57 protein-coding genes, 1 tRNA gene and 3 pseudogenes (2 of these 61 cut by a window edge) are annotated in these 54,997 nt (G+C 66.1%); 47 read left to right on the forward strand and 14 right to left on the reverse strand.

Annotated elements, in window-relative coordinates; translation table 11 throughout:
* From C665_RS00290 to C665_RS00360, 15 genes are all read left to right on the forward strand, one after another.
* Positions 1-480, forward strand: the 3' portion of a protein-coding gene (locus C665_RS00290) for an STY4534 family ICE replication protein (protein ID WP_003454879.1). It extends 84 nt beyond the left edge of the window; only the last 480 of its 564 coding nucleotides appear in the window; its start codon lies off the left edge, out of view; its stop codon occupies positions 478-480.
* A gap of 120 nt (positions 481-600) precedes the next feature.
* The gene (locus C665_RS00295; RefSeq protein WP_003454876.1) at positions 601-1,230 is read left to right on the forward strand and encodes a DUF3275 family protein; all 630 of its coding nucleotides are present in this window, start codon (positions 601-603) and stop codon (positions 1,228-1,230) included.
* 101 nt (positions 1,231-1,331) lie between these two features.
* The gene (locus C665_RS00300; protein WP_003454873.1) at positions 1,332-1,724 is read left to right on the forward strand and encodes a hypothetical protein; all 393 of its coding nucleotides are present in this window, start codon (positions 1,332-1,334) and stop codon (positions 1,722-1,724) included.
* Positions 1,725-1,731: 7 nt separating this feature from the next.
* Positions 1,732-2,001, forward strand: coding sequence for a hypothetical protein (locus tag C665_RS00305; RefSeq protein ID WP_003454871.1), 270 nt, complete (start codon positions 1,732-1,734; stop codon positions 1,999-2,001).
* A gap of 137 nt (positions 2,002-2,138) precedes the next feature.
* Positions 2,139-2,966: a DUF932 domain-containing protein gene (locus C665_RS00310; RefSeq protein WP_004265548.1), complete on the forward strand. Its 828-nt coding sequence runs from the start codon at positions 2,139-2,141 to the stop codon at positions 2,964-2,966.
* A 500-nt stretch (positions 2,967-3,466) separates the two neighbouring features.
* A complete protein-coding gene (locus C665_RS00315) occupies positions 3,467-4,123 on the forward strand; it encodes a hypothetical protein (RefSeq protein ID WP_004265557.1) in 657 nt (218 codons plus the stop codon).
* A 67-nt stretch (positions 4,124-4,190) separates the two neighbouring features.
* Positions 4,191-5,306 (forward strand): DUF6094 domain-containing protein, encoded by a 1,116-nt coding sequence (locus C665_RS00320; protein WP_004265560.1) that lies wholly within the window; start codon positions 4,191-4,193, stop codon positions 5,304-5,306.
* Between the two features lie 132 nt (positions 5,307-5,438).
* Complete coding sequence (locus C665_RS00325) at positions 5,439-7,721, forward strand: helicase-related protein (protein WP_016451645.1); 2,283 nt, start codon at positions 5,439-5,441, stop codon at positions 7,719-7,721.
* A gap of 159 nt (positions 7,722-7,880) precedes the next feature.
* Positions 7,881-8,492, forward strand: a complete 612-nt coding sequence (pilL2, locus tag C665_RS00330; RefSeq protein WP_016451646.1) for a PFGI-1 class ICE element type IV pilus protein PilL2 — start codon at positions 7,881-7,883, stop codon at positions 8,490-8,492.
* Positions 8,489-9,133 (forward strand): hypothetical protein, encoded by a 645-nt coding sequence (locus C665_RS00335; RefSeq protein ID WP_004265569.1) that lies wholly within the window; start codon positions 8,489-8,491, stop codon positions 9,131-9,133. Before pilL2 ends, C665_RS00335 begins: the two co-directional genes overlap by 4 nt.
* A 9-nt stretch (positions 9,134-9,142) precedes the next feature.
* Positions 9,143-9,874 (forward strand): TIGR03759 family integrating conjugative element protein, encoded by a 732-nt coding sequence (locus C665_RS00340; RefSeq protein ID WP_004265574.1) that lies wholly within the window; start codon positions 9,143-9,145, stop codon positions 9,872-9,874.
* Positions 9,859-10,443 carry a lysozyme family protein gene (locus tag C665_RS00345; protein WP_016451647.1) on the forward strand — a complete coding sequence of 195 codons (585 nt, stop codon included), beginning with the start codon at positions 9,859-9,861 and terminating at the stop codon, positions 10,441-10,443. Before C665_RS00340 ends, C665_RS00345 begins: the two co-directional genes overlap by 16 nt.
* On the forward strand, positions 10,440-10,994 hold the full coding sequence (locus tag C665_RS00350) for an integrating conjugative element protein (RefSeq protein WP_004265578.1): 555 nt from the start codon (positions 10,440-10,442) through the stop codon (positions 10,992-10,994). Before C665_RS00345 ends, C665_RS00350 begins: the two co-directional genes overlap by 4 nt.
* Before the next feature lie 20 nt (positions 10,995-11,014).
* Positions 11,015-13,174, forward strand: a complete 2,160-nt coding sequence (gene traD, locus C665_RS00355; protein WP_004265579.1) for a type IV conjugative transfer system coupling protein TraD — start codon at positions 11,015-11,017, stop codon at positions 13,172-13,174.
* On the forward strand, positions 13,171-13,920 hold the full coding sequence (locus C665_RS00360) for a TIGR03747 family integrating conjugative element membrane protein (RefSeq protein ID WP_004265580.1): 750 nt from the start codon (positions 13,171-13,173) through the stop codon (positions 13,918-13,920). Before traD ends, C665_RS00360 begins: the two co-directional genes overlap by 4 nt.
* A 135-nt stretch (positions 13,921-14,055) precedes the next feature.
* On the opposite strand, the gene C665_RS00365 is transcribed toward C665_RS00360, so the two are convergent.
* Both C665_RS00365 and C665_RS00370 read right to left on the reverse strand, forming a co-directional pair.
* On the reverse strand, positions 14,056-14,925 hold the full coding sequence (locus C665_RS00365; protein WP_003454806.1) for an ImmA/IrrE family metallo-endopeptidase: 870 nt from the start codon (positions 14,923-14,925) through the stop codon (positions 14,056-14,058).
* A gap of 2 nt (positions 14,926-14,927) precedes the next feature.
* Positions 14,928-15,314, reverse strand: a complete 387-nt coding sequence (locus C665_RS00370; protein WP_003454804.1) for a helix-turn-helix domain-containing protein — start codon at positions 15,312-15,314, stop codon at positions 14,928-14,930.
* A gap of 276 nt (positions 15,315-15,590) precedes the next feature.
* On the opposite strand from C665_RS00370, the gene C665_RS00375 reads away from it, so the two are divergent.
* The 24 genes and pseudogenes from C665_RS00375 to C665_RS00485 all read left to right on the forward strand — a co-directional run bounded on the left by C665_RS00375 (position 15,591) and on the right by C665_RS00485 (position 37,325).
* The gene (locus tag C665_RS00375) at positions 15,591-15,815 is read left to right on the forward strand and encodes a DUF2188 domain-containing protein (RefSeq protein WP_003454802.1); all 225 of its coding nucleotides are present in this window, start codon (positions 15,591-15,593) and stop codon (positions 15,813-15,815) included.
* An 8-nt stretch (positions 15,816-15,823) separates the two neighbouring features.
* Positions 15,824-16,822, forward strand: coding sequence for a CBASS cGAMP-activated phospholipase (locus C665_RS00380; protein ID WP_245537114.1), 999 nt, complete (start codon positions 15,824-15,826; stop codon positions 16,820-16,822).
* Positions 16,816-17,958 carry a CBASS cGAMP synthase gene (locus C665_RS00385; protein ID WP_003454798.1) on the forward strand — a complete coding sequence of 381 codons (1,143 nt, stop codon included), beginning with the start codon at positions 16,816-16,818 and terminating at the stop codon, positions 17,956-17,958. Before C665_RS00380 ends, C665_RS00385 begins: the two co-directional genes overlap by 7 nt.
* Entirely contained in the window at positions 17,955-19,361 is a 1,407-nt protein-coding gene (locus C665_RS00390) for a ThiF family adenylyltransferase (protein WP_004265596.1), read from the forward strand. Before C665_RS00385 ends, C665_RS00390 begins: the two co-directional genes overlap by 4 nt.
* A gap of 185 nt (positions 19,362-19,546) precedes the next feature.
* On the forward strand, positions 19,547-20,869 hold the full coding sequence (locus C665_RS00395; RefSeq protein ID WP_040828183.1) for an IS110 family RNA-guided transposase: 1,323 nt from the start codon (positions 19,547-19,549) through the stop codon (positions 20,867-20,869).
* A gap of 323 nt (positions 20,870-21,192) precedes the next feature.
* Positions 21,193-21,669 (forward strand): Mov34/MPN/PAD-1 family protein, encoded by a 477-nt coding sequence (locus C665_RS19905; RefSeq protein WP_003454794.1) that lies wholly within the window; start codon positions 21,193-21,195, stop codon positions 21,667-21,669.
* 205 nt (positions 21,670-21,874) lie between these two features.
* A complete protein-coding gene (locus C665_RS00400; protein ID WP_004265602.1) occupies positions 21,875-22,282 on the forward strand; it encodes an integrative conjugative element protein, RAQPRD family in 408 nt (135 codons plus the stop codon).
* Positions 22,279-22,518 (forward strand): TIGR03758 family integrating conjugative element protein, encoded by a 240-nt coding sequence (locus C665_RS00405; protein ID WP_003454790.1) that lies wholly within the window; start codon positions 22,279-22,281, stop codon positions 22,516-22,518. Before C665_RS00400 ends, C665_RS00405 begins: the two co-directional genes overlap by 4 nt.
* Positions 22,519-22,539: 21 nt before the next feature.
* Positions 22,540-22,917, forward strand: a complete 378-nt coding sequence (locus C665_RS00410) for a TIGR03745 family integrating conjugative element membrane protein (RefSeq protein ID WP_003454787.1) — start codon at positions 22,540-22,542, stop codon at positions 22,915-22,917.
* Between the two features lie 12 nt (positions 22,918-22,929).
* On the forward strand, positions 22,930-23,358 hold the full coding sequence (locus tag C665_RS00415; RefSeq protein ID WP_003454784.1) for a TIGR03750 family conjugal transfer protein: 429 nt from the start codon (positions 22,930-22,932) through the stop codon (positions 23,356-23,358).
* Positions 23,355-24,047, forward strand: coding sequence for a PFL_4703 family integrating conjugative element protein (locus C665_RS00420; protein WP_003454780.1), 693 nt, complete (start codon positions 23,355-23,357; stop codon positions 24,045-24,047). Before C665_RS00415 ends, C665_RS00420 begins: the two co-directional genes overlap by 4 nt.
* The gene (locus tag C665_RS00425; protein ID WP_003454777.1) at positions 24,044-24,964 is read left to right on the forward strand and encodes a TIGR03749 family integrating conjugative element protein; all 921 of its coding nucleotides are present in this window, start codon (positions 24,044-24,046) and stop codon (positions 24,962-24,964) included. The genes C665_RS00420 and C665_RS00425 overlap by 4 nt, the downstream gene beginning before the upstream one ends.
* Positions 24,954-26,423, forward strand: coding sequence for a TIGR03752 family integrating conjugative element protein (locus tag C665_RS00430; protein ID WP_004265603.1), 1,470 nt, complete (start codon positions 24,954-24,956; stop codon positions 26,421-26,423). The genes C665_RS00425 and C665_RS00430 overlap by 11 nt, the downstream gene beginning before the upstream one ends.
* Positions 26,404-26,838, forward strand: coding sequence for a TIGR03751 family conjugal transfer lipoprotein (locus C665_RS00435; protein ID WP_004265606.1), 435 nt, complete (start codon positions 26,404-26,406; stop codon positions 26,836-26,838). The genes C665_RS00430 and C665_RS00435 overlap by 20 nt, the downstream gene beginning before the upstream one ends.
* Positions 26,838-29,720 carry a conjugative transfer ATPase gene (locus tag C665_RS00440; protein ID WP_004265608.1) on the forward strand — a complete coding sequence of 961 codons (2,883 nt, stop codon included), beginning with the start codon at positions 26,838-26,840 and terminating at the stop codon, positions 29,718-29,720. Before C665_RS00435 ends, C665_RS00440 begins: the two co-directional genes overlap by 1 nt.
* A 13-nt stretch (positions 29,721-29,733) precedes the next feature.
* Positions 29,734-30,480, forward strand: a complete 747-nt coding sequence (locus tag C665_RS00445) for a DsbA family protein (protein ID WP_003454752.1) — start codon at positions 29,734-29,736, stop codon at positions 30,478-30,480.
* Between the two features lie 193 nt (positions 30,481-30,673).
* Positions 30,674-31,168, forward strand: coding sequence for a JAB domain-containing protein (locus tag C665_RS00450; RefSeq protein ID WP_004265610.1), 495 nt, complete (start codon positions 30,674-30,676; stop codon positions 31,166-31,168).
* 156 nt (positions 31,169-31,324) lie between these two features.
* On the forward strand, positions 31,325-31,771 hold the full coding sequence (locus C665_RS00455) for a TIGR03757 family integrating conjugative element protein (protein WP_003454745.1): 447 nt from the start codon (positions 31,325-31,327) through the stop codon (positions 31,769-31,771).
* A pseudogene (locus tag C665_RS00460) lies at positions 31,768-32,310 on the forward strand (TIGR03756 family integrating conjugative element protein); the annotation flags it as partial. The gene C665_RS00455 and the pseudogene C665_RS00460, both read left to right, overlap by 4 nt.
* A gap of 155 nt (positions 32,311-32,465) precedes the next feature.
* Complete coding sequence (locus tag C665_RS00465; RefSeq protein ID WP_004265615.1) at positions 32,466-33,584, forward strand: ISAs1-like element ISTha1 family transposase; 1,119 nt, start codon at positions 32,466-32,468, stop codon at positions 33,582-33,584.
* Between the two features lie 22 nt (positions 33,585-33,606).
* A pseudogene (locus tag C665_RS00470) lies at positions 33,607-34,029 on the forward strand (TIGR03756 family integrating conjugative element protein); the annotation flags it as partial.
* A 9-nt stretch (positions 34,030-34,038) separates the two neighbouring features.
* A complete protein-coding gene (locus C665_RS00475; protein ID WP_003454739.1) occupies positions 34,039-35,442 on the forward strand; it encodes an integrating conjugative element protein in 1,404 nt (467 codons plus the stop codon).
* Entirely contained in the window at positions 35,439-35,792 is a 354-nt protein-coding gene (locus tag C665_RS00480; RefSeq protein WP_004265620.1) for a hypothetical protein, read from the forward strand. The genes C665_RS00475 and C665_RS00480 overlap by 4 nt, the downstream gene beginning before the upstream one ends.
* Positions 35,793-35,807: 15 nt before the next feature.
* A complete protein-coding gene (locus C665_RS00485; protein ID WP_003454733.1) occupies positions 35,808-37,325 on the forward strand; it encodes a conjugal transfer protein TraG N-terminal domain-containing protein in 1,518 nt (505 codons plus the stop codon).
* Positions 37,326-37,330: 5 nt separating this feature from the next.
* Here the strand turns inward: C665_RS00485 and C665_RS00490 are convergent, their stop codons facing one another.
* The 3 genes from C665_RS00490 to C665_RS00500 form a co-directional block, all read right to left on the reverse strand.
* Complete coding sequence (locus C665_RS00490) at positions 37,331-37,702, reverse strand: DUF3742 family protein (RefSeq protein WP_003454730.1); 372 nt, start codon at positions 37,700-37,702, stop codon at positions 37,331-37,333.
* Positions 37,703-37,788: 86 nt separating this feature from the next.
* The gene (locus C665_RS00495) at positions 37,789-38,253 is read right to left on the reverse strand and encodes a type II toxin-antitoxin system YhaV family toxin (RefSeq protein ID WP_003454727.1); all 465 of its coding nucleotides are present in this window, start codon (positions 38,251-38,253) and stop codon (positions 37,789-37,791) included.
* Entirely contained in the window at positions 38,253-38,570 is a 318-nt protein-coding gene (locus tag C665_RS00500) for a type II toxin-antitoxin system PrlF family antitoxin (RefSeq protein ID WP_003454724.1), read from the reverse strand. The genes C665_RS00495 and C665_RS00500 overlap by 1 nt, the downstream gene beginning before the upstream one ends.
* A 313-nt stretch (positions 38,571-38,883) precedes the next feature.
* On the opposite strand from C665_RS00500, the gene mobH reads away from it, so the two are divergent.
* Positions 38,884-40,731, forward strand: coding sequence for a MobH family relaxase (mobH, locus tag C665_RS00505; RefSeq protein WP_031329115.1), 1,848 nt, complete (start codon positions 38,884-38,886; stop codon positions 40,729-40,731).
* Between the two features lie 26 nt (positions 40,732-40,757).
* On the opposite strand, the gene C665_RS19910 is transcribed toward mobH, so the two are convergent.
* Positions 40,758-41,063, reverse strand: coding sequence for a helix-turn-helix domain-containing protein (locus C665_RS19910; RefSeq protein ID WP_003454714.1), 306 nt, complete (start codon positions 41,061-41,063; stop codon positions 40,758-40,760).
* Positions 41,064-41,167: 104 nt separating this feature from the next.
* Between C665_RS19910 and C665_RS00510 the strand changes: the two genes are divergently transcribed.
* Positions 41,168-41,794 carry a LysR substrate-binding domain-containing protein gene (locus C665_RS00510; RefSeq protein ID WP_003454711.1) on the forward strand — a complete coding sequence of 209 codons (627 nt, stop codon included), beginning with the start codon at positions 41,168-41,170 and terminating at the stop codon, positions 41,792-41,794.
* 32 nt (positions 41,795-41,826) lie between these two features.
* On the opposite strand, the gene C665_RS00515 is transcribed toward C665_RS00510, so the two are convergent.
* From C665_RS00515 to C665_RS00545, 7 genes are all read right to left on the reverse strand, one after another.
* Positions 41,827-43,683: a tyrosine-type recombinase/integrase gene (locus C665_RS00515; protein WP_004265627.1), complete on the reverse strand. Its 1,857-nt coding sequence runs from the start codon at positions 43,681-43,683 to the stop codon at positions 41,827-41,829.
* 238 nt (positions 43,684-43,921) lie between these two features.
* Positions 43,922-43,996: transfer RNA gene (locus C665_RS00520), tRNA-Gly, on the reverse strand.
* A gap of 82 nt (positions 43,997-44,078) precedes the next feature.
* Positions 44,079-45,809, reverse strand: coding sequence for a phosphoenolpyruvate--protein phosphotransferase (gene ptsP / locus C665_RS00525; protein WP_004265629.1), 1,731 nt, complete (start codon positions 45,807-45,809; stop codon positions 44,079-44,081).
* 1 nt (position 45,810) lies between these two features.
* Positions 45,811-46,080 (reverse strand): HPr family phosphocarrier protein, encoded by a 270-nt coding sequence (locus tag C665_RS00530; protein ID WP_004265630.1) that lies wholly within the window; start codon positions 46,078-46,080, stop codon positions 45,811-45,813.
* Between the two features lie 53 nt (positions 46,081-46,133).
* On the reverse strand, positions 46,134-46,523 hold the full coding sequence (locus tag C665_RS00535; RefSeq protein WP_004265631.1) for a PTS sugar transporter subunit IIA: 390 nt from the start codon (positions 46,521-46,523) through the stop codon (positions 46,134-46,136).
* A gap of 493 nt (positions 46,524-47,016) precedes the next feature.
* Positions 47,017-48,198 carry a Fic family protein gene (locus C665_RS00540; RefSeq protein WP_004265633.1) on the reverse strand — a complete coding sequence of 394 codons (1,182 nt, stop codon included), beginning with the start codon at positions 48,196-48,198 and terminating at the stop codon, positions 47,017-47,019.
* A gap of 209 nt (positions 48,199-48,407) precedes the next feature.
* A complete protein-coding gene (locus tag C665_RS00545; protein WP_004265635.1) occupies positions 48,408-50,033 on the reverse strand; it encodes an ABC-F family ATPase in 1,626 nt (541 codons plus the stop codon).
* Positions 50,034-50,253: 220 nt separating this feature from the next.
* Here C665_RS00545 and C665_RS19920 point away from each other — a divergent pair, with 220 nt between their 5' ends.
* From C665_RS19920 to istB, 4 genes and pseudogenes are all read left to right on the forward strand, one after another.
* Entirely contained in the window at positions 50,254-50,418 is a 165-nt protein-coding gene (locus tag C665_RS19920) for a DUF1328 domain-containing protein (RefSeq protein WP_004265637.1), read from the forward strand.
* A gap of 89 nt (positions 50,419-50,507) precedes the next feature.
* Positions 50,508-51,143, forward strand: coding sequence for a response regulator (locus tag C665_RS00555; RefSeq protein ID WP_004265641.1), 636 nt, complete (start codon positions 50,508-50,510; stop codon positions 51,141-51,143).
* 142 nt (positions 51,144-51,285) lie between these two features.
* A pseudogene (gene istA / locus C665_RS00560) lies at positions 51,286-52,778 on the forward strand (IS21 family transposase).
* Positions 52,771-53,568, forward strand: coding sequence for an IS21-like element helper ATPase IstB (gene istB, locus C665_RS00565; RefSeq protein WP_004265643.1), 798 nt, complete (start codon positions 52,771-52,773; stop codon positions 53,566-53,568). The pseudogene istA and the gene istB overlap by 8 nt, the downstream one beginning before the upstream one ends.
* Before the next feature lie 116 nt (positions 53,569-53,684).
* Here the strand turns inward: istB and C665_RS19925 are convergent, their stop codons facing one another.
* A complete protein-coding gene (locus C665_RS19925) occupies positions 53,685-53,957 on the reverse strand; it encodes a hypothetical protein (protein WP_245537115.1) in 273 nt (90 codons plus the stop codon).
* Between the two features lie 75 nt (positions 53,958-54,032).
* On the opposite strand from C665_RS19925, the gene C665_RS00570 reads away from it, so the two are divergent.
* Positions 54,033-54,677 (forward strand): hypothetical protein, encoded by a 645-nt coding sequence (locus C665_RS00570; RefSeq protein ID WP_083854659.1) that lies wholly within the window; start codon positions 54,033-54,035, stop codon positions 54,675-54,677.
* An 18-nt stretch (positions 54,678-54,695) separates the two neighbouring features.
* Positions 54,696-54,997, forward strand: the 5' portion of a protein-coding gene (locus C665_RS00575) for a hypothetical protein (protein WP_157276995.1). Its footprint extends 130 nt past the window's final position; 302 of the gene's 432 nt are visible here — the first part of the coding sequence; it begins with the start codon at positions 54,696-54,698; its stop codon lies beyond the right edge, outside the window.

A 54,997-nucleotide genomic window follows, 5' to 3' on the forward strand; every position in this document is an offset into this window, starting at 1 on the left:
AAGAAAGGCGATGCGTTCCTGGCCTGCGACATCGCGGCGCTCAACGGCCCCAGCGATGACGTGGCCTACGTGCGTTTCGACACGCGCGTCTCGGGCTCCGAAGCGCAGCACCTCGTGCGCCGCTGCATCCAAGCGGTCGATGCCGAGAAGAAAGTGATGATCGGCTTCCGTCTGGGCGACCTGTGGGCCGACACCTTCACCTACTCCAAGGGCAAGCGTGCCGGCGAGCAGGGGGTGAGCTTCAAGGCCCGCCTGCTGTTCGTCAGTTGGATCAAGGTCGACGGCAAGCTCGTCTACAAGGCCGAGCCCAAGCCGACCGATGCCGACCAGCGCGACGAACGCGACGTGCGTAACACGGATGTCCCCGCGACGTTCGCTGAGCCGCAAGCCGCTGCGTTCGAGCCCGCCAGGCCCGCCGCCGAAGCTGCCGACGAAGCCACTGCCGATGCGCCTGCATTGGAAGTTGCCGAGTCGTTCTGATCCGCAAGGCCCCGACTCTGAATTGAGTCCGGGGCCTTGTCTTCTCCCACTCGCGTGCGCATGCGACCGTCGCCATGACGGCCGTGTGCGTGATCGCAGCTTCGTCCGCAGGAGTTCTTCATGATCACCATTCCCGGCCAATTGGCCATCAAGACCATCCACGGCCGTAACGGCGACTTCAACGTCGGGCGCCTTGCGACCTCCATCGGCGAGTTCGTCGTGAAGAACGCCGAACTCGACCAGTACGCCGAAGGCAAGTACGAGGGCGATTTCGCCATCGCGGAGATTCGCCCGTCCACGTACACCGCCAACGGCCGCATGGTCATTGAGATCCGCGCCCTCCTGGGTGGGATGACTTTGTCCAACATCGACGCCCTGAGCCGTGACGACGCCCGCCGGCTGAGTCCGCAGGAAGTCGATCCGATCGACGAGGAAGCGCAGACCGCCACGCCGACGCCGACGACCGCCCCCAAGGCGGCCGGCCGGAAGAAGGCGCGCAGCTCGCGCGACCCGCTGGTCGATACCACGCCGTTCGGCAGCGAGCCGGCTGCTGCGTCTGCCGAGGCTACGGCCCATGCGGACGACGACGGCGACGCGGCGCTGTTCGGCACACTCTGGCCGCTGGGCGATGTCGTCAAGCTCGATGCCACCGTGGATCGGCGCGTGCTGCGTCAGCAGCGCGACCGCCTCGGCGACCTGGGCTACGAGTTCGCTCCGCTGTCCCAGGACTGGCACCTCACCAGGGTCTGATCCCATCGCCATTTCACGCCGCATGCCTGCGGCTTTCCACCACCCGCCGGGGCTCCTTCCCCGGCGGGAGGACTCCGGCCCTTTCTCACAGGAGTCATTCCATGGGCTGGACATTCGTTCGATTGACGCGCGATCAGTTGATCCGCGAGCTGACCGCAACCGAGGAAACCGAGCGGTCGCGCAGTGAGGTCATCGACCACACGCTGGTCGGCAACGTGCTGTGGACGGTGGCGCGCGTCACCGCCAAGCAGGCCGGCGTCCTGGGTCTCGCACCCGGCGAGTCGGCCACCTTGATCGGCTGCCATCTGCTGGAAAGCGAGGGCCGCGAATGGGGCTACAAGTTCCTGGTCGAGGCCGAGCACCCGTACTACTACTCGTGCCCGCTGCGCTATCTCGACATGGCGCCGCAGCGCTGCGCCACCTGGCGCGCAAGGGTGCATGCCTTCCACCAGCAGCCGACGCGCAAAGCGGCCGGCGATGCAGCCACCGACTGAGGCGAACATGGACACCCTCATGTCGTCCTTGCCGCCCGAGCTGCTTCGCTTCGTCGAAGACCAGTTGGCCAACAACGAGGTTTCCGACGACGACGAACTGCGCGAGCACTTCATCGCCAACGGCCTGAGCGAAGAACAGGCGTGGCAGGCACTGACCTACCGCGCGCTGTACCTGCGACACGTCTTTCTCGACGGCTTCACGCCGATCCTCAAAGGCCAGGAAGCGCTTTGCTTCAACCCGCACAGCCGCGGCTGGGAGCCGGTTCCGAACCCATAGGCCGGCCTTCACGCGGCGCACTTCTTCATCCCTTTCATCAGGCCCTGTTCAGCAGGGCTTTTCTTCGTCCTACGCAATCGCACGCATCCGGCCTCGGCCGCTGGATGCCGATTGCTCCATTCCGCAAGGAGATCATCATGCAACTCGCATCTCGCTTCGCCCCTCGTTCCCCGGTGCTGCGCGCCGACCATCCGTTGTCGGACGATCAGATTCGCACCGTGGCCCCATCCATCTTCGCGGACACCCCGCACGAAAGCCGCTCCGAACGGTACAGTTACATCCCCACGGCGGCTGTGCTGACCGAACTGCGCAGAGAAGGTTTCCAGCCGTTCATGGTGTGCCAGACCCGCGTGCGACACGAGGATCGCCGCGACTACACCAAGCACATGCTGCGCCTTCGCCACGCCAGCCAGATCAACGGCGCCGAGGCGAACGAGATCATCCTGCTCAACTCGCACGACGGCACCAGCAGCTACCAGATGCTCGCGGGCATGTTCAGATTCGTCTGCCACAACGGCCTGGTGTGCGGCGACACCTTCGCCGACGTGCGCGTGCCCCACAAGGGCAACGTCACCGATCACGTGATCGAAGGCGCCTACGAGGTGCTGCACGGCTTCGAGCGCGTGCAGGACTCGCGCGACGCCATGCGCGTCATCACCCTCGACGACGGCGAGGCCGAAGTCTTCGCCAGGTCGGCGCTGACCTTGAAGTACGACGAGTCGGGCAAGGCCTTGCCCATCACGGAGACGCAGATCCTGCGGCCTCGTCGTTTCGACGACAACCGTGCCGATCTTTGGTCGGTCTTCAACCGGGTTCAGGAGAACCTGGTCAAGGGCGGCCTGACTGGCCGTGCCGCCAACGGGCGCCAGCAGCGCACGCGACCCGTTCAGGGCATCGACCAGAACGTCCGGCTCAACCGGGCGCTTTGGCTGCTCGCGGATGGCCTGCGTCAGCTCAAAGCCTGACCCACAAGCGGATCGTGCCTCGCGGCATGGTCCGCTTTTTCTTTGGCGGCGCTGTGCTGCCAGCGCACCACGTTCAGTTTGGTTCGGTGTAACCCTAATGCGGCAATTCGCTGCCGCCGCGAAAATTGCGGTTCGACTGCATACCTCCCTGGCTTTTCCTCCCTGAGCCAAGCAGTCATCTTTGCCGCCTCGGTGTTCCCGGGGCGGTTTTCTTTTATGGCCGTCCTTCCAGGCCGCGGGCGATGCGCCAGCGCAAACAGGGTTGGACGCTGGGTCGGTTTTCCGCTCCCGCTGTAGGCGCACCTTGGCGCAGGCTATGTCCCATGTCCGTCGGCGTTGCCGACAACATGCCCAGGTAGTCCAGACCTTCAAGGCTACGGTGCGTTGCGACGCACGGTCTGATTCTTCACCACGACGCTCACCGCGTCTTCTTCCATCCCCCTGGGGCAGTGACTGCCCTCGCGGTTGGTGCTGTCTCCGCTCACTTCGAGGACATCACCATGCCTGCACCTTCTTCCCCCAAGACGCTCTATCGCATCGACGAATGCCCCGACCTGATGGCCGATGGCGTCGTCGGTGACGAGAACGGCAACCTGGTCTTCATCTCCCTCTGGGCGCGCGACACCGCCGTCCAGGAATTCCTGGCCCGCCTCACCCTGGGCCGGGACGAACAGGGACTGGATCAGTTCCACGTCATCACCGAGCAGGGCGCCAGCATCCCGGTCTTCGTCGGCAACGTCGAGAACCTGGAGAAACGCAGCGCACGCGCCTACCGGCGCACGCTGTTCGGCTCGCTGACCAACATCTGGCTGTTCGATCGGCGCTGCGTCAAACCCGACAAGGCCAACGCCAGCGCACTGGCGCTCCTGCCTCGCGATTCCACGCACCGGCTCGACCGGCTGTGGACGCTGGTGCGGGACACGTGCCCGCTGCCGCTTCTCGATCCCTGGCGCGACAGCGTACTGGAACTGCTGCAGGCGAAGTCGATGCTGACGCGCCTGCCGTTCGCCCTCGGGCCTCTGGAAGGCCATCGGCTCGCCATCGACGTGCCGACGCTGACCGAGGTGCTGGGCGGCCTGATCCGCAGCGGCGCGCTCGTCGGCGGCGCACCCGCCAGCCGCACCCCCTCGGCGCAACCGCTCGAAGCGGTGGCTTGAGGTTCCTTCACCGGACATGCACGCGCGCATGTCCGCATCCCTTCATCTTCAATGCCAGGAGATTCCCATGGCCCTCATGTTCCCGCGGCTCGCCCGCAACTTCGTCAAGAACGGGTACTTCCCCACGGATGAACCCACGCTCGAAAGAGCACTCACCGCACTGGCGCCCGCCGAGGCCTCGGCCGGGCCGCTGTGCATCCTCGATCCCTGCGCCGGCGAAGGCGTGGCGATCGCCGAAGCCGCGCACGCCCTCGGGCGCGAGCAGGTCCAGGCCTTCGCCGTCGAGTACGAGGCCGAGCGCGCACGCCATGCCCGGCAACTGGTCGATCGCTGCATCCACGGCGACCTGATGGACACACTGATCAGCCGGCAGAGCTTCGGCCTGCTGTGGCTCAACCCGCCGTATGGCGACCTGTCCAAGGACACCAACGGCAACGTCGGCTACCAGGGCCAGGGCCGCGCTCGGCTGGAAAAGCTGTTCTATCAGAAGGCGCTGCCGCTGTTGCAGTACGGCGGCGTGCTGATCTACATCGTCCCGCACTACGTGCTCGACGCCGAGCTGGTCGGATGGCTGACCCGGCACTTCGCCGAGTTGCGCATCTACCGCGCGGTGGACACGCAGTTCAAGCAGGTCGTGATCTTCGGTCGCAAGGTTCGCCAGCGCGACCAGGCATCGGAGTCTGTCAAGGCCACGCGCGCGCTGCTGCTGCAGATAGGTCTTGGCGACGCCGAAGCGGAAGAGCTGCCAGTCGAATGGCCGTTCCTGCCCTACACGGTGCCTGCCACGGCCGAGCCGGAGCACTTCTACCGCGTGACGATGGAGCCCGAGCAGTTCGCCGAGGAAGTCGGCCGACTGCAAGGGCTCTGGCCGACGCTCGACACGCACCTGGGCGCCGCGCAGCAGTCGCTGCGGTCCCCGGCGCGAGGTTTATCGCATTGGCATCTCGCCTTGGCACTCGCCGCAGGTGCGATCTCCGGAGTGGTGAAGTCCAAGACGGGCCGCGTGCTCGTCGTCAAAGGCGACACCCACAAGGAGAAGACCTTGCACACGGAGTACACCGAGCGCGACGACGGTTCCGTGGCCGAGACGCGCATCCTGACCGACAAGTTCGTGCCGGTCATCCGTGCCTGGGACATGACACCAGGCTCGCCGACCTGCGGCGAGGTGTTGACCATCCGCTGATCGCTGTTCCCTGACGGTCGCCGTCGATCTGTTCTTCCACTGCGGCTTCGCGCCGTTCTTCTCTTCCCACCCCGGGGCATGCCATCGCCCCGCAGGGGGAGGTGCATGCCCCATCTTCTTTGGAGCATCACCATGTCCCTCGATACCGAAGTCGTTCCCGCCGCTGATGGCACGCCCGTCCAGAGCGACGTGCTCGAAGCGACTGCTTCTCCCCTGGCGATGAGCCTTCAGGATTTCGTTGCCGAATTCGGCGACGAGCTGCTGGACTCGCTCAACCGCGCCAACCCTCCCGTCTACACCGGCCAGGCCCGGCCGCATCGCCAGCTCGTGCTGGCCAGTCTCAAGCGCAAGCTGTTCGGCGCGCAGGCCGAGGTGGTGCATGCCGTTACCGAGCTGCTGGCCGACCGCGGCGAACGCGCCGCGATCGTCAATGGCGAGATGGGCTGCGGCAAGACCACGGTCGGCATCGCCACGGCGGCCGTGCTGCACGCCGAAGGCTATCGCCGCACGCTGATCCTCTCGCCGCCTCACCTGGTCTACAAATGGCGCCGGGAAATCCAGGAGACGGTGGCCGGCGCCAAGGTCTGGGTGCTCAATGGCCCGGACACGCTGGTCAAGCTCATCAAACTGCGCGAGCAATTGGGCGTGCCGGTACGCGGCCAGGAGTTCTACGTTCTCGGTCGCGTGCGGATGCGCATGGGTTTCCACTGGAAGCCCGTCTTCAACGTGCGGCGCACGCGGCACGGCGAAGTGGGCGCATGCCCGGACTGCGGCCAGGTCATCACCAATCTCGACGGCGAGCCGATCAACCCGGTCGAACTCGAAGCCGAGGACTACCGCCGCCGGTGCAGCCATTGCGCCGCACCGCTGTGGACGCTGATGCGACCGCGGAGCCTGTCCGCCAGCGACCAGTCCACGGCCGTCTTCAAAGCCTTGCAGCGCATCCCGACCATCGGAGAGGTCACGGCGCATAAGCTGATGAAGAAGTTCGGCGACGGCTTCCTGGCCTCAATGCTGGGCGACAACATCCACGAGTTCATCAACCTCATGGATGCCAACGGTGAGCTGGTGTTCTCGGATCGTCAGGCGCACCGCATGGAGCGGGCGATGGCGAACATGGAGTTCGGCTTCGGCGAGGGCGGGTATCAGCCCAGCGAATTCATCAAAAGGTACTTGCCGCAAGGCACGTTCGACCTGCTCATCGCCGACGAGGCGCATGAGTACAAGAACGGCGGTAGCGCCCAAGGCCAGGCCATGGGCGTGCTCGCAGCGAAGGCGCGCAAGGCCTTGCTGCTCACTGGCACGCTGATGGGCGGCTACGGCGACGACCTGTTCCACCTGCTGTTCCGAGCCCTGCCTGGGCGAATGATCGAAGACGGCTACCGCCCGACCAAGAGCGGCAGCATGACCTCGGCCGCGATGGCGTTCATGAGGGATCACGGCATCCTCAAGGACATCTATTCCGAGAGCACGGGCACGGCGCACAAGACGGCCAAGGGCAGCAAGGTCTCGGTGCGCACGGTCAAGGCGCCGGGCTTCGGCCCGAAGGGCGTGCTGCGTTGCGTCCTGCCGTTCACGGTATTCCTCAAGTTGAAGGACATCGGCGGCAACGTGCTGCCGTCCTACGACGAGGAGTTCCGCGAGGTGGCGATGGACACGGCGCAAGCCGCGGCTTATCGCGATCTGTCGTTTCGTCTGACCTCGGCGCTGAAACAGGCGCTGGCCAAGCGCGACACGACGCTGCTCGGTGTGGTCCTCAACGTGCTGCTGGCCTGGCCGGATTGCTGCTTCCGGTCGGAGACGGTGGTGCACCCGCGCACACGCCAGACCTTGGCCTTCGTTCCGGCTCAGTTCAACGAGCTGGAGGTGATGCCCAAGGAGCGCGAGCTGATCGAGATCTGCAAGCAGGAGAAGGCTGCGGGTCGCAAGACGCTGGTCTATTCGGTCTACACCGGCACGCGCGACACCACGTCGCGCTTGAAGGTGCTGCTGGAGCAGGAAGGCTTCAAGGTGGCGGTGCTGCGCGCAAGCGTGGATGCCTCCCGCCGCGAGGACTGGATCGCCGAGCAGTTGGACCGCGGCATCGACGTGCTGATCACGAACCCCGAGCTGGTGAAAACCGGCCTGGACCTGTTGGAGTTTCCGACGATCGTGTTCATGCAGTCGGGCTACAACGTCTACAGCCTGCAGCAGGCGGCCCGGCGCTCATGGCGCATCGGCCAGAAGCTGCCGGTTCGCGTGATCTACCTCGGCTACGCGGCTTCCTCGCAGATGACCTGCCTGGGGCTGATGGCGCGAAAGATCATGGTCTCGCAGAGCACGTCGGGAGACGTGCCCGAGTCGGGATTGGACGTGCTGAACCAGGACGGTGATTCCGTCGAGGTGGCACTGGCCCGGCAACTCGTCGCGGCCTGATCCACCCACCCACGCCGGCTGCCCTTCGGGGCGCCGGCTTCTTTTTTCCGTGCATCGATGGCGCGCGATGAAGTCGGGCGCCTGCCAGTTCCCTTTGTTTGCTGCCCGAACGCTTCGCGGCGGCGATGGTGAGGGCTCCGTGTTCCAGGGAATTGCCCCATGCAACCACTCACCTGCGTCGCTCACCGCTTGGCTGTGCCTGCCTTGCTGGCCGGCTGCGTGCTCATCACCGGCTGCGCCGCCACGGGCACGACGAGCCCTCCCACTGTCCATGACTCGCTCCCCGAGCCTGCGGTGTTGGTCAGAACCATCGCCCCGGAGCCCGAGCCGGGCCTGATCCCGGTGGCCCGCTACGGGCGCTACACGCTGGTCGAGATGGTGCCGGAACCGGCACAGCGCGACCTGCTGCGACAGGTGATCGAGATTTCGATTCCGCCGATCTTGGACGCGAGCGTCGGCGATGCCCTTCGGCACGTGCTGCTGCGCACCGGCTACCGGCTCTGCGACGCGACGGAGGCGACCGCGCTGTACGCGTTGCCGCTGCCGGCGGCGCACCTGCGGCTCGGGCCGCTGCCGCTGCGCGATGCCTTGCTGGCACTCGCCGGCCCGGCCTGGGAGTTGTCCGTCGATGACGCTTCGCGCGCGGTGTGCTTCACGCGCGTGACGACTGCGCGTGCGCCGAGCGCAAGCCCGATTCCCGCGGCTCCGGCACCGAGCGCGCCGGCCGCCGAACCCGCCGATTCCCACGTGCCCCAGGAGGCCCAGCCATGACCATCCCGCAGCTTCCCGACGAGAACGCCGGCCGCGCGCGCTGGTTGAAGATCACAGCGGCCGCATGGCTGCTGCTCGTGAGCATCCTGGCCGTGGTCAACAGCGTGGGCCTGTCGCGCCTGAGCGAGCAAAGCCAGGCCAGCGCCCAGGATGCCCACGTGCAGGCGCTCAACACGCGCGTCGCCGAACTCGAACAGCAGGCGGCGGCCTCGAAGAACCAGCCCAAGCCCGTCACCCAACCCGACTTCGAGGCCGCCCGCAAGTTGCTGGACGAACGCCTGGCACAGGTGGAGCACACCCAGGGCGCAGACGCCCATGCCGGCGACTTGCAGGCGCTGCAGGCGCGCATGGGCGACCTCGAAGCTCGCATGAAGCGAACCGCCGCGCCTGCCGCGGCACCCCGGCGCACCGCCGAGCCGGCCAAGCCCAAGGTGCCCGAACCGCCGTTCAACGTCGTGGGCGTGGAGCTGCGCGGCGGCGAGCGCTTCCTGTCGGTGGCGGCACCCAAGGCGTCGTCGGTGCTGGACGTGTGGCTGCTGCGCGAAGGCGATGCCGTGGGCGCGTGGCATCTGCTGGCGATCGAGGCGCGCGCCGCCGTGTTCCGCGTGGATGGACAGACCCAGCGCCTCGCGCTGCCGTAGGAGCCGGCCATGAAGCACGCCGCGATCTGCTTCGCCGCCATCCTCGCCGCTGTCGCAGGAACGGCAGGCACGGCCTCGGCACAGTCGGCGCCGGTCGCGTCCTCGCGCACGGTGCCCGCCCAGATTCAGAACAGCAGCGACGCCGCGCTGGACGAACGGCTGGCGCGCGATTGGGGCCTGCGCTCCGATGAGTGGGCGCGCTACCGCCAACTGATGCAGGGGCCGCTGGGCATCTATTCCCCGAACCTCGATCCGCTCACGGCGCTGGGCATCGAGGCGCGCAGCGACGAGGAACGCAACCGCTATGCGGAGCTGCAGGTGCAGGCGGAATCGAAGCGCGTGGGCAAGACGCTGGCCTACCAGCGGGCCTACGACGCGGCGTGGAAGCGGCTCTATCCGGGACAGCAGCGCGTGAACATGCCGGGTGCGAAGGCGCCGGGCGCCGGCAACCGGGGCTCGGGCCGGCTGGCGGTTTTCGTGAAGGCCGAGTGCCCGTCGTGCGAGCAGCGCGTGCGCCAGCTGCAGGTGGCCGGCACCGCCTTCGACCTCTACATGGTCGGCAGCCGCCAGGAGGACGCCCGCATCCGCCAGTGGGCGACGCAGGCCGGCATCGACGCCGGCCGCGTGCGCTCCCGCACCATCACGCTCAACCATGACGCCGGGCGCTGGCTGTCGCTCGGCCTGCCCGGCGATCTGCCCGCCGTGGTGCGCGAGGTCAACGGCCAATGGCAGCGGCAGTAACCCGCCGTGCAGGCTGCGCGGCCTTGGTCCTCGGCCTCAGCGCCCATGCCGCCATCGTCTTCGGCCAGGAGGTGCCACCACCCGCCTACCAGCTCGCCGCCCAGCAGGCGGGCGTGCCGTCGCCGGTGCTGTATGCGGTGGCGCTGCAGGAGAGCGGCGCCCGGCTGCGCGGCCGGCTGATCCCGTGGCCGTGGACGCTCAACGTCGCCGGCCGCGCCGAACGCTATGCCACGCGGGCCGAGGCCTGCGCCGGCATCCGCCGGGCGCTCGCCCGCACGCCGGTCAACCGCATCGACGCCGGCCTCGGCCAGGTCAACCTCGGCTACCACGCGCACCGCTACGCGCATCCCTGCGAGCTGCTCGACCCATACCGCAACCTCGCCATCGCCGCGGAAATCCTGCAGGAGCAGCACACGCCGGGCGAGGACTGGCTGGTCGCCATCGGCCGCTACCACCGCCCCGCGGGCGGGGCGCCCGCCGCCCGTTACCGCCGCAGCGTCCACCAGCACCTGACCCGCGTGCTCGGGCCGGGAGCCTCACTTCCCTCTGCCCGGAGTCCCATGCCATGAACCGCATCCTCGTCGCCGCGACTGCGGCGCTGCTGGCCACCACCGCAGACGCGCAGGACCGCGGCCCCGTTACCAAGAACAGTTCCCCGCCGCTGATCGTGGTCGAGGACAAAGGCGGCACCTCGGCGCTGCCGTACTACCGGGCCTTGAATCCGCAGGATGCGCAGCCCGGTCAGCCAGCCACGCCGCAAACCAAGCCGCGCATTGGCGGCCCGGCCGAAGCCGAGGCGGCCATGCTGCCGGTGCGCTCGATGCGGCTGACACCCGGCGACGAGCCGCGCCGCGTGATCCGCGCGCCGGGCCTGACGCCGCTGTTCCTGATCGGCGACGACGACCGCTCACGAGCCTGGCTCCAACGACGGGGCAAGGACTTGCAGGCGCTACGCGCCGTGGGCTTGGTGGTCAACGTGGCGACGCCCGAAGCCCTGGCCGCGCTGCGTCGCCTCGCACCGGGCTTGATGCTGTCGCCGGCCTCGGGCGACGAGCTGGCGCAGCGCTTGGGGCTCAAGCACTACCCGGTGCTGATCACCGCCACCGGCATCGAGCCCTGACGTGACGTGAAGCACCCGCCATGCCCCAGTCCCAAGCCGTCGAAGTCTTGCTGCGGCCAGCGGTGGAGCTATACACCGTCGCGGTCTGTGCGGGCGCCGCGTTTCTGTGCCTGGTGGCCCCGTGGTCGCTCGCGCTGAGTCCCTTGCTGGGCCTGGGCAGCGCGCTCGCTTTCCTCACCTTCGGCGCGCTGCGCTTTCGCGACGCCTGGGCCATCCTGCGCTACCGGCGCAACATCCGGCGCCTGCCGCGCTACGTGATGACCAGCCGCGACGTGCCGGTCAGCCAGCAGCGGCTGTTCGTCGGCCGGGGCTTCCACTGGGACCAGCGTCACACGCACCGACTGATGCAGACGTATCGGTCGGAGTTCCGTCGCTACGTGGAGCCGACGGCAATCTATCGGATGGCACGGCGCATGGAAGAGCGCCTGGAGTTCGCGCCGTACCCGTTGTCCAAGATGGCGAAGGCCCTGGCCTGGGACAGCCCGCTGAACCCGGCGCGGCCGCTGCCGCCGGTGGGCGGCCTGCCGCGGCTGCACGGCATCGAGCCGCACGAGGTCGACGTCACCCTGCCGTTGGCCGAGCGCGTCGGCCACAGCTTGGTGTTAGGCACCACGCGCGTCGGCAAGACCCGCCTGGCCGAGCTGTTCATCACGCAGGACATCCGGCGCAAGGTCAATGGACAGCACGAGGTCGTGATCGTCTTCGATCCCAAGGGCGATGCGGATCTGTTGAAGCGCATGTACGTGGAGGCCAAGCGCGCCGGACGCGAAGGCGAGTTCTACGTTTTCCACCTGGGCTGGCCGGACATCAGCGCCCGCTACAACGCGGTGGGCCGCTTCGGACGCATCTCGGAAGTTGCCACGCGCATCGCCGGCCAGCTTTCCGGTGAAGGCAACAGCGCGGCGTTCCGCGAGTTCGCCTGGCGCTTCGTCAACATCATCGCGCGGGCGTTGGTCGAGCTGGGGCAGCGGCCCGACTACCTGCTGATCCAGCGCCATGTCATCAACATCGATGCGCTGTTCATCGAGTACGCCCAGCACTACTTCGCCCGGAACGAGCCCAAGGCCTGGGAGGTCATCGTCCAGCTCGAAGCCAAGCTGAACGACAAGAACATCCCGCGCAACATGATCGGCCGCGAGAAGCGCGTCGTCGCGCTGGAGCAGTACCTGTCGCAGGTGCGCATCTACGACCCTGTGCTCGACGGCCTGCGCAGCGCGGTGCGCTACGACAGGACGTACTTCGACAAGATCGTCGCATCGCTCCTACCGCTGCTGGAGAAGCTGACCACCGGCAAGATCGCGCAGTTGCTGGCGCCGAACTATTCGGACCTCGCCGACCCACGCCCGATCTTCGACTGGATGCAGATCATCAGGAAGCGGGCCGTGGTCTATGTCGGCCTCGATGCACTGTCGGACGCGGAAGTCGCGGCGGCGGTCGGCAATTCGATGTTCTCCGACCTCGTATCCGTCGCGGGTCACATCTACAAGTTCGGCATCGACGACGGCCTGCCGGGTGCCGCGACGGGCATCAAGGTGCCCATCAACGTCCATGCCGACGAGTTCAACGAACTCATGGGCGACGAGTTCATACCCATGGTCAACAAGGGCGGCGGCGCGGGCGTCCAGGTCACGGCCTACACGCAGACCCTCTCGGACATCGAGGCACGCATCGGCAACCGCGCGAAGGCGGGCCAGGTGGTGGGCAACTTCAACAACCTGTTCATGCTGCGCGTGCGCGAGACCGCCACGGCCGAACTGCTGACGCGGCAACTGCCCAAGGTCGAGGTCTACACGACGACGGTGATGAGCGGCGCCACCGACAGCTCGGACCCGACCGGCAACACCGCCTTCACCTCCAACACGCAGGACCGCATCAGCAGCAACAGCGTGCCGCTGATTGAACCGGCGCACGTGGTCGGGCTGCCCAAGGGCCAGTGCTTTGCACTGATCGAGGGCGGGCACCTCTGGAAGGTGCGCATGCCCTTGCCGGCGCCCGACCCCGACGAGGCCATGCCCAAGGATTTGCAGGAGCTGGCCGGCTACATGCGCCAGCACTACGTCGAGGCCGGCGATTGGTGGGACAACAATGGGCTTCCCGGACTGCAGGACCAAGCACTGCCCGACGACTTGCTCGCCGACTTCAAGCAGATGGCCAGCGCGGATGAAGGGGCCACGGCATGAGCGACCCCGCCGTCGCCGTCCAGCGCCAGCAGGTTCGCCAGCAGGGCCTGATCGCAGGCCTCATCACGCTGCCGTTCCGGCTGTTCGGGGTGTTGGCCGGTTCGCTGGTGCTGTGCATCGCGATCGAGTGCATCGGCATGCACTTCTTCTGGCCCGAGCAGGGCTGGCGCCATGCGCAGGGCATGCTGAACTACGAGCTGTCGCAGGTCTCGGAGCATTTCACGCAAAGCGTGCTGGTGCAGGAGCCGGGGCGCAGCGCCCTCCAGCTCGTCGAGTGGGCCTACCAAGGACTGTTCGTGAAAACGGGCCTGCTGGACTGGATACGCGACGCGGCGGCGCAATCGCGTGCCGGCGCGCGCAGCCAGGCGCAGGACTTCCGCTACTACATCGGTCAGCTCTACGTGCATGTCGAGAGCTACCTGATCGCCTCGGCGTACACAGTGCTGGTGTTCCTCGTGCGGCTGCTGGTGCTGGTCCTGACCTTGCCGCTGTTCCTGATGGCGGCCTTCACCGGCCTGGTGGACGGGCTCGTGCGCCGCGACGTGCGCGGCTTCGGCGCCGGCCGCGAATCGGGCTTCGTCTACCACCGGGCGAGAGCCAGCCTGATGCCGCTGGCGGTGCTGCCCTGGGTCACTTACCTCGCGCTGCCGGTCAGCGTGCATCCGCTGCTGATCCTGCTGCCCAGCGCGGCGCTGCTCGGCGTCGCGGTGTGCATCGCGTCGGCGACGTTCAAGAAGTATCTGTGAAAGCGGTTCAAGATAATCTCCGTCTCACTCTTCATGGCGACTCATCGACACCAAACATCCTTTGACCTTTGACACTGCATCCACCCTACATCTTCGAGGCCATGTGGCCACTCAGACACACGAACGCAAATGGCCTCAGCGGCGCCTGCTGCGTCCCGGCCACGGTAGCTGCCCAGTGAGTTCAGCCAAGCCACCGTCGTCCTCGACGCGTACACCGAAGCGGTTCACTTCGACCTCAGGTAAATCGTCGCTGTCGAACCAGAGCAGCGAGGTCGTGGTGTCAGTACGTGCGTAGTGCCTGGAGAGTTCCCAGAGATCGAGGCCCTTTTCCCAGTTGTCGAACCAGATGTCTTGTGCAACCTCATCTGTGTCGGCAGCACTGCTGCCTGAAGAACGGAGACGGTGAGCCACAGAGCCGACAGGAATGGCAGACCTGGGAGATATCCAAGCCCCAGCCTGTCGCAAACTGGTGGAGCGTGCCGCGTAGCGCACTGCACCGCGCTCCATGGTGACGAAGGCGCAAGGGATGTCGCTGAGGGAGGCGAACCGCGACGCAGCGGCGGGAAATGATGTGCTGAAAAGCGCCGCCATGCCCTGGATCAGCTCCAGCGAAGGTTCTTCCTTGGGCACAAGCGATAGCCATTGCTGATACGGCATCAGCAACTCGGCGGCGAAAGTGTCGCATGCGATTTCGTTCGGATGCCGCTTCGCATAGGACCAGGACGGCACCTCTTCGTGGCTCGATTCCAGCGCAAGGACGATATGCGCAATTTCGTGGCAGATGGTGAAGCGTTGGCGTTCTTCTGTCTCCAGCGAATTCACCGTGATCACGTGCTTGCCATTCGGCTTGGTGATCGTGTAGCCGGACTCCCCCTCACTAAGCTCCTCTTTCTTGACTTTGGCGTTGGCCGCGACCACATAGGGCGTCAGGTCTTCTCGGATGCCGGACACATCAACCTTCGCAACAAAGGCCCGTGCTTTCTGTGTGACATCCGCTTCATCCATATTCAGTCATCCTCGTCCTCGAATGCTCGCTGTATCCGGGCGATCAGTGTCGCGGGATCGGGCCTTGTATTTCCACGATGCCTCACGCCTGCTGCAGCCGAAAAGATGTCGATGCTGATGGAAGGATCGTTCAGCACGAATTCAACAAGGCGGGGATCGGCCTCCGCATGGTCGACAAGCCACATCACCAGCGCAGCATCTCTTTCACCTGGTTTGAGAACCTTCAGCAGCTTCTCGACTAAGTCCACTGACGGATTTGTCTTTTCGCCGGACTCCAGCCGGTGGACATAGGCATGGTCCACCGAAGACAGTTGACCGATTTCGCGCAATGAGAGGGTTCTGCGCTCGCGTAGCGTCTTGAGGGCGACGCCCAGGCCTGTTTGTGACATCCGTTCCGTTCCTTGTGGCTGCGGCGGACAACGGTGTGTGTCCGGTCCGAAGCAGTTGCGTTCTGCGGCACCAAGCCCACCATTTGCAGCTTGGCACCAAGTCTGATACATTGTTGTCCAGCCAGACAACAGAAGTGAGTTCTACGACTGCAGCAAGTTGATTTGGCTTGACTCGCCCGTTGTCTGCAAGAGCAACGAATTTTGCTTCAACCGGTGGTCATTGGCAACCCGGCCGGCTGGCCGGGGTCTCGATGGTTCAACTTTAGGAAATTCGCCATGACAGGCAAAAATCAGCATGTAGTTCCTCACCAGGACGGTTGGGCCGTCAAGGGTGCCGGCAATCAACGGGCAACCTCCGTGCACGATACGCAGCAGCAGGCCATTGACGCGGCGCGGGACATCGCACGCAACCAGCAGTCCGAACTGGTCATCCACCGTCCGGACGGTCGCATCCGTGACAAGGACAGCCACGGTAACGACTCCTTCCCGCCGAAGGGCTGAGTGCCATGATGGGCGTGCCCACCTACCATGTGCTCGCCCTGTCTGGGGGCGGCTATCGCGGCTTGTACACAGCGACGGTTCTTGCCGAGCTTGAAGCCGTGCTAGGCCGCCCCATCGCTTCGCACTTCGACCTGATCTGCGGCACCTCTGCAGGCGGGATGCTGGCCTTGGGGCTGGCCGCGGAAATCCCCGCCATTGAACTCAAAGCCTTGTTCGAACGACAGGGCTCCCGCATCTTTGGTTGCCGAAGTCTCGCTCGGCGCCTTCTGGGCTTCTGGTTGACCGCCAAGCACGACTCCGCAGGGTTGCGGGGCGTGCTGACCGAGCGCTTTCAAGACGCCACGATCGGCAACTTGAAGCACCGCGTTCTCGTGCCAGCCGTCAACTACTCGACGGGGCGCGGCCAGTTCTTCAAAACGCCTCACCATCCCTCATTTGAGATGGACCACCGCATGAGGATCGTGGATGTGGCGTTGGCGACCGCCGCTGCGCCCGTTTACTTTCCGCTAGCGCGCAACGATCGTGGCGTCTTTGCGGATGGAGGACTGGTCGGCAATGCGCCAGGACTGTTCGGGCTGCACGAAGTCAATACGTTCCTCGCGCCGAAACAGAATGCACTGGTCCGGGTGCTGTCCATCGGCACGATGACGATCGGTGCAACCGTCCGTGGCGGCGCCAGCCTCGACCGCGGATTCGGCAAGTGGCGCGGAGGGCTGTTCGATCTGGTGATCTCTGCCCAGGAGTCGTCGGTGGACTACATGCTGCGCCAGTCGTTGGGTAGCAACTACTTCCAGATCGACGACAAGGCCACGCCCGATCAAAGCAAGGACGTAAAGTCGCTGGACCGGGTTTCCATCGGCGCCACGAATACGCTGAAGGACCGCGGCAATCATGCAGCGCAGCGCGCGCTTGGCGACCCTCTTTTCCAACCGTTTCGAGCGCACCAGGCCGGCGCACCCACCTTCTATCACGGCCCCAACAAGAATGTGCCGGAGGCCGAATGCTGAACCTGAGCCCGCTTTTCTTTACCACCGTCGATGACGAATCCTGCATGCATGACGAGCTGGATCTGTCGCCCGAGCAACGAGCCTGGATCGCCAGCGCCCGAAATGATGTCAGGAACTGCCTTCGCACCGGAATTCCGCGCGTGCTGCGCGAACGCGGGTACACGGACGACGTGCCGCAGCCACGCTTCTTCACGCAAGGATCGTGGGCGTACAAGACCTTGAACGGCCCGGCACAACGGCCCCAGCAGGCGGATGTCGATGATGGTTGCTATCTGCCGTTGAGTTTTGTCTCGCAGACGAAGCGTCCCAGCAGGGCCACAACGGTGTTCTTTGCAGCTGCTGAAGAAGCCTTGAGGCTGTTGGTCGAGGAGAAGCACTGGAAGCTTGTCACCGACAAGCCGACATGCATCCGGATTGTCATTGCGGCCTATGCCCACATCGACATTCCGTTGTACGCCATCCCCGACGAAGAATTCGTCACGCTCGCGAAAGCCTCGATGGAGCGATACGGCTATGACTCGCTGACGGAGGCGGTGAACATGGCAGAGCGGGATGCCTGGACGGCATTGCCCGCTGATAAAGTGCTCCTGGCTCACCGCGAGTGCAACTGGATGCCCTCCGACCCCAGGCCTGTGAAGGAATGGTTTTTGGGCGAGGTGGAGGCCAAGGGCGAACAGTTCCGCCGCGTGATTCGCTACTTGAAGGCGTTTCGCGATTGGCGGTGGTCGAGCGGTGGACCGGCTTCGATTCTGTTGATGGCCGCTGCGGCTCCGCTATTCGAGAAGCGGGATCGGCGCGACGACCTGGCGTTGCTGGATGTCGTCGCGGCATTGCCGGCCCGGCTGCGCGCGGGGGTGAACAACCCCGTTGATGAGTCGGAGTCGCTTACTGCACGCCTTGGTAAAGAGGGCGTCGAAGAGGCTGCGAAAGCGTTCGAAGCATTCGAAAAAGTGCTGCGCGGAGCCACCAACGCCGGCAGCCCTTCACAGGCCTGCGTCTGGATGCAAGGCGAATTCGGTCCGCGTTTTCCGAACGAGCCGGACCGGGTCAAGGTGGTATCCGTTGTCGCCACCATTGCCGCAGCGCCGGCTACGGCTGGTCCGAGCGAATTGGTCGGGCGCACGAAGGCCGGATGAGCAGCGTCGCCGTGGTCTCCGATGTGGTCGAAGCCTTCAGGCTGCAAGGCTTCGAGTTTGTCGGCAAGACGGACGACGGCTGGTTCAAGCTGAGGGGGCCGTTGATCCCGTGCGGCGCGGACGATGGCATTCCATGTGAGGTTCAGCTCGACCCTACCTTCTTCGACCTGCCTCGCATTCGGCTGCTCGAAATTCCGCCTGAACTGCCCAATGCAGTTCCTCATCTTGGCGCGGAGGGCGGCCTTTGCTATCTGGCCAAGGGAACTGTCGTGCTGGACATCTACGATCCTGTAGGGCAGTCCTTGGCGTGCCTGCAACGGGCGGCAGCGGTGCTCGGGCAGATCTTGAAGGGCGAGATGATCGAAGATCTCGCCGAAGAGTTCTTTGCCTACTGGAACGGCTGGCTTTGTTTTGTGGACATGCAAGGCGAAGATCTGGGGCGACAAAACTGTATCGTTGCGCAAGCCAATGGGAATCCACTCTGGTTCATCACCGACAACGAAGATCGAACAACAAGAAAGTTGCATTCACTCGGCTACCAGGTCACTGATAAAACGGTGCTGACATACCGGGTCAAGACCACCGCGCAACCCCGCCCACTAACCAGCCACTGGCCCCCCGAAACGGTGGGGGACGTCTTGGCTTGGCAAAGCACCCTGGACCCACGGTGTCGGCGCAAGATTCACGAACGAATCAAGGAAGGGCAAAGCAAAAAAGCAAATGGCGTCCTGATCATCATCGAATCGCCACTGATGACCTACGGCTTTGCCGTGCTCTTTGACCACCAAGTGAGTCAAAAGACCAAGCTTGCTGATCGCAGGGATTCGAGTTTTGGGCTGAAGGTAATGCCCGTCTCAGTGATCAGGATCGATGACCGGTATCTGGCCCAGCGCAACATCCCCAAGTCGAAAACGTTGGCGGGGAAACGAATCGCACTTGTGGGTTGCGGCACGATCGGCGGATACCTCTCGGACATGCTGGTCAAGGCCGGGGCAGGATCATGCGGAGGGAAACTCACGCTGGTGGATTTTGATGGCCTCCTTCCACAGAACATCGGACGGCATCGGCTCGGCTTCCCGGACCTGTTGTCGAACAAGGCTGAGGCGATGGCGAAGGAACTCAAGCGCTTGTCGCCAGGCGTCGAGGTTCATGCGCTCCCCGTGGACGTGAGACAGGCCCAACTGGGAAAGCTGGACCTACTCATCGATGCCACCGGCGAAGAATCCCTCGGGCATTGGCTGTGCGGCCGCTACAGGGCTCCCACGCCCATGCTTTCTGTTTGGATCGAAGGGCCGGGAACGGCTGTGCGTGCGCTCCTGAGCATCCCATCCGCGCGTCCCGCACGCCCGGCGTTCCGGAAGAAACGACTATGGCTTACAAGGAGAACGGCAGCGCCGCGATGACCGACACGTCATTGGTGCGAGCTCGCGGCGTTAGAGGACGCTGTGGAGCGAGCCCGACTCTGAGCATGGTCCGGGAATCGTCGGCGACAGTGGTGAGCACAGCGATGTGCATCCCGTTTGAGAGATCGAGTCGAAATCGACGCTTCCCTTGGCGCTGCCGTTCTTGGACGAGGATGGAGCAGATGATGGCGATGCGCAAGCGGACAGACACGGTGTTCCCGAACGCGGCGGGGATCGATGTGGGTGCTTCGAGCCACTGGGTGGCGGTGCCGCCCGACGCGGCAGAGGAGTCGGTGCGCGAGTTCGGCGTCATGACGGACGATCTGCGCGCCTTGGCCGACTGGTTGCTGGCGTGCAAGGTGGAGATCGTCGCCTTGGAGTCGACCGGCGTGTACTGGATCCCGCTGTTCGAGATCCTGGAGCAGCGCGGACTGCAGGTCTGGCTGGTCGATGCGCGACAGATGAAGTACGTGCCCGGCCGCAAGAGTGATGTGCAGGATTGTCAGTGGCTGCAGCGTTTGATGAGCTACGGGCTGCTGCGCGCAGCATGGCGACCTGCCGGAGAGGTCTGTGAGCTACGGGCGATTGCCCGGCTGCGCGAGACCTTGCTCGCCGAGCAGGCCAGTTGGGTGCAGCGCATGCAAAAAGCCTTGGTGCAGATGAATATTCAACTCACCGAGGTGCTCACCGACGTGATGGGGATGAGCGGTCAGGCGATCATCCGTGACATCGTCGCCGGCGAGCGCAACCCTGAAGTGCTGGCGCGTCACCGTCACCGGCGGGTCAAGGCCAGCACCGAGGAGGTCATCCGTGCGCTGACCGGGAACTGGCGCCAGGAGCATCTGTTCGTGCTGGGTCAGGCACTGTCGATGTACGACGACATCGCCCGTCACCTGCGCGAATGCGACGCCCAGATGCAGGTGCTGCTCGGGCAGCGGGCGCAGTGCGCGATCAACGTTGGCGCGGTGCCTCGAGCCGGCAGCAAGGCGCGCGCTGCCTTCGATGTCCGGCAGATGCTCGCCAATTGGGCAGGGGTCGATCTGACGCGGATCAACGGGCTCGAGGTGAGCTCGGTGATGAAGATCCTGACCGAGATCGGACCCGACCTCTCCCGCTTTGCCAACGTGAAGCACTTCTGCTCGTGGCTGGGGCTGTGCCCAGGGACCAAGGTCAGCGGTGGCAAGGTGCTCTCGGCCGGTACCAAGCGTTCGGCCAACCGCGTGCGCCAGGCCCTGAAGATGGCCGCGATGACGCTATCGCACAGCAACTCCGCCCTCGGAGCGTTCTATCGGCGCCTTTGCAGCCGGATGGACAAACCCAAGGCGAACACCGCAACGGCGCATAAGCTCGCGCGCATGGTGTATTTCATGCTCACCCGCGGCGAGGCCTTCGTCGACCAGGGGCAGCAGCGATACGAAGAACTGCAACGCGAGCGCAGCATCGCTGCACTCAAACGCCGAGCCACCGCGCTCGGGTTCCAGATCAACCCCATCGGGGCAGCCGCATGAAAACCGCCCCGGCTAGTTTTGTTTCTTGAGAGAACGAACGCATCGGGTGCGTGCTACCGATGCCTATGGCAGAGCCACAGAAGAGGCGAACTTCGCTCGACCATTGATGCTCTGCCTAACATCTTGGCAGGCCACGGGTGCGAGGGCTTGTATGTGCCATTTCCGGCTTCGGTGTCGGTGCAGGCAGCCAGCTTGGGTGCTGAGATGGCCCTTGATTGGGTCAAGGGCGTCCACTCTCCTGCATTGCGGACCCGGCTGATCGACCAGACCCATCATCTGGCCACGCCTGACTGCGATCCTCTGCGAGATCATGATTGCCCTCTATGCAATTCCTAGGGTCCTGGGCAACTGGCGACAAGAGCAGGTTGCTGCATTTTTCGACCCAGACGCTGGAGACATTCAGTCAGCATATCCAGGCTAGTGATGCCGACTGCGAAGCGGGCGGACTCTTGCTTGGTTCTGTACATGGAGCCCATTTGCTCATTGAGCAGGCGACGGTTCCTACCGCGTGGGACAAGCGGTTTCGCTATCTGTTCGAGCGGATGCCGTTTGGTCATGAGGCTATTGCGTTGTCGCGATGGACGGCGAGTCAGGGAACTGTCCGCTATTTAGGCGAATGGCATACCCACCCGGAAGACCATCCCCAGCCTTCTAGCCTTGACAGATCTGAATGGACTTTGTTGGCAGCGCAGCGTCGGGACAAGCGGCCAGTGCTCGCTGTCATCATCGGGCGTAGATCTCTGTATGCAGAGTTGGTGCCGAGATCAGGCGAAGGGTCGATATTCTTCCCCGTGGAGTAGAGCACTAGCGCAACAACCATCATCGTCTTGACTTGCACCTCCACTCAGACGGTAGTGCATTAAAGACGACGTCATCGGGGAAATTCCTTCCTCTGCAGCGGAGTTTGCCGCGGAAAGCGGTGGCTGGCCGGTTCCGATTGATTGCGGCGCCGGAAGACCGGCCGTTTGAGCATCGAGCCATCCGCATCCCTCGGAGAACGGCTCGATGGAAACCACTCGCAATCCCGCGCAGGTTCGGCGCTTCGCCGTCGAGGCACCCTGGGCCGTGCGTGTTGCCGCGCTGCTGCTTGCCGCTGCCGGATTGCAGCCCGCCATCGCCGCTGACGCCTCCGACAACGCTGCGGAGCGCGAGATGCTCGCCGCGGTAACGCGCCAGCTCGAACTGCTGGACCGCCTCGCCGAGCACGCCGCCACCACCGCGCCGCAGGAGCGCGCCCGCTACCACTTCGACTACGCGCGGCTGCGCGCCGACCTGGAGCGCGTGCGCACCGGCGTGCGCGACTACCTCGTTCCGCAACGCGCCCAGCCGCGTGATCCCGTGCCGCTGGCCGGTGACTACACGCGCAGTAACGCGGCGCCTGCGACGTCGCCCAAGGAGGCGCCGTCGTCATGACGCCTTCCGCCGATCAGGTCGCCGCCTTCACGGCCAACGGCGGCTTCGCGCCCGGGGCCGTCTCCACCGTCGTGCTCGGCTTCGTCTTCGCCATCCTGCTGCTGTGGGGCGTGTGGGCGATGCGCACTGCCTATGTCGGCTGGGCCGAGCACCACCTGACCCAACGCCAGTTCCTCGGCGTCATCGTGCGCTTCGTCGCGATGTACCTGGTGCTGGGCTTTTTCCTCCTGTCCTGACCCCATGAAAGGTACTTCGCCATGAACGCTCCCGCTACTTCTCGCCGTCCCACGTCGCGGCCCGCCGCGCGCATCGCCGCGCTGCTGATCCCGCTGGGCATCGCCGCCACGCCGCTGCCGTCGTTCGCCGACCTTCCCACGCTGGAAGACCCGTCGCGCGGCACCGGCAGCGGCATCATGCAGACGCTGCAAAACTACGGCTACGACATCGTGCTGCTGATCGCGCTGCTCGTCGTCGCCTCGATGTTCGTCGGCGTCTGCTACCACGCCTACACGCGCTACGCCGAGATCCACACCGGCCGCGCAACGTGGGGGCAGTTCGGGTTGACCGTCGCGGTGGGCGCGATCCTGCTGGTCGTCGGCATCTGGCTGCTGACCAAGGCTACCGGCGTCCTGTAAGGCCCGGCAACGATGGCCGGCGCCCTGGAGAGTCCGTCGCGCGACGGGCTCGTGACCTTCCTGCCGCACCGCCTCAACCGCCACCCGGTGGTCGTGCGCGGGCTCACGGCCGACGAGCTGTGGGTCTGCGCCGGGCTGTCCGGCGCGGCCGGTCTCGTGGCCGGCGTACCGCTGGCCTGGCTGACGCACAGCATCGCGATGGTGCCCACGCTGATCGTCGCCGGCATCGGTGTCGGTGTCTTCGTGGGCGGCGGCCTGCTGCGGCGGTGGAAGCGCGGCCGGCCCGACACCTGGCTGTACCGCCAGCTCCAGTGGCGCCTCGCGCTGCGCTACCCCGCGCTGGCTGCGCATGCGGGCGGGGGCCAGCTCATCACCCGGTCGGGCTGGTGGTCCACGCGGCGCCTGCGGCCCGATCCGTCCCTGCGTCGAGGTAGACCATGAGCCGATTCAAGAACGAGGTCGCGCACCTGCAGGCGCATGTGAAGACCTTGCGCCTGGCTGGCGCCGCACTGTTCGTCGTGGCGCTGCTGCTCGGCTTCGGCTGGTGGAGCGCACCCAAGAGCCTGACCATCCACGTGCCACCCGACCTGCGCTCGGGCAGCACGCGCAAGTGGTGGGACGTGCCGCCGGAGAGCGTCTACGCCTTCACCTTCTACATTTGGCAGCAGGCCCAGCGCTGGCCGACCAATGGCGAGCAGGACTACCCGCGCAACCTGCATGCACTGTCTGCGTACTTCACGCCGAGCTGCCGTGCCTTCCTGCAGCAGGACTACGAATTCCGGCGCAGCAACGGCGAGCTACGCCAGCGCGTGCGCGGCATCTACGAGATTCCCGGCCGCGGCTACGGCGACGAGCCGGCCATGCGCGTGCGCACCGTGTCGGCCAACAACTGGATCGTCACGCTGGACGTGAGCGCCGACGAGTACCTGGGCGCCGAGCAGGTCAAGCGCGCGCTCGTGCGCTATGCACTCAAGGTTGTGCGCATGGACGTGGACCCCGAGCGCAACCCCTTCGGCCTGGCGCTGGACTGCCATGCACGCGCGCCGGAGCGCATCGAGACCCCGCCGCCTGCGGCGCCGCCCGGCCGGGCCGCAAGCGCCGGCTCCAACTTGCAGGGAGACACCCCATGAAGTCCCTCGTGAAGCGTTCATCTGCGGCGGCCCTGGCTGGCCTGCTGCTGTGCCTGGCCTTCGTGCCTGCGGCCCATGCCGTCGAAATCCTGCGCTGGGAGCGCCTGCCGCTGGCGGTGCCGCTGGTGGTCGGCCAGGAGCGCGTGGTGTTCATCGAGCGCAACGTGCGCATCGGTGTGCCGCCCACGGTTGGCGAGCAGTTGCGCGTGCAGAGCGCTGGTGGCGCGATCTACCTGCGCGCGAGCGCGCCGATCCCGCCCACACGGCTGCAACTGCAGGACGTGGAGTCGGGCGCGCTGATCCTGCTGGACATCGCGGCCGAGCCGGCGAAGGCGGGCCAGCCTGCACTCGAACCCGTGCGCATCGTCGAAGGCGACGTGCCGGCGACGCGCTACGGCGAGCCGGCCAAGCCGGCGGACGACGATGCGGAGCGCACCGTACCCGCAGCGAAGCGCGCCACGCCGGTGGCGGTTGTGCTCACGCGCTATGCGGCGCAGAACCTCTACGCGCCGCTGCGCACCGTGGAGCCCGTTCCCGGCCTCGGCCGCGTCAATCTGCGCCGTGGGCTGGAGCTTTCCACCTTGCTGCCCACACTGCCGGTGCGTGCGCAGGCGCTGGCCGCTTGGCGGCTCGAAGACCAGTGGGTGACGGCGGTGAAGCTCACCAACGCCTCCGGGCGCTGGCTCGACCTCGATCCCCGCGCGCTGCAGGGCGACTTTCTCGCCGCGACCTTCCAGCACCCGAATCTGGCGCCGGCCGGCCGCGCCGCCGACACCACGGTGGTCTACCTCGTGACCCGTGGCCACGGCCTGGCCGAGTCGCTGCTGCCCAAGCTCTCACCGATCGACGCGACGGTGAACCTGCCGCCGGCCGCGGCGGCCGGCCAGGCCGAAGGAGGTGCCCGCCATGAAAAGTAACCCCCTCCTGAAGTGGCTGCTGATCCCGATGGCGCTGGTGCTGCTGTTCGTCGGCATCAAGATGTTCTCCGGGGATCGCGGCGCCAAGCCCGTTCCGGCCGGCAGCGCCAACTCGCTCACGCCCGAAGAGATGAAGGCGCTGGGCATCGAGGGCGACACGCCGCGCGATACCGTTGCCACACTGGTGGCCCAGGTCAAGCAGTTGCGCAACGAGCTGCAGACGGCGCTCAACGACAACAAGAACCAGAAGAGCGAGAACGAGCGTATGCGCGCGCGGGAAAGCGCGATCGACCAGCGCATCCAGTCCGCGCTGGATGGTGAACGCGGCCGCCTGCAGCAGGACCGCGAGCAGTTGGCCGGCGACCGCCAGCAGACCCAGGGCCTGCTGCAAGACCTGCAGCGGCGCCTGGATGGGCTTTCCGGCAAGGGCGGCCAGGCCGATCTGCCGGTCGGGCTCGGCCTGGAGGACGGCGACGGCAAGGGCTTCAGCGGCAGCCAGGGCGGCGCCGCGCGCAGCACCAGCGGCACGCGCTGGGTGGAACCGGACGATGCGAAGCCTTCGGCGAAGAACGGCAGCAGCGGCGGCCTGAACTTTCCGACCAGCTTCGGGCCGGCGCAGAAGACGCTTTCCGACACGGCCGACAACGTGGCCAGCACCGTCGCGGATGCAGGCAGCCGCGCCGTGGGCACGTCGTCCAAGCCGGTCTACACGGTGCCGTCGAACTCGACGCTGATGGGCTCCATCGCGATGACCGCGCTGATCGGCCGCGTGCCGATCGACGGCACGGTCAACGACCCGTACCCCTTCAAGGTGCTGATCGGCTCGGACAACCTCACCGCCAACGGCATCGACATTCCCGACGTGGCGGGCGCGGTGGTCAGCGGCACGGCCTCGGGCGACTGGACGCTTTCCTGCGTGCGCGGCCAGATTCGCTCGGTGACGTTCGTCTTCAACGACGGCACGGTGCGCACGATGCCGGAGGACGGCAACCGCAACCAGAGCGGCGGCGGCCAGGGCAATGGTGCAAACAGCACGACGCAAGGCGGCCTGGGCTGGATCAGCGATCCCTACGGCATCCCCTGCGTCAGCGGCGAACGGCGCAGCAACGCGCAGCAGTACCTGGGTTCGCAAGCCCTCATCACCGCGGCCGGCGCCGGCGCCGCTTCACTGATCAAGTCGGACAACGGCAGCGTGGCCGTGGTCGCTAACAGCAACGGCTCGCTTGGCACGGTAGGCATCAGCGGCAACGAGGCGATGGGCCGCATCCTGGCCGGGGGCGTCCGCGACATGGCCGATTGGGTCAACAAGCTTTACGGCCAAGCCTTCGCCGCCGTCTACGTGCGGCCCGGCGCCAAGGTCGCGGTGCATCTGGAGCAGCCGCTCAACATCGACTACGACGCCAAGGGGCGCCGGGTCAATCAACGCATCGGAGGCAAGCATGCGTCGGATTTGGATTGAATCGGCCGCGATCCTGTGCGCGGTCCTGGTGCTGGGCGGCTGCGCCACCAGCAAGGACAAGTTGCTGCCGCACGGCGATCACACCATGCTCGACGTGTGGAATCAGGAGACGGGCGGCAGCGCCGGTGGTGGGCAAGCAGCGCGGCAACTGCTCGATGCACGCCAGGACTTGCGCCGGCCGCTGACCGAGGCCGACGTGCAGGCGGTGCCCGCCGCCGCTGCCGCCTACACGCGCACCGCGGCCAACGAGATTTACCGCCAGTTCCGACGCCTGCCGAACCCGGACCTAGTGATGTACGTGTTCCCGCACCTGGCCGGCACCGACCCGGTGCCCGTGCCCGGCTACACCACCGTGTTCCCGCTCTACCAGCGCGTGCAGTACGCGATGCCTGGCGAGCGCCTGGAGGACTACTGATGGCTTGGTCGTTGCCCTGGGCACGCAAGGCCGTCACGCCCGCCGGCCCCGACCTGGATGCCGATGACGCCTGGTCGCAGCATGTCTCGACGCTGGCCGCGCACGGCATTCCCGAGCCCGGCAGCGCGATGGGCAGCCAGCCGCGCCCGCCGACCACCGAAGCGGACCTGCAGGCGCTCTACGGCGTGGCACCGTCCTTCGCCGACCTGTTGCCGTGGATGGAGTACCTGCCCGGCTCCAAGAGCATGTTGCTGGAAGACGGCCAGTCGGTTGCGGGCTTCTTCGAACTGGCCCCGGTCGGCACCGAAGGCCGTGAGATGGCCTGGCTGTGGCAGGCACGCGATGCACTGGAGAACGCGCTGCAGGACTCGTTCGACGAACTCGACGAGAACCCGTGGGTCGTGCAGCTCTACGCCCAGGACGAATCGACCTGGGACACCTACCTGCGCGGGCTGGCCGACTATGTGCGGCCGCGCGCCCAGGGCAGCGCCTTCACGGACTTCTACCTGCGTTTCTTTGGGCACCACCTGCGCGCCATTGCCAAGCCCGGCGGGCTGTTCGAGGACACCACGGTGACGCGGCTGCCGTGGCGCGGCCAGGTCCGGCGCGTGCGAATGGTGGTCTACCGGCGCGCGAACGCTACGACCGCATCGCGGCGCGGCCAGTCCCCCGAGCAGGCGTTGACGACGATCTGCGACCGGCTCGTGGGCGGCCTCGCCAACGCGGGCGTGAAATCCCGCCGCATGGAGGCGGCCGACATCCACGACTGGCTGCTGCGCTGGTTCAACCCGCACCCGACGCTGCTCGGCCCCAGCGCCGACGACCGCGAGCGCTTCTATGCGCTCACGCGCTACCCCGAGGCAGTCGAAGACGGCGAGATCGAGCTGGCCAGCGGAGACTTCGCGCAGCGCCTGTTCTTCGGCCAGCCGCGCTCGGACGTGGCGAACGGCACGTGGCTGCTCGACGGCATGCCGCACCGGATCATCGTGATGGACCGGTTGCGCATGCCGCCTGCGACCGGCCACGTCACCGGCGAAACGCGCAAGGGCGGCGATGCCGTCAACGCGCTGTTCGACCAGATGCCCGAGGACACGGTGATGTGCCTGACCGTCGTCGCGACGCCGCAGGACGTGCTCGAAGGGCACCTGAACCACCTGAGCAAGAAGTCGGTCGGCGAGACGCTGGCTTCGGAGCAGACGCGCCGCGACGTGCAGGAAGCGCGCGGGCTGATCGGCAGCGCGCACAAGCTCTACCGCGGTGCGCTTGCCTTCTATCTGCGCGGACGCGACCTCGCGCAGCTCGACGCCCGCGGCCTGCAACTGGTCAACGTCATGCTCAACGCCGGCCTGCAGCCGGTGCGCGAGGAAGACGAGGTGGCGCCGCTCAACAGCTACCTGCGCTGGCTCCCGTGCGTGTTCGATCCGGCCACCGACAAGCGCCAGTGGTACACGCAACTGATGTTCGCGCAGCACGCGGCGAACCTCGCGCCGGTGTGGGGCCGCAGCCAGGGCACCGGCAATCCGGGCATCACGTTCTTCAACCGCGGCGGCGGGCCGATCACCTTCGACCCGCTGAACCGGCTCGACCGGCAGATGAACGCTCACCTGTTCCTGTTCGGTCCCACCGGCTCGGGCAAAAGCGCCACGCTCAACAACATCCTGAACCAGGTGACGGCGATCTACCGGCCGCGGCTGTTCATCGTCGAGGCGGGCAACAGCTTCGGCCTGTTCGGCGACTTCGCGGCGCGGCTAGGCATGAAGGTGCATCGCGTTAAGCTGGCCCCCGGTGCCGGGGTGAGCCTCGCGCCGTTCGCCGACGCCCACCGGCTGGTGGAAACGCCCAGCCAGGTGCAGACGCTGGATGCCGACGCCCTGGACGAGGACCGCGACGAAGCGGCACAGGCAGCGGATGCCGACGAGCAGCGTGACGTGCTGGGGGAACTGGAAATCACCGCGCGGCTGATGATCACCGGCGGCGAGGACAAGGAAGAGGCGCGCATGACGCGCGCCGACCGCAGCCTGATCCGCCAGTGCATCCTCGATGCGGCCCAGCGTTGCGTGGCCAACCAGCGCACCGTCCTGACGCGCGACGTGCGCGATGCGCTGCGCGAGCGCGCCCGCGATACGGCACTACCCGAGGTGCGGCGCGCGCGGCTGCTGGAAATGGCCGACGCGATGGATATGTTCTGCCAGGGCGTGGACGGCGAGATGTTCGACCGGCCCGGCACGCCCTGGCCCGAGGCCGACATCACCATCGTCGATCTGGCGACCTTCGCACGCGAGGGCTACAACGCGCAGCTTTCCATCGCCTACATCAGCCTTATCAACACGGTCAACAACATCGCCGAGCGCGACCAGTTCCTCGGCCGGCCGATCATCAACGTGACGGACGAGGGGCACATCATCACCAAGAACCCGCTGCTTGCGCCCTACGTCGTCAAGATCACGAAGATGTGGCGCAAGCTCGGCGCCTGGTACTGGCTGGCGACGCAGAACATCGACGACCTGCCCAAGGCCGCCGAGCCCATGCTCAACATGATCGAGTGGTGGATCTGCCTCTCGATGCCGCCCGACGAGGTGGAGAAGATCGCGCGCTTTCGCGAGCTGAACGCGGCGCAGAAGGCGCTGATGCTGTCGGCCCGCAAGGAGGCCGGCAAGTTCAGCGAGGGCGTGATCCTTTCCAAGAGCATGGAAGTGCTATTCCGCGCGGTGCCGCCCAGCCTGTACCTGGCGCTGGCTCAGACCGAGCCGGAAGAGAAGGCCGAGCGTTTCCAGTTGATGCAGCAGTACGGCATCGGCGAACTGGACGCCGCTTTCAAGATCGCCGAGAAGATCGACCGCGCCCGCAGCATCGAGCCGCTGGTGCTCGATGCGCTGGCGTGACGGGGAGTCCACGATGCGCATCCCTCGCTTCGCGCCGTCCCGCACCGTCCTTGTCGTCGCGCTGCTGATGGCCGCGGCCCTGACAACGGCCGCATGGCTCGGCCTGCGGCCGCAGTCGCCGCCCGCCGAACCCGATTTTCCTTCGGCAGAAGCAACGCCTGCGCCGGCAACGGCACCAGCCGGCCCGCCCTGGCGCTATGGCCGCGCCGATGCGCGCTTCACGGTGGTCGAGTACGCCGACCTCGAATGCCCGTTCTGCCGCGCCTACTTCGCAGTGCTCAAGCGCTGGATCGACGCGCACCCGGACGTGAGCTGGCAATGGCATCACCTGCCGTTGCCGTTGCACGAGCCGGCCGCGTCTGCCGGTGCGCGCCTGGTGGAGTGCGTCGGCGAGGCCGGCGGCCAGGCCGCGTTCTGGCAGGCCGCCGAGTGGGTCTACACGCACACCCGCGGCGACGGTCAGGGCCTGCCCGAGGGCCTGCGCTATCCCGACCTCACGCCGGCCGCGCAGCAGTGCCTCGACAGCGACCGCCCCGATGCGCTGATCCGCGCACAGTCGGCGAGCGCGGCGCAGGAGGGCATCAAGGTCACGCCCACGCTGCGCCTGCAGGATCGCCAGTCCGGCAAGACGCTGCTGCTGCACGGCCCGGTCGAAGGAGATGCCTTGCTGTCCGCGATCGACCTGCTGGCGGCCAGTGCAGCGGCCGAGCCCGCATCGAAGGAAATGCCTGCCGAGTCTCTCGGAGACATGCCCAGGTAGCCACGATCTTCAAGGCTACGACGCGGCTTGGCCGTGCTGATCGACCCCGTTCGCTGCGCATCCCTGGACGCGAACAGCCACTGTGCATGCGGTGGCGGATGCCCGCTCTTCTGCCGCTTGTTCTTCATCGTCCCCGGAGGGTTTGTCCCTCCCGGGACAGGCGTCCTCCGACTTCATCCCGTGGAGGTTCGCCATGTCCTATGTCGTCGCCGACTCGCGTCCCGAGTCGCTCAGCCTGATCGCCGCCCAGCACGAAGACTGGATCATCCGCCAGGCCATCGCCTTGCTGGAACAACGCATCTTCAAGGCCGGCCCGATGCTGAACAGTCCCGCCGCCGTGCGCGACTACCTGCATCTGAAGCTGGTCGCGGAGCCCAACGAGGTCTTCGCCGTCGTGTTCCTCAACTCTCAGCACCAAGTCCTCGCCTACGAGCCGATGTTCAAGGGCACGGTCGATCAAACCTCGGTGTACCCGCGGGTGCTGGTGCAGCGCGCCCTGGCCCTCAACGCCTCGGCGGTCATCCTGGCCCACCAGCATCCATCTGGCATGACCGTGCCTTCGGCCGCCGATCAGGCGCTGACCGACCGGCTCAAAGCCGCCCTGGCGATAGTCGATGTCCGGGTGGTGGATTACTTCATCGTCGGCAAGGGCACGCCGTACTCCTTCGCCGAATCCGGCCTGCTGTAGCGCCGCTGACCGCCTGGTCCCCGCGGGAGCCTCGGCTGCCGCTTTTCTTTCGCCTGTCTGCCCAAAGCGGAGCGCGCGCGGTGCGCATTCCTTGTCGCGGTTGGACTGCCTTCGGCGTTCGACTAGAGCCTTGCTCTCATTCCCAGGACGCCCGCCATGACGGCTCCCTTCTTGAAACCCATCCCGCGGCTGCGGTGTACGCGCATCGCCTGCGCGGGAGGGCTGCTGCTGTGCCTGCTCGGCCAGGACGCATCCGCAGCCGACGTGCTGGTCGTGACCGACAGCCGCCATCCCGTGCAGTCCGCATCCGGCGCGCGCGTGATCGAGCTGGATCTGCCCGAGCGCATCGAGGCCGAACTGGCCGCGGGCCTGCCTGCCGATCCGGGCCGCGCGGCCGCGCTCGTGCAGCAACGCCTGCGCGATGGCAGCCAGGCACTACAGCGCCGCATCGGCAGCGCCTACCAGGGCGTCGCCGATGCCTGGGGCTTGGGGCTGGCCAAGGTGCCTGCCGTGGTGGTCGATCGCCGCTACGTGGTCTACGGCGAGCCCGATGTCGCGCGCGCCGTGGCACGCATCGAATCACATCGGAGGGCACAGCCATGAACCGCCTGCTGTCGGCGTCGTCGCGCCGGGCCCGCCTTGCCATCGCTTCGGTGCTGCTCGGCGGCGCCGCTTCGAGCTTCGCGCTGAACACGGCTACCATCGTGTCCTCGGCCCTGTCGCCCGACTGCCTGGAATATCGCGTCGTCGGCATCTGCTACTGGCTGTTCTGCACCTGGACGGGCTGCACGGTGCGCACCTCGGTGAAGGTGCGCCACTACATTCCCGACGCGGTGGTGTCGAGCTACAGCAACACCGGCGAGAACCCGTGGATCGAGGTGCGCGCCATGAGCATGCCCAATCCCACGGCGCAGGCCGGCGGCGACGGGACGACGAACCACGACAACGAGAACAACCTGGCGAAGTTCAAGAACGCCGACGTGATCGGGCATCCCGGCGGTTCGGTGTTCAGCCAGTTCGCCAGCGCGTCCGGCTACGCCTGCCAGGGCGCAGGCACGGCCTTCATGCCGTACCTGCTGAGCACCCTCGACACGCTGGCCTGGCGCTACAACGTCCCGGAGATGGTGTACCCCCAGGGTCTCCGCACTCGGAATGCATTTTTCCTGATCGCATAGCCACCTGAAAATCTTCGTTCACATTCAACACCTTATGCAGCCATCTTGTGGACCCTTCGAAAATCACGTCTACTCTCGCCTTTTGGGCGAAGAGCGTGAGTGCGACGCAAAGGGGTTCCCTGATGAGCTATCTGGACGAAATCGATGATCCGCGCAAGCCGAGCAACGGCACCTTGCACGACTTCCGGGAGATCCTGGTGATCCTGATCGCCGCTGTGCTCTCGGACTGCGACACGGTCGAGGACATCACCTTCTGGGCGCGCACCAAGGAGGCGTGGCTGCGCCGCTTCCTCGTGCTCAAGAACGGCATCCCGTCCGAAGAGACGTTCCTGCGGATCCTGCGTGCGCTCGATCCGAAGCAGTTCGAGAACATGTTCCGGCGCTGGGTGGGCGGCGTGGTCGGTGCGCTCAGCGACGATGCGGGCCTCGCCGGCACGATCGCAATTGACGGCAAGACCGTGCGCGGCTCGGGCAGCGGCGGCGAGAGCGCGATCCACATGGTCAGCGCCTTCGCCACCGAGTTGGGACTGGTGCTCGGCCAGGAGAAGGTCGCCGCCAAGAGCAACGAGATCACCGCGATTCCGGAGTTGCTGGAGGCGCTCTCGATCAAGGGGCTGCTGGTCACGATCGACGCCATGGGCTGCCAGAAAAGCATTGCCAAACAGATCGTTGCGAAGAAAGGCGACTACCTGCTGATGGTCAAGGGCAACCAGCCCAAGCTGCTCGAAGCGATCGAGACCGCCTTCATCGATCAGCACGGCGTCGAGTCGGTCGACCGCAGTTCGCTGGTCGAGCGCGGCCACGGCCGCACCGTCGGGCAGATCGCCTCGGTGCTCTCGGCCAAGGGCATCGTCGATCTGGCCGACTGGCCCAAGTGCGTGACGATCGGGCGCATCGACTCGATGCGGGTGGTCGGCGACAAGCAATCCGATCTCGAGCGGCGTTACTACATCAGTTCGCGCGCACTGAGCGCCGAGCAACTGGCCGCAGCGATACGTGCGCATTGGGGTGTGGAGAACCGGCTTCATTGGATCCTCGATGTCAGCTTCAGCGAGGACGCCAGCACGGTGGCCAAGGACAACGCGCCGCAGAACCTTTCGCTGCTGCGCAAGATCGCGCTCAACATCATCCGTGCCGACAAGACCGACACGCGCAAGAGCAGCCTTCGGCTCAAGCGCAAGGGGGCGGCGTGGGATGACGGGGTGCGGGAGCGCATGCTGGGGATCCGGGCGATATGCTAGGCGAGTGCGGAGGCCCTGGGTGTACCCCGAGGCGGTGATCCCCGGCATGCGCGAGATCGGCGGCCGCACGACGCTCAACCTGTGGGGCAACGTCTATCCGCGCGGCGGCTTCCTGCATCAGACCGACGACTACAAGAGCGGCGCCGTCGTCGCGCAGCGCGCGGGCGATGTCGTCACGCGGCGCATGCAGCCGCACGTCTACCAGCCGCTGCTCGCGAGTTCGAGCGACGGCTATTGGCCGGCCGGCGCCCTGGTGGAGAGCGATGCCTCCACCGGCAAGTGGCAGGAGCTGACGCCGACCCTCTCCAACTCCTGCGCCGTGTTCCCCCACTCCAACACGCGCGTGCAGGCCCAGCAAGGCGACTACGCCTGGGCGCTGTGGCGGCCCTATGCCTGCTGCCAGCGCCGCGGGCAGGTCTTCCTCGGCAGCGTCGATTTCCTCTGAGGTATTCCGATGAAAGCGTCTCTCTCCCGTTTCGCACAGCGCGCCAGGCCCTACGCGCTCAGCATCGCGCTCGCCTGCGCCGTCACGGCCGCAGCCGGCGTCGCGTGGGCGCAGACCCGCATCAGCCCCACCGGCGTCGGCGTGAGCGGCAGCGTCATCGGCGACGACGTGCTCTACAGCATCGGCGGCGGCCGGGCCGTGTCCATGGGCGGCGCCGGGAACATGCAGAGCATCGGCGTGGGCATCGGCTGGAACAGCAACCTGATCTGCGGAAACATGAGCATCACGACGACGCTGCAGAACCAGTTGAACGGCCTCACCAATGGCTTTCAGCAGATCATGTCCTCGGTGATCCAGAGCGCCACCAGCGCCGTGGCGTCGCTGCCGGCCCTGATCATCCAGCGCGCCGATCCGGGCCTCTACAACCTGCTGACCAACGGCGTGCTGCAGGCTCGGCTCGATTTCGACCGCAGCAAGTTGACGTGCAAGGCGATGGCCAACCGGATGGCGGACATGGCCGGCGGCCAGGCCGGGTGGGATCAGCTCGCCGAAGGTTTCGCGCTGCGCGATGCGGTGAGCAGCACCGATGCGGTGTCCGCCGTCGAGCAGGCCGAATCGAACAAGGGCAACAACGGCGTGCCCTGGGTGGGCGGCGGCAACGCGGGCGGCTCGGGCCAGGGTTCCATCAAGGTGGTCGGCGACGTGACCCGTGCCGGCTACAACCTGCTCAACAGCCGCGGCGTCAGCGACACCTCATCCATCCCGCGCGCGTCCTGCGGCAACCGGCTGACCTGCCAAACTTGGTCCTCGCCGCAGGCCGCAGCGGACTTCGCAACCCGCGTGCTCGGCGAGCGCGAGCAACGCACCTGCGAGACCTGCACCAAGACGCAGACCACGCCTGGCGTCGGCCTGACGCCGGTGATCCAGGAAGAGTACGAGACCAAGCTGCAGGCACTGCAGGGCCTCGTGACGGGCTCGACGCCGATGACGGTGGCAAACCTCGAAGCCGCCGGCAGCAACTCGCTGCCGATCACGCGCGGCGTGATCGAGGCGCTGCGCGACGAGCCCGATCAAGACCTGCTCGGCAAGCGCCTGGCGTCCGAAGCCGCGCTGTCGAGCGTGCTGGAGAAGGCCCTGCTGTTGCAGCGCACGCTGCTGACCGGCAAGAAGGAGCCGAACGTCGCCGCCAACGAGCTGGCCGTGAAGGCGGTCGATCAGGAGAACAACGCGCTGGAGCAGGAGATCAACAACCTCAAGACCGAGCTGGAGCTGCGGCGCACGCTGGCCGGCAATTCGGCGATGGCGATCGTGCAGCGCCACGGCACCCGCGCCGCGGGCTCGCGCGGCATCTTCGAGGGCGACACGACGCGCGACCGGCTCAAGGAAGTGCAGAAGCCGCGGAGCGGGCCATGACCAGCCGGGCCTGGCTGCGGCCGGCACGGCTGCTCGGCCGCCGCGTCGGCATCGTGCTGCTGTGGGTGCTGCTGGTGGCGGGCATCGCGGTCGGCGTGAACGTCGTCGGCCTCCACATCGTCGGCAGCATCGACGGCTGGGAGCAGTGGCTGCGCGAGCACTCGGGCCACTTCCTCGTCTGGCGGCTGCTGCTCTACGCGGCGACGGCCTACGGCTGGTGGTGGATGCGTCGGCGCCTGCGCGAACGCGAGCCATTGGCCGAGACCCATCAGCGCCTGCTGCGCGCCGAGATCGCGGCCGTCGCCACCCTCGTGCTGCTCGAAGGCAGCCAGCTACTGCGCAATGGCTGAGCCCTGGAGAACGCCATGACGCTCAACACAACGGACTACCTGGAGTATTACCTGACCCTGGTCGGGTGGATCGTCAGCAACGGCATCTGGAACATCCTCGTGGCCAGCGGCGTATTCGCGCTGCCCTTCGTGGTCATGGTGGTGCAGGAATGGCTGCGCGCGCGGGCCGAGGGTGCGGACGAGGGCAACAAGGGGGTGCTGTCATCGATGCGCATCGAGAACCGCGTGTGGGTGGCGATCGTCGTCATCCTGTTCGCCGGCATCCCCTTCATTCCGGTCGACCTCAGCACCATCAAGTTCGACACGACGCGCTCCGCGCAATGCCAGGTCAGCGTCCCGCAGCCCACCGACACGGGCTGGTCGAACGCCTACACCACGCTCAACAACCAGAGCGCGCTGGTGCCGGTGTGGTGGTTCTTCATGCACGCCATCTCGAAGGCGGTGACGGGCGGCGCGGTGGCGGCCATCCCCTGCGGAACGGATCTGCGTCAGATGCGCATGGACGTGGATGCCACGCGCATCGATGACCCGGTGCTGGCCCAGGAGGTCGGCGACTTCGTGCATGACTGCTACGGCCCCTCGCGCGCCAAGCTGTTCATGTCTCGGCCCACGCTCTCCGACGAGCAGATGAATGACGTGACCTGGATCGGTTCGAGCTACTTCCTGAACAACGCGGGCTTCTACGACACCTACCACTCGAACACGCCACGCACGGCCTGGCCCTACGACGCGACGCGCGATGCGGGGCTGGCCCAGGTGGATAGCGGCGGGGGCTACCCCACGTGCCGGCAGTGGTGGTCGGACGGCGGCAGCGGCCTGCGCGCGCGCCTGCTGGCCCAGGTCGATCCCGACCTGCTGACGCGCATCGGCCGCTGGGCGGGCTTCCTGTCGCAGAGCGAGGTGAACGACTCGGTGATCCGCGCCGTGGTCTCGCCGCGGCAGCAGAAGATGAACCAGGGCTCGGTCTACACCGACTACGGCGGCCAGATCGAGAAGACGCTGCCCAACGTCGTGACGCGCGGCGCCGGCGACCTGGGGCTGACCATGGGCTCGCTGGGCTTCTTTCCGGCGATGGACGTGGTACGCCAGGCGCTGCCGATGGTGCTGTCGCTGCTCAAGATGGCGCTGGTGATCTGCATCCCGCTGGTGCTGGTCTTCGGCACCTACGAGCTGAAGGCGCTGGTCGCGGTGAGCTGCGTGCAGTTCGCGCTGTTCTTCGTGGACTTCTGGTTCCAGCTCGCGCGCTGGCTGGACAGCACGATCCTCGACGCGCTCTACGGCTGGGGGTTCGGCGCGAACCGGCCGCACAGCAACTTCGATCCGCTGATCGGCCTGAACAACGCCTTCGGCGACATGCTGCTGAACTTCGTCATGGCGACGATGTTCATCGTGCTGCCTACCTTCTGGGTGGCTGCGCTGGGCTGGGTAGGCGTGCGCGCGGGAACGGCAATTCAAGGGCTGGCGGCAGGAACCAGGGATGCCCAAGCTGCTGGCGGCAGGGGTGCGGGTGTCGCTATGAAAGCAGCGAAGTAACGCCTCTAGGCTTGCTCGTCTTCTGGATCGTGGGGGTCGATCCGGTAATCGTCATGGGTGTAGAGGCCGTACCCGGCAGGGCCGTATCGCCATTCCGGCTTGTGTTCCTCGTCGTAGCTCCCATCGTCGTTGCGGACTACCCAGGCGCCGACCAGCGCGAACGCAAGCAGCAGTGCCAGCCAGAACGCGGTGTAGAGCAGGACACCGATCGCAGCGAGCTTGACGGCCAGCAGCGCGGCCTTGGCAATGCCAGGCGCCCATCCCTGCGCGAGCAGCCAGCCCTGCGCCCGCCGATCCAGACGCGCGCAGCCTCTCCACGCCCGGCCCAGTGTCCGGCCGAGGCGTTCTGCGAAGGTGGTCTGTGCGGCGGTCTTCATGGTGGCTACCTCATGTTCATCCTGTCGTGTGGCTGTGATCCCTGTCCGTGTCGCGATTGAAACCTGTGCTGTTCTTCAACCGCGGTCTAGTCCTTGTCTGCTGCGCGCCAGTCGGCCTGGCTTGCGGCCACCAGCGCCGCCCAATCGTCCGGCGGGTTGCCGCGTCCCAACATCTTCTCGAACACCGCATAGGGGTCGGACTTGCTGCCCGACGACCGCAAGGTCTGCTCGTCGTTGACCCAGGCGAACACGATCGCCTTGGCCTTGGAGTCGAAGCGGAAGAACAGCCGGAACCGCCTCCCGATCTTTGCGCGCCGCCAGTGCCGGTAGGCCGGCCCCAAGGTGTTGCCCTGGCGGAATTCGTCGCGCGCAGGATCGCTCGGCACGACATCCATGATCAACTGGCTCAACGCCCGGAACAGCTTGACGTTGGCGTTGCTCTCGAACCCCTGCGGGTCGTTCTGTTCGGCCCGTTCCGCGGCCGCGTGCAGCTTGCGCAACTGCTCGATCACGCCCTCGTGGAACAGGAGCGTCCAACCGTGCCGCTGCATCAGAGCGCCACTTCGCCTTCGATGTCTTCATCGAGGTTCACCGCGTGGTGCGCGTTGGCCAGCATGGCCCGCGCCAGATCGTCCGGCAGGGACTGGACGTGCCGCCCGGCCCGGATGTCCGCTTCCAGCAGCCCCAGGAAGGCGCCGATGGCCGGGTCTTCATGGTCGGCGTCGGCGCGGGTCACGACGACTTCGCCGCCGCGCAGGTCGAACGCCACCTTGCCGCCGGTGTCCACGCCCAGCGCTTGCCGGATGGACTTGGGCAGCGTGATCTGACCCTTGGAGGTCAGCGTCGCGACTTCGTGGATTTCGGGCATGGCGGCACTCCTGATGGCAATGCCTGGATGGTAAGGAAATTTCCTTACCTTGTCAATCTGGGTGTGCATGGTGCTCCGTCCGGTCGATGAAACGGCTCCATCGTAGGGGCGGCACAGCCAGCCTTCCCGCATCAATCCGACTTGGGCCAAACCCGCATTGGTTGTGGTTCGGCAGGCGTCGTTGCCCTATATCCAAAGGTTTCCGTAAAGGCCAAAGGGCTGGGGAAGGGGCAAGGGAATGGGGCCAAGGGGAAAGGCCCTACCCGAAAAGGCCAAAAGGCTCTCCCGACCGGCCCGCCGTCTGGGGTTCGCCATGCTCTCGCTGTTCCAACGCAAACGGGTGCCACCTGCCGCCAGTGCGCCACCGCCCAAACCTCCCGCCGAGCCCGGCAAAGGGCTGATGCGGCCGGAGCCGGCCGCATCGCTGCTGGCGACGCCGCGCCGGCAGAAGCTGCTGGAACACATCTGGCAGCGCACCTCGCTGTCGCGCCGGCAGTTCGCCACGCTGTACCTCGCCCCGCTGGAACGCTACGCCGAGCTGGTCCAGCAATTCCCCGCGTCGGAGGCCCATCACCACGCCTATCCGGGCGGCATGCTGGACCACGGCCTGGAGATCGTCGCCTACGCGCTCAAGCTGCGGCAGTCGCATCTGCTGCCCGCCGGCGCCACGCCGGAGGCGCAAGCCGCCCAGGCCGAGGCCTGGACCGCAGGCACCGCCTATGCTGCGCTGCTGCACGACATCGGCAAGATCGCGGTCGACCTGCACGTCGAGTACGCGGACGGCACGGTCTGGCATCCCTGGCACGGCCCGCTGCGGCGGCCGTACCGCTTCCGCTACCGCAGGGAGCGCGAATACCGGCTGCACAGCGCCGCCACCGGGCTGCTCTACGCCCGGCTGCTCGATCCGGGCATCTTCGACTGGCTCGCCGACTACCCCGACCTGTGGGCCGCGCTGCTGTACGTCCTGGCCGGCCAGTACGAGCACGCCGGCATGCTCGGCGAACTGGTCGTGCAGGCGGACCAGGCATCCGTCGCCCAGGAACTCGGCGGCGATCCGAGCAAGGCCCTGGCAGCGCCCCGGCACGCACTGCAGCGCAAGCTGCTCGATGGCCTGCGCTACCTCCTGAAGGAAGAATTCAAGCTGAACCAGCCCCAGGCCTCGGATGGCTGGCTGACCCAGGACGCGCTCTGGCTGGTGAGCAAGACCGTCTCTGACAAGCTGCGCGCGCATCTGCTGTCGCAGGGCATCGACGGCATCCCGGCCAGCAACACGGCGGTGTTCAACGTGCTGCAGGATCACGGCATCGCCTTGGCCACACCGGACGGCAAGGCGATCTGGAAGGCCACCGTCACCAGCGATGCCGGCTGGTCGCACAGCTTCACCTTCCTGAAACTGTCTCCGGCCATGGTCTGGGATGCGGCCGACCGGCCGGCGCCGTTCGCGGGTCGCGTGCAGGCCGACGAGGAACAAGGGGCGCCGACACCGCAGGCACCGGCATCCGAAGCGCCAGGCTTGGAAAGCGCCGATACGGCGCCACCAAGCATCGCGCCGACCGTCCCTATGCCCACCGACAACGGCGTGGCTGCGCTGCTCGATCTGCTGAGTGACACGGCCCCACCCGTAGCGCCGGAGGCCCCGAGCGAACCCGAGCCTGCCTCGCCACCGGCGCCTACGGTGCTGCCGCAGATAAGCCTCGCGCCATTTCAGGATCGGCCGGAGCCATCCGGCGAGCATTTCATGGCCTGGCTGCGTCAGGGCATCCAGACGCACAAGCTCATCATCAACGACGCCAAAGCCTTGGTGCACAGCGTCGCCGGAACGGCCTACCTGGTGAGCCCCGGCGTCTTCCAGCGCTATGCGCAGGAACATCTGCAAATCGCCGCACTGGCGAAACCGGAGAACCTGGAGGGATGGCAGTGGGTGCAGAAGCGTTTCGAGAAGCTAGGCCTGCACCGCAAGCAAGCCAGCGGGCTGAATATCTGGACCTGCGAAGTCACGGGGCCGCGCAAATCCAGGCGACTGCACGGCTACCTGCTGAGCGCTCCCGAAGCGCTGTTCCAGGAAATGCCTCCGGACAATCCATACCTGCGCCTCCTCACCGAGGCCGTAAAGCGCGAAAATTCAGCCGCCGGTAATAAGAACGACAACGAACAGGGGTAGACAAGGAGCCACGGCGCGGGCCGGCTTCAGTCCGCTGATTTAGGCGGAGCCGTCTCTGCCAGCTTGGCTTCAGTCAGCGCCATCAAGTGGGCAGAACTGCATTTCAGCGCACGGGCGATTTTGAGAATGAGGGGGAGCGTGGGGACATGCTCGCCACGCTCGATCTTTCCCATGTGCGAACGCTCGATTCCTGACAGATGAGCCAGCGTTTCCTGGGCGATGCCTTGACTGGTTCTTTCTTCGCGCACGGAGGCCCCAAACGCGATGGCTGGTTCCGCTTCGTAGGTTGTTGTCCCGGTGGGCCGGCCTCTTTGAATCGAACGCTTTTGCATTGCCAAAAGCGTCGAGGATTGACACGATATAAACCACGTTAAACTTAACTCAATAGAAGCGACTTCATCGGTCGCCGCGAGTTCACTGCCTGGAGGAACTGGACGTGAAATCGAGCGATGCCTCCACTGAAATCCGGGTGGCTGTGCTCGGCGAGTGGGTGCCTTCACCGCTTGCCGACTTGCTGGCGTTGCAGCGCGCCGAAGAGCCAGAGACCGCCACCGCCTTGATCGGATGCAGTTCCACAGCGCAGGCGCAGGAACTGCCGCACGATAACTTTGACTTGGCCCTGTCCACAGCCGCCTGGGAGTGGCCAGGCTGGGTGTGCGAGCCGTTGTGGCATGACACGCTGGCAGTCGCCGTCGCCAAGCGCTCGCACCTGCTGTCCTACCGTGAAGTGCCTCGCCAAGAGCTGCTCAAGCAGCCGTTGATCTGCGCGCAGTCAACGGCCGACGAGCCGTGGCGCGCGGTGGCGCATGGCCTGGTCGAGGATGCACCGCAGGGCCATGAGCAGACCGTCAGCACCTTCGACATGGCGATGACGCTCGTCTCCGCGGGCTACGGCATTGCCGTCGCACCCGCCGCGAGACTGACCTGCTACCTGCGTCGCGGCATCGCCGCGCGGCCATTGGCTGGCGCACCCATCATCGTGATGGCCTACCTGCTTCGCCCGTCCTCGTCCTTGACCGAGCCCCAGGAAAGATTCGCCCGCCGCGCGCGCTCCGTGTCCTGAGACAGGGGCGCGCACTGCTGGGCGCTGGCGCGCTACGCAAACGCCACCTGCTGCGGGGACCACTCGCTTTCCTTCACCGTCGTGCTCACCGCCATGATGATCTTGTCGAGATTTGTGGCACTGACGCTTTCCAGAGCCGAGCCGCCGCGCAGCTTCGCGCGCGGCTGCAGGAGCGCGTTGTAGATCTGCCAAGGGTCGGCGCCCCTGGTCAGCTTGAGGACCGCCTGGATCAGCGCGTGCTTGACCGGATCGAGATGCCAATCCGGCACGCGCTGACCACGGTTGCCCAGGTTCAGCGCCAGCAGGTTGCCGGCCTTGATCTCGTAGCTGATCCACCGGCGGGACTTGCCCGCCATCTTCGCGTACTCGGCGACTGGCAGGTTGTGTGGTGCCTCGAAGACATCGACCAGTTCCATCCGCTGGCGCTGTATGTCGGACAGCGGTTCCTCCATGACGGAACGCGGCAACGGCACTGCGGGCAGCCGATGCGTCTCGGCTGACACCAGTGGCATCGCGTCTCCCGGCCTGGTCACGATCAGGAGCGGCGCCGACGCGGCCGCTGGTTTGGGTGGCGCACTCGCGGCTTCCTCATCCGAGAGGACGGGCACGCCCTCCAAATGAATGGTGAGCGGCATGCTCGCTGCCTCGACCATGTTCTGCTCGAAGAGATCGAGCCGGTCGGCCCAATCCTGCATCATCCGCCGCCGCTGCTCGACGTACTCGGCGTGGTTGTAGGTGGCACTGACCTTGTTGGGATCGACGTGCGAGAGTTGCGCGTCCACCCACACCTTCGGGTAGCCGATCTCGTTGAGCGCGGTGGACATCGTGCCCCGGATGCCGTGCCCGGTCAGCAGGTCGCGATAGCCCATGCGCTTGAGCGCGCCGTTGAGCGTGTTCTCGCTCATGCGCTTCTTCAACTCGCTGTCGTGGCGGAACAGATAGTGCTGGGCCGGTTTGAGCTGTTCGAGCAGGTGCCGGACGATCTCGATGGCCTGCACCGACAGCGGCACGATGTAGGGTGGAATGTCCTTGGGCAACTGGCGCTTCCTGCGCATGTCCACCTGGAGCTGCTTCACGACCTCGGGCGGGATGATCCAGAGGCCCCGATCGAGGTCGAACTGATCCGGCGTCGCCAGGCGCAGCTCGCCCGTGCGCACGCCGGTGAATAGCAGCAGCCGCAGACCGAGCTGGGTCTGCAGCCGGCCACGATACTTGCGCAGGCGCTGCAACAGCTTCGGCAACTCGGCCATGCGCAGGAACGGGTTGTGGTTCACCGGGGGCAGCGGCAGCGCCACCACGTCGAGGTCGGAAGCCGGGTTCTGCTCCAGGCCCGGCACGACCACCAGCGCGTAGCGGAACATCTGGTTGAACCACGTCCTGACTTTCTCGGCGACGGAGAGCGCCTTGCGCCGCTCGATCCTGGCGATCACTTCCAGCAGGTCAGGGCGTTTGATGTCGTAGATCGAGCGCTTGCCCAGCAAGGGCAGCACATCCTTGGCGAAGACGCGAGGGAGGATCGAGAGGGTGGTCTGCCGGCCCTTCTTGAGGCCGCGTTCGCGGTGGGCAAGCCACTTCTTGTAGATCGCCTCGAAGGTGTTTTCACCGGCGAGTTTGACCGCGGCGCGCTTTTGCTTGCGGTGAAGGCGCGGGTTGATGTCCTTGGCCACCAAGGCGCGCGCCTCGTCACGCAGGGCGCGTGCCTCACGAAGGGACACCTCGGGATAGGTGCCCAGCGACATGCGCTTGGGCTCCTTCATCCAGTAGTAACGGAAGTGCCAGCTCTTGCTGCCCGTGGCCGTCACGGCCAGGGAGAGACCATCGATGTCTGGAAGTGTGTAGGCCTTGCCGGTGGCTTTGGCTTGGCGGACCACCAAGTCTGAGAGTGCCATGCTCTAGCTCCTGAACATGAGTCAGGAACCAGATGCTTAACCCATCGACCTCAGCGCCCTAGCAACAATCCGGAAGCCGTCGTGCCCGCAAAAATGGACACAAAAATGGACATAAACGTCGTGGCTTCAGGTGGATTTCCGTGGAGCCCACTGGAACATCGAGGTGTCGAAAACTCAACCAGAATCAACGACTTACGATGCCTCTTGGACTTCCTCAGAATTCCCTGGAACGATGCAGTGGAGCGGGTGAAGGGAATCGAACCCTCGTCATGAGCTTGGGAAGCTCAGGTAATAGCCATTATACGACACCCGCATTTCGGGCCGATCTGGCGCCGACCGCGAAGAAGGCCGGATTGTACTGCCACGGCCGGTGCGCTTCAACCGCGGCGGTGTTTTCAGGCGGTGAGCCGTTCCACCGCCTCGCGGATGCGTGCCGGCTCGTCCATCTTGAGGATGCGCTGCACCCTGGGGGCGAGCTCGCCGAGGTCGGCGCGCAGCACCTGCTGCTTGATCTCGAGGATGCTGCCCGGGTGCATCGAGAAGTTGCGCAGGCCCATGCCGAGCAGCAGCTCGGTGTACAGCGGGTCGCCCGCCATCTCGCCGCACACCGACACCGGCAGGCCGAAGCGCGCGCCGCTGGAGATGGTGCCGGCGATGAGCTTGAGCACGGCGGGGTGGAGCGGGTCGTAGAGGTGCGCGACGGCCTCGTCCGAGCGGTCGATCGCCAGGGTGTACTGGATGAGGTCGTTGGTGCCGATCGACAGGAAGGCCAGCCGCCGGATGAACATGCCGAGCGACAGCGCCGCGGCGGGCACCTCGATCATGCCGCCGATGCGGATGCCCTCGTCGAACTTGATCTTTTCGGCGCGCAGCTCGGCCTTGGCCTTCTCGAGCAGGGTCAGGCACTGGTCGACCTCCTGGGCGTGGGCGAGCATCGGCACCATGATCTGCAGGCGGCCGTGGGCCGAGGCGCGCAGCAGCGCGCGCAGCTGCGTCTTGAACATCTTGGGCTCGGCCAGCGAGTAGCGCACCGCGCGCAGGCCGAGCGCCGGGTTGGGTTCCTCGCGCGCCTGGGCACCGTTGAGCGCCTTGTCGGCGCCGACGTCGAAAGTGCGGATGGTGACCGGCTTGCCGGGCAGGGCCTTGACCACGGCGCGGTAGGCCTCGTACTGCTCTTCCTCGTCGGGCAGGGTGTCGCGGCCGATGAAGAGGAACTCGGTGCGGTACAGGCCGATGCCGTCGGCGTTGGCGCTCTTGACCGCGGGCAGGTCCTTGGGGCCCTCGATGTTGGCGAGCAGGTTGACCTCCTCGCCGTCGAGCGTGGCGGCGCGGGTGTCGCGCAGGCGGTTGAGCTTGGAACGCTCGATCTCGAGCTCGCTGCGGCGCAGGCGGTATTCCTCGACGATCTGCTCGTCGGGGGCGACGATGATCACGCCGCGGGTGCCGTCGACGATGATGAGCTCGTCGTCCTCAAGCAGGTCGCGCACGTGGTGCAGGCCGACCACCGCGGGGATCTTGAGGCTGCGCGCGACGATCGCGGTGTGGCTGGTGGGGCCGCCGACGTCGGTGACGAAGCCGGCGATGTTGTGGTCGCGGAAGCCGATGGTGTCGGCGGGCGACAGATCGTGGGCGACGACGATGCTGCCCAGCCCGTCGCGCCGACGCGGCGGCAGGTGGCCGGGGTGGCCGAGCAGCACCTTGACCAGGCGCTCGACGACCTGGACGACATCGGCCTGGCGTTCGCGCAGGTAGGGGTCCTCGATCTGGCGGAACTGCTCGACCAGGTGCTCCATCTGCTGCACCAGCGCCCACTCGGCGTTGCAGCGGCGCTCGGTGACGAGCTGGCGGGCGGCGTCGACCAGCATCGGGTCGGCGAGCATCATCAGCTGCAGATCGACGAAGGCGCCGACCTCGCTGTGCGCCTGGCCGGAGGTGGTGATCGCCTTGAGACCGATCAGCTCGCCCTGGACGGTGGCGAGGGCCTCGTCGAGACGGGCGAGTTCATCGTCGAGGTAGCGCGGCGCGACGTGGTAGTGATTGACCTCGAGCAGCGCGTGAGAGACGAGGTGGACATGGCCGATCGCGATGCCCTGCGAGACCGCCAGGCCGTGCAGCGTGAATGACATCTCATTCCCCTTCGCCGAAGCGGTCGGCGACCAGCTCCTGGATGGCCTGCAGTGCCGCGTCGGCGCCCTCGCCCTGGGTGTCGATGGTGATCGTGCTGCCGCGCGCGGCCGCCAGCATCATCACCCCCATGATGCTCTTCGCGTTCACCCGGCGGCCGTTGCGCTCGAGCCAGACCTCGCACGGAAAGCTGCTGGCAAGCTGGGTGAGCTTGGCCGAGGCGCGCGCGTGCAGACCGAGCTTGTTGATGATGGGGGCGTCTCCTCGCGGCATCTTCGCGGTTCTCCGTGGTGCGTTCGTTCGTATGTTCTTGTTGGCGGGTGTGATCAGCCGGGCTGCACGCGCGTCACGCCGTCGCCCGCGCCGCTGACGGCGCGCCGGATCAGGGTGTCGAGGTTGCCGTCGCGATGGGTCAGCACGCGCAGCAGCATCGGCAGGCTGACTCCGGCGACGAGCTCGATGCGCCCGGGCTCGATCAGGCGCGTGGCGACGTTGCACGGGGTGGCGCCGTAGAGGTCGGCGAGCAGCAGCACGCCTTCGCCGTCATCGACCGTGGCGATCATCCGGCGCGCGAGGGGCAGCGCGTCGGCGGGATCCTCGCCCGCCGACAGGCCGAGCTGGCCGAGCAGCGGCGGGCGCTTGTCGAGGACGTGGCACACGCACTGGATCAGCGCTTCGCCGAGGGTGCCGTGGGTGACGAGAAAGAGGCCGATCATGGGGTTCTCCGCAGCCTTCGATTCTAGCCGACTCGCCGCCCGCCGTGCCGCTGCGGGCGGATCGAGTGCGCGGGCGAGGCGAAATCCCATCTGTCATGATCTGTTTGTACAAAAATATGTAGAAAGCTGCAAGACTCCGCCCCTCGTCGCCGCGGCGAAGGCTCGGCCGTGCGCGTGAATTCCACGAATTCCCATAATGACAAGGAGCTGCAATGACGGATGGCAGCGATCCGATGGCTCCCTCGGGGGCGGTCAATCCGATCGACACCGACTACAAGGTCGGCCAGGACAACATCGTCCTCAACGTCGGGCCCTTCGGCCTCGACATCCACAACCGCGTGTTCGCGGTGTCCGGCCTGCTGGTGGTCGCCTTCGTGATGCTCACCCTGGTGCTGAACCGCCTGCCGTGCGTCCACGCTGGACCCGGGCGCTCCTCCATCGTGCGGAATTGCGCTCGACTCGCCAGGACCGCCGCGAACCTGCAGATGCGGGATCAGGGCGCCTTGACGTTCTTCGGACGGATGCAGCCCGGCCACAGGCGGTTGTCCGTGTCGAGGAAGACGAGTTCGAGCTCGCGCAGCTTCTTGAGGTCGCGGCTGCGGGTCTTGTCGTTGAGCTTGAGGTAGAGGCTGGCGTACCACGGGGCGTGACGTACCGCGTCCAGCCCCTGCGCCTGCCCCTGCGCCAACAGTTGCGAGACGATGGTGTACTGGCGCGGGTTGAGGGTCTTGTTGTCGAGCAGCTCGCGGCAACGGCTCTGGAAGAGCAGGACGCCGACGAGGCGATTGACCCGGTCGTGCAAGGCGTCGATCGTCGCCAGCATGCCTTCCTGGTGAAAAAGCACGAAGTCCGTGTTCGGGTGGGGCCGGTGCTTGTCCGCCCCTTTACGGCAGGTGTTGAAGAGCGTGAAGTAGGCGTCGATGTGCTCGAGGTAGTAGCGCGCCAGCGCGAAAGGGGCGTATTCGTAGCCGGCGGCCTGCAGCAAGGTCGCTTCGACGACGCGCCCGACACGGCCGTTGCCATCCCAGAAGGGGTGGATGAGTTCGTAGTAGTAATGCACCAGCGGCGCGCGGACGAGCGGGTGGATGCCTGCATCCACCAACTGGCCGTGCCAGGTGATCAGTGCTTCGAGCAGGCGCCAGATGTCGCCCCCGTATTGTGGCGGCTTGTAGCGTCCGCCGTGCTGCGGACTGCCGACCTGGGTGGTGCGTCCCTTGGGGGTGTCGCGGAGAAGGCCGGGGCGGTTGTCGGCGTGCGGCAGATCGTGGGTGATCAGGCCGTGCACCTCGGTCATGAAGTCGATCGACAGCTTCCAGCCCGGATCGAGCGCAGCCTGTCTTGCGCGTTCGTAGGCGGCCTTGATGTTGAGCACCCGCCGCTGCTCGATCTCCTGCACCTGCGCGGGATCGAGGTCGATGGCGGAGCGTGTTTCATCCTCGGTGAGCGTGCCGCCTTCGATCGTGTTGGTCCCGTAGATGCTGCTGGCGATCACCTCGCGCTCGAGTTGATTCGCCACCTGCGCGAGCGGCGAGGCGACGAAGCGCCGATGGGCATCCTCGACGCGCTGCATCGGAAGCTGCAGGCGGCCAGTGTCGACGCCCACCTGAAAGAGGAAGGGGCCAAAGCGGTCGGTTTCGACGCGCAGCGCGAGCTCGGGAATCTCGGAGGCGATCATGTCTGCCGGAATGTCCGCTCAAAAAAACAGAATTTTATTATATTTTCAATGAGATGGCGCGCGTTATCGGCGATCCGTGTCCGTCCGGATGTCCAGCGCTCGAGGCCTGATGGACCCGGCTCGGCAAAAGCGAAGGGGCGAACCGGCCGCCGCATCGCGCGGCAGCGGGTTCGCCCCTTGTCGTGCAACTGCGGCCGGAGCCGCCCGGATCAGTCCAGGCCCTGGGACTGGAGATACTCTTCGTACGTCCCGCGGTAATCCACGATCTGGTGATCCAGCTTGATCTCGATGATGCGCGTAGCCAGCGAGCTCACGAACTCGCGGTCGTGGGAGACGAACACCAGCGTGCCGTTGAACTTGTCCAGGCCGGTGTTGAGCGACTCGATCGATTCCATGTCGAGGTGGTTGGTGGGCTCGTCCATCAGCAGCACGTTGGGGCGCGACAGCATCAGCTTGCCGAACAGCATGCGGCCCTGCTCGCCGCCGGAGATCACCTTCACCGACTTCTTCACCTCGTCGCCCGAGAACAGCAGGCGGCCGAGCGTGCCGCGCAGCAGGGTCTCGTTGTCCTCGCCGGTGGCGGCGGCGGTGATGCGGGAGTAGGGCGCGATCCAGTCGGTGAGGCTGACGTCCTCGGCGAAGTCGGCCGAGTGGTCCTGCGCGTAGTAGCCCGGCTTGGCCTTCTCCGCCCACTTGATGGCGCCCTTCTGCGGCGCAAGCTCCCCAACCAGCAGCTTGAGCAGGGTGGTCTTGCCGACCCCGTTCTCGCCGATGATCGCGACCTTCTCGCCGGCCTCGATGGCGATCGAGAAACGGTTGATCAGCGGCTTGTCCATGCCCGGATAGGCGAACGAGATGTTGTCCACCTCGCAGGCGAGGCGGTGCAGCTTGTCCTTGTCGTCGTAGTCGAAGCGGATCCACGGGTACTGGCGGGAAGACGGCTTGACGTCCTCGGGCTTGAGCTTGTCGATGAGCTTGAGGCGGCTGGTGGCCTGCTTGGCCTTGGACTTGTTGGCCGAGAAGCGGCGTACGAAGGCTTGCAGTTCCTGGATCTTGTCCTTGGCGCGCGCGTTGGCCGACGACTGGCGCTCGCGCGCCATGGTCGACGCTTCCATGTAGTCGTCGTAGTTGCCCGGGTAGATCGTGATCGTGCCGTAGTCCAGGTCGGCCATGTGGGTACAGACCTGGTTCAGGAAGTGGCGGTCGTGCGAGATGATGACCATCGTGCAGTCGCGGTTGTTGAGCACGTCCTCGAGCCAGCGGATGGTGTTGATGTCGAGGTTGTTGGTCGGCTCGTCGAGCAGCAGGATGTCGGGGTTGGCGAACAGCGCCTGGGTCAGCAGCACGCGCAGCTTCCAGCCGGGGGCGACCTCGCTCATCGGGCCGTTGTGCAGCTCGGTGGGGATGCCCACGCCGAGCAGCAGCTCGCCGGCGCGCGCCTCGGCGGTGTAGCCGTCGTACTCGCCGACCTTGCCCTCGAGTTCGGCGGCGTGCATGTAGTCGTCCTCGGTGGCGTCCGGGTTGGCGTAGATCGCGTCGCGTTCCTTGATCGCCGCCCACAGCTCCTCGTGGCCCATCATCACCACGTCGAGCACGCGCATGTCTTCGTAGGCGAACTGGTCCTGGCGCAGGTAGGCCATGCGCTCGTGCGGATCCTTGGAGACGTTGCCGGCGCTGGGGTCGAGGATGCCGCACAGGATCTTCATGAACGTCGACTTGCCGGCACCGTTGGCCCCGATGAGGCCGTAGCGGTTGCCGTCGCCGAACTTGACGGAGACGTTCTCGAACAGGGGCTTGGCCCCGAACTGCTGGGTGATGTTGGCTGCGACGAGCACGGAAGCGTCCTGATTTTCAGATAAAACAAAGCCTTGGATTATAGCGCAGCGACGCTGCGGCGTGCGCTGCGAGTCGGAGCCGATGCGCGGAGCTGTGCCCGCGTGTCGGAATCGTCCGACGCCGGTTTAGGACCGGGCCGATGGGGCGGAGCGGGGGTGGCGCCTAAAGTGAAGACGTGATCCGGGGCTGCACCGCCCGGCGCCCTCAAAGGAGAACATCATGCTGCACTACGCCGTCGTCTTCTTCGTCATCGCCCTCATCGCCGCCGTGTTCGGTTTCGGCGGCATCGCCGCGGGTGCCGCCGAGATCGCCAAGGTGCTCTTCGTCGTGTTCCTGGTGATGGCGGTCGCCAGCTTCGTCATCAACCTCGTCAAGGGACGGTGAGTCCATGGCCCGCGTCGTTGGTGGGGCCGGCCTCGCCGGCCCGCTTCGGCTATGCTCGCGCCCCTACACCGCATTCCGGACCTCCGCCCATGCTGCGCATCGCCATCGTCGACGACCACCAGATCGTGCGTGCCGGCTTTCGCGAGCTGCTGGCCGACGAGCTCGGCCTCGAGATCGTGTTCGAGGCCGCCTCGGGTGAGGCGGCGCTCGAGTCCCTTCGCGAACAGCCGGTCGACGTGCTGCTGCTCGATCTGTCGCTGCCCGGGCAGAGCGGCGTCGACGTGCTGCGCGCGGTGCGCCAGCGTTACGAGGGCATGCGCGTGCTGATGCTGTCGGGTTTCCCGGAAGAACGCTACGCGCTGGCGATGATCCGCAACGGCGCCGACGGCTACCTGTGCAAGGACTGCTCGCGCGAGGCGCTGCTGCAGGCCATCCGCACCGTGGCGCAGGGCCGGCGCTACGTGTCGGCGCGCACCGCCGAACTGCTCGCCGACGAGCTCGGCGGCGGGGGCGGCGGCGCGCCGCACGAGAAGCTGTCCGACCGCGAGCTGCAGGTCTTCCTGCGCCTGGCGCGCGGCGAGTCGGTGTCGGACATTGCCGCCGTGCTCAACCTGAGCGTGAAGACCATCAGCACCTACCGCACCCGCCTGCTCGAGAAGCTCGGCGTGGCCAGCAATGCCGAGCTGGCGACCTACGCGCTGCGCCACGGGTTGATCCTGGACTGAGGAGCTCGTGTCGATGAGCGCGCCACTGTTGACGCGCACTGAAAACTACCCAGATTTCGCGGGGTCTGCGCGCTGAAAAGTACCCAGGTGATTAACCTCCGCCGCTTCCGTCGAGGAGCGGGGAACCGAGGAGATGATCACCATGAATCTGCTGGGGAAGGTCAGAAGGCTGTACTACCGGGAGGGGCTCACGCTCTCGGAGATCGAGCGTCGCACGGGGCTGACGCGCAAGACGATCCGCAAGTGGCTGAAGGCGCCTGAAGGGGTTGACCCGAAGTACCAGCGCAGGGTCGGCGACACCAAGATCGCGCCGTACGCGGCGCAGCTGGTCAAGATGTTGGAGACCGATGCGCGGCGACCGCAACGGGACCGGCGCACGGCGCTGAAGTTGTTTGGGCAGTTGCAGGTGCAGGGGTTCGACGGCGATTACAGCCGCGTCACCGAGTTCATCCGGCGCTGGAAGGCCGAAGGCGGTGCATCGGTCGCGAAGGCCTTCGTTCCGCTGCAGTTCGAGCCGGGAGAGGGGCGCACCAGTTCGACTGGAGCGAGGAGCATCTGGTCATCGGTGGGGTGTGGCGCAAGGTGCTCGTGGCGCACCTGAAGCTGTGCTACAGCCGTGCCTTTGTCGTGCAGGCGTATCCGACGCAGAGCCACGAGATGCTGTTCGATGCGCACGCGCGGGCGTTTGCCGCGCTCGGCGGCGTAGCCCGGCGCGGGATCTACGACAACATGAAGACCGCCGTCGACCGGGTGAAGAAAGGCAAGGCGCGGGTGGTCAATACACGCTTTGCGGCGATGGCCTCGCACTACCTGTTCGAGCCGGACTTCTGCAACGTCGCCAGCGGTTGGGAGAAAGGCGTCGTCGAGAAGAACGTGCAGGACAGCCGACGGCGGATCTGGCAGGAGGCGGCCGAGACGCGCTTTGGTTCCTTCACCGAGCTGAACCTGTGGTTGCTGGCGAAGTGTCGCAGCCTGTGGCATGAGCTCAAGCATCCGGAGTACGACCTCAGCCTGGCGGAAATGCTCGAGCAGGAGCAGCCCAGCCTGATGCCGATGATCACGCCCTTCGACGGCTACGTGGAGACGCTCGGCAAGGTGTCGAGCACCTGCCTGGTCACGTTCGAGCGCTGCCGCTATTCGGCGCCGTGCGAGTTGGTGGGGCAGATGGTCGGCATCCGGGTGTATCCCGAGCAGATCGAGCTCGTCGCGCACGACACCGTCGTGGCCCGTCACGTGCGCAGCTTCACGCGCAACGAAGCGCGCTACGACTGGCAGCACTATCTGCCGCTGATCGAGCGCAAGCCCGGTGCGCTCAGGAACGGCGCACCCTTCGCCGACATGCCCGCGCCACTGCAGACGCTGCGCGCACTGCTGCTCAAGCGCGAAGGCGGAGATCGGGTCATGGCGAAGGTGCTCGCCGCCGTGCCTCAGCATGGCCTGGGGGCGGTCATCGTGGCGGTGGAGTTGGCGCTCGAAGCGGGCCGCCCCAGCCCCGAGCACATCGAGAACGTGCTCAATCGCCTGAAGTCGGCCCCTGCCACGCCGACCGTCGACACGGTACTGACCCTGAGCGAAACACCGGTGGCGGACCCGCAGCGTTACGACCGGCTGCGTGCGGAGGTGAGCCATGCGTGATGTGCTTGCCGAACTGAAAGCCCTGCGCCTGTACGGGATGGCCGACGCCTGGGCGGAGCTGGTGTCCACGAGTGATCTCGGGTGTCAGAGTTCGGGTTGGCTGCTCGAGCACCTGCTCGAGGCCGAGCATACCGACCGTCACCTGCGCTCGATCCGCTATCAACTGCAGGCGGCCCGCTTCCCGGTGCATCGGGATCTGGCCGGGTTCGACTTCGAGCAGTCGAAGGTGGAGCGGGCGTTGATTCAGGAACTCGCCACACTCGACTTCACCGCGCAGGCTCACAACGTCGTCTTCATCGGTGGCACCGGCACAGGCAAGTCGCATTTGGCCACGGCCCTGGGGGTGTCGGGGATCACCCAGCACGGCAAGCGGGTGCGGTTTTACTCGACCGTTGATCTGGTCAATCTGCTCGAGCAGGAGAAGGCGGCCGGCAAAGCCGGCAAGCTCGCCTTCTCGCTGCTGCGCATGGACCTGGTGATTCTCGATGAGCTGGGTTACCTGCCGTTCAGCCAGAGCGGCGGAGCGCTGCTGTTCCATCTGCTCTCGAAGCTGTACGAGCACACCAGCGTGATGATCACGACCAACCTGAGCTTCGGTGAATGGGCCAGCGTGTTCGGCGACGCAAAGATGACCACGGCACTGCTCGACCGGCTCACCCATCACTGCCATATCGTCGAGACCGGGAACGAGTCCTATCGCTTCCGTCAGAGCTCGGCCAGCGCGCGGTCGCGGATCAAGGACCGCGAGCAGCGCAAGCGCGGCCCCCTCACCGAGGACGAGCCGTTCTGATCCCGGCGCCCGCGCAGAGAAGCCCGCTTCGGGCTACGCCCTTCGCGGGCTTCTCTGCGCACACTCACGAACGGTAACTCGACTAAACTGAAAAGCAGTTGCTGCATGACGGGCAACTAAAGTGCCTGGGTAAAATTCAACGCGCACCGCTGGGTAGTTTTAGACGCGCGCCGACAATCCGGTACTTCTTCTGCCTCCACCGGCAATGGCTGCAGATCGGGAAGCGCCTTCTTCAATCGTTCGACGGTTTCACGCGTACGCGTGGACAGGGCCGCGCACGCTTCAGGGCTCTCGTCGGCCGCCCAGCGCGCATCGGTTGTCAGGTCCGAGCCCTGCTGCAGAAGGCGGGGGTGGACAAGCAGGACGTCGAAATTGTAGCTATGCTGCATGCGTTGCCCGCCGATCAAGAGCTGCCCTGAATTATGCCGAAGAAATCAAAGCCGACAAGGTACAAGCAACTTGTGATGGGCATGTTGCTGTCGCTCCTGGCTACCAGCCCCAGTCTGGCAAATGACCGTGCTGCCGGCCGGACTTTGCGTCCGACAGCGGTGGCCATTCACATCCACGAAGAGATCGCCGACCAACGCTTCGTTCCGAAACTGGTAGCGCGCCTGCAGGACACCCTTGCACCACCGATCGTGACGATCCCGACCAAGATGGATCTCGAACCTTTCCGGCCAACGCTCGGGCTCATGGATGCGCGTCCGCTACTCGATGCCTTGATCGGCGGCATCGACTGGCGACGGGACGGGACCGTCGTGCGCTTCGTCGTGATCGCCGACGACATGCAACTGAAACCGGCGCGTTTCAACTTTGCCGCCAGTGCGGGAGACACGAGTACGCCGTTTCACCTTTCGATCGTTTCGCTTGCGAGGCTGCAGCAGCTCGCCGACGGTGGGCGCGTGGATCGCGACCCCGACCGCACCGCCCAACGCGTGTTCAAGCTGATCGCCAAGAACACCGCCCGGCTCATGGGATACGCGTCGAGCGATGCCTGCCTTTTCGCCTTTCCTCGCAGCCTCTCCGAGCTCGATGCCACGCCGGAGAACTTCTGCGAGCCGGACCTCTCGGCGCTTGTCGTGGCGGGCATCGCTCGATCGCCGCAGTAGTCGACGGCGGCGACAGCAATGGAGCGAGCCTCACAACACGATGATCCGGATCTCAAGGCACGATCCGACGCGCTCCGGCGTGCGGCGGGTTATCGGGTCGATGGTCGTCTAGACCCCATCGTCAGAAGAAGGTCAGTCACGAGGAAGGTTTTGACTTTTCTTGTGATCGCGCTCGTATTCGGATTCGCTATCGACTTTGCGAACCGGCTCGATCCGCATGCCGCCGCCGCAATTCTCTGGTTGGAAAGCAATTCATCCGTGAAGGAGCAGGTGGGGGAGATCGGGGGGGCACGCATCGTCAAGGTCCGTTACTTCGGCGC

The organism is Thauera aminoaromatica S2 (assembly GCF_000310185.1).
GTDB classification, from domain to species: Bacteria; Pseudomonadota; Gammaproteobacteria; order Burkholderiales; family Rhodocyclaceae; genus Thauera; species Thauera aminoaromatica.

What these genes read in the sequence shown, in the direction of transcription:
- C665_RS00365 (WP_003454806.1), bottom strand. Translation starts at nt 14,925, where the DNA reads ATGGATGAAGCGGATGTCACACAGAAAGCACGGGCCTTTGTTGCGAAG.
- C665_RS00375 (WP_003454802.1), top strand. Translation starts at nt 15,591, where the DNA reads ATGACAGGCAAAAATCAGCATGTAGTTCCTCACCAGGACGGTTGGGCC.
- C665_RS00385 (WP_003454798.1), top strand. Translation starts at nt 16,816, where the DNA reads ATGCTGAACCTGAGCCCGCTTTTCTTTACCACCGTCGATGACGAATCC.
- ptsP (WP_004265629.1), bottom strand. Translation starts at nt 45,809, where the DNA reads ATGTCATTCACGCTGCACGGCCTGGCGGTCTCGCAGGGCATCGCGATC.
- C665_RS00535 (WP_004265631.1), bottom strand. Translation starts at nt 46,523, where the DNA reads ATGATCGGCCTCTTTCTCGTCACCCACGGCACCCTCGGCGAAGCGCTG.
- C665_RS00435 (WP_004265606.1), top strand. Translation starts at nt 26,404, where the DNA reads ATGCGTCGGATTTGGATTGAATCGGCCGCGATCCTGTGCGCGGTCCTG.
- C665_RS00530 (WP_004265630.1), bottom strand. Translation starts at nt 46,080, where the DNA reads ATGCCGCGAGGAGACGCCCCCATCATCAACAAGCTCGGTCTGCACGCG.
- C665_RS00395 (WP_040828183.1), top strand. Translation starts at nt 19,547, where the DNA reads ATGGCGATGCGCAAGCGGACAGACACGGTGTTCCCGAACGCGGCGGGG.
- C665_RS00515 (WP_004265627.1), bottom strand. Translation starts at nt 43,683, where the DNA reads ATGGCACTCTCAGACTTGGTGGTCCGCCAAGCCAAAGCCACCGGCAAG.
- mobH (WP_031329115.1), top strand. Translation starts at nt 38,884, where the DNA reads ATGCTCTCGCTGTTCCAACGCAAACGGGTGCCACCTGCCGCCAGTGCG.
- C665_RS00430 (WP_004265603.1), top strand. Translation starts at nt 24,954, where the DNA reads ATGAAAAGTAACCCCCTCCTGAAGTGGCTGCTGATCCCGATGGCGCTG.
- C665_RS00390 (WP_004265596.1), top strand. Translation starts at nt 17,955, where the DNA reads ATGAGCAGCGTCGCCGTGGTCTCCGATGTGGTCGAAGCCTTCAGGCTG.
- C665_RS00310 (WP_004265548.1), top strand. Translation starts at nt 2,139, where the DNA reads ATGCAACTCGCATCTCGCTTCGCCCCTCGTTCCCCGGTGCTGCGCGCC.
- traD (WP_004265579.1), top strand. Translation starts at nt 11,015, where the DNA reads ATGCCCCAGTCCCAAGCCGTCGAAGTCTTGCTGCGGCCAGCGGTGGAG.
- C665_RS00315 (WP_004265557.1), top strand. Translation starts at nt 3,467, where the DNA reads ATGCCTGCACCTTCTTCCCCCAAGACGCTCTATCGCATCGACGAATGC.
- C665_RS00410 (WP_003454787.1), top strand. Translation starts at nt 22,540, where the DNA reads ATGAACGCTCCCGCTACTTCTCGCCGTCCCACGTCGCGGCCCGCCGCG.
- C665_RS00465 (WP_004265615.1), top strand. Translation starts at nt 32,466, where the DNA reads ATGAGCTATCTGGACGAAATCGATGATCCGCGCAAGCCGAGCAACGGC.
- C665_RS00340 (WP_004265574.1), top strand. Translation starts at nt 9,143, where the DNA reads ATGAAGCACGCCGCGATCTGCTTCGCCGCCATCCTCGCCGCTGTCGCA.
- C665_RS00455 (WP_003454745.1), top strand. Translation starts at nt 31,325, where the DNA reads ATGACGGCTCCCTTCTTGAAACCCATCCCGCGGCTGCGGTGTACGCGC.
- C665_RS00485 (WP_003454733.1), top strand. Translation starts at nt 35,808, where the DNA reads ATGACGCTCAACACAACGGACTACCTGGAGTATTACCTGACCCTGGTC.
- C665_RS00415 (WP_003454784.1), top strand. Translation starts at nt 22,930, where the DNA reads ATGGCCGGCGCCCTGGAGAGTCCGTCGCGCGACGGGCTCGTGACCTTC.
- C665_RS00300 (WP_003454873.1), top strand. Translation starts at nt 1,332, where the DNA reads ATGGGCTGGACATTCGTTCGATTGACGCGCGATCAGTTGATCCGCGAG.
- C665_RS00445 (WP_003454752.1), top strand. Translation starts at nt 29,734, where the DNA reads ATGCGCATCCCTCGCTTCGCGCCGTCCCGCACCGTCCTTGTCGTCGCG.
- C665_RS00555 (WP_004265641.1), top strand. Translation starts at nt 50,508, where the DNA reads ATGCTGCGCATCGCCATCGTCGACGACCACCAGATCGTGCGTGCCGGC.
- C665_RS00305 (WP_003454871.1), top strand. Translation starts at nt 1,732, where the DNA reads ATGGACACCCTCATGTCGTCCTTGCCGCCCGAGCTGCTTCGCTTCGTC.
- C665_RS00295 (WP_003454876.1), top strand. Translation starts at nt 601, where the DNA reads ATGATCACCATTCCCGGCCAATTGGCCATCAAGACCATCCACGGCCGT.
- C665_RS00440 (WP_004265608.1), top strand. Translation starts at nt 26,838, where the DNA reads ATGGCTTGGTCGTTGCCCTGGGCACGCAAGGCCGTCACGCCCGCCGGC.
- C665_RS00380 (WP_245537114.1), top strand. Translation starts at nt 15,824, where the DNA reads ATGGGCGTGCCCACCTACCATGTGCTCGCCCTGTCTGGGGGCGGCTAT.
- C665_RS00475 (WP_003454739.1), top strand. Translation starts at nt 34,039, where the DNA reads ATGAAAGCGTCTCTCTCCCGTTTCGCACAGCGCGCCAGGCCCTACGCG.
- pilL2 (WP_016451646.1), top strand. Translation starts at nt 7,881, where the DNA reads ATGCAACCACTCACCTGCGTCGCTCACCGCTTGGCTGTGCCTGCCTTG.
- C665_RS19910 (WP_003454714.1), bottom strand. Translation starts at nt 41,063, where the DNA reads ATGCAAAAGCGTTCGATTCAAAGAGGCCGGCCCACCGGGACAACAACC.
- C665_RS00345 (WP_016451647.1), top strand. Translation starts at nt 9,859, where the DNA reads ATGGCAGCGGCAGTAACCCGCCGTGCAGGCTGCGCGGCCTTGGTCCTC.
- C665_RS19905 (WP_003454794.1), top strand. Translation starts at nt 21,193, where the DNA reads ATGCAATTCCTAGGGTCCTGGGCAACTGGCGACAAGAGCAGGTTGCTG.
- C665_RS00570 (WP_083854659.1), top strand. Translation starts at nt 54,033, where the DNA reads ATGGGCATGTTGCTGTCGCTCCTGGCTACCAGCCCCAGTCTGGCAAAT.
- C665_RS19925 (WP_245537115.1), bottom strand. Translation starts at nt 53,957, where the DNA reads ATGCAGCATAGCTACAATTTCGACGTCCTGCTTGTCCACCCCCGCCTT.
- C665_RS00360 (WP_004265580.1), top strand. Translation starts at nt 13,171, where the DNA reads ATGAGCGACCCCGCCGTCGCCGTCCAGCGCCAGCAGGTTCGCCAGCAG.
- C665_RS00490 (WP_003454730.1), bottom strand. Translation starts at nt 37,702, where the DNA reads ATGAAGACCGCCGCACAGACCACCTTCGCAGAACGCCTCGGCCGGACA.
- C665_RS19920 (WP_004265637.1), top strand. Translation starts at nt 50,254, where the DNA reads ATGCTGCACTACGCCGTCGTCTTCTTCGTCATCGCCCTCATCGCCGCC.
- C665_RS00500 (WP_003454724.1), bottom strand. Translation starts at nt 38,570, where the DNA reads ATGCCCGAAATCCACGAAGTCGCGACGCTGACCTCCAAGGGTCAGATC.
- istB (WP_004265643.1), top strand. Translation starts at nt 52,771, where the DNA reads ATGCGTGATGTGCTTGCCGAACTGAAAGCCCTGCGCCTGTACGGGATG.
- C665_RS00325 (WP_016451645.1), top strand. Translation starts at nt 5,439, where the DNA reads ATGTCCCTCGATACCGAAGTCGTTCCCGCCGCTGATGGCACGCCCGTC.
- C665_RS00350 (WP_004265578.1), top strand. Translation starts at nt 10,440, where the DNA reads ATGAACCGCATCCTCGTCGCCGCGACTGCGGCGCTGCTGGCCACCACC.
- C665_RS00320 (WP_004265560.1), top strand. Translation starts at nt 4,191, where the DNA reads ATGGCCCTCATGTTCCCGCGGCTCGCCCGCAACTTCGTCAAGAACGGG.
- C665_RS00400 (WP_004265602.1), top strand. Translation starts at nt 21,875, where the DNA reads ATGGAAACCACTCGCAATCCCGCGCAGGTTCGGCGCTTCGCCGTCGAG.
- C665_RS00335 (WP_004265569.1), top strand. Translation starts at nt 8,489, where the DNA reads ATGACCATCCCGCAGCTTCCCGACGAGAACGCCGGCCGCGCGCGCTGG.
- C665_RS00420 (WP_003454780.1), top strand. Translation starts at nt 23,355, where the DNA reads ATGAGCCGATTCAAGAACGAGGTCGCGCACCTGCAGGCGCATGTGAAG.
- C665_RS00425 (WP_003454777.1), top strand. Translation starts at nt 24,044, where the DNA reads ATGAAGTCCCTCGTGAAGCGTTCATCTGCGGCGGCCCTGGCTGGCCTG.
- C665_RS00405 (WP_003454790.1), top strand. Translation starts at nt 22,279, where the DNA reads ATGACGCCTTCCGCCGATCAGGTCGCCGCCTTCACGGCCAACGGCGGC.
- C665_RS00495 (WP_003454727.1), bottom strand. Translation starts at nt 38,253, where the DNA reads ATGCAGCGGCACGGTTGGACGCTCCTGTTCCACGAGGGCGTGATCGAG.
- C665_RS00540 (WP_004265633.1), bottom strand. Translation starts at nt 48,198, where the DNA reads ATGATCGCCTCCGAGATTCCCGAGCTCGCGCTGCGCGTCGAAACCGAC.
- C665_RS00370 (WP_003454804.1), bottom strand. Translation starts at nt 15,314, where the DNA reads ATGTCACAAACAGGCCTGGGCGTCGCCCTCAAGACGCTACGCGAGCGC.
- C665_RS00480 (WP_004265620.1), top strand. Translation starts at nt 35,439, where the DNA reads ATGACCAGCCGGGCCTGGCTGCGGCCGGCACGGCTGCTCGGCCGCCGC.
- C665_RS00450 (WP_004265610.1), top strand. Translation starts at nt 30,674, where the DNA reads ATGTCCTATGTCGTCGCCGACTCGCGTCCCGAGTCGCTCAGCCTGATC.